At 63.5% G+C, this 49,180-nt stretch carries 57 protein-coding genes and 1 pseudogene; 37 read left to right on the top strand and 21 right to left on the bottom strand.

Annotation, left to right across the window (positions count from 1 at the left end):
* Positions 1-268: pseudogene (locus tag Q0L62_RS09190) on the bottom strand (phenylacetic acid degradation protein); the annotation flags it as partial.
* Positions 269-388: 120 nt separating this feature from the next.
* Here Q0L62_RS09190 and Q0L62_RS09185 point away from each other — a divergent pair.
* The 3 genes from Q0L62_RS09185 to Q0L62_RS09175 are packed head-to-tail and all read left to right on the top strand — an operon-like array spanning position 389 to position 2,422.
* Positions 389-538, top strand: coding sequence for a hypothetical protein (locus tag Q0L62_RS09185; protein ID WP_296679115.1), 150 nt, complete (start codon positions 389-391; stop codon positions 536-538).
* Between the two features lie 16 nt (positions 539-554).
* On the top strand, positions 555-1,535 hold the full coding sequence (locus Q0L62_RS09180; protein WP_296679113.1) for a hypothetical protein: 981 nt from the start codon (positions 555-557) through the stop codon (positions 1,533-1,535).
* On the top strand, positions 1,520-2,422 hold the full coding sequence (locus tag Q0L62_RS09175) for a transposase (RefSeq protein WP_296679111.1): 903 nt from the start codon (positions 1,520-1,522) through the stop codon (positions 2,420-2,422). Before Q0L62_RS09180 ends, Q0L62_RS09175 begins: the two co-directional genes overlap by 16 nt.
* Here the strand turns inward: Q0L62_RS09175 and ruvX are convergent.
* Genes ruvX through pyrE form a run of 8 tightly spaced genes read right to left on the bottom strand, consistent with a single transcriptional unit; the run spans position 2,419 to position 8,926 of the window.
* Entirely contained in the window at positions 2,419-2,889 is a 471-nt protein-coding gene (ruvX, locus tag Q0L62_RS09170) for a Holliday junction resolvase RuvX (RefSeq protein WP_296679119.1), read from the bottom strand. The genes Q0L62_RS09175 and ruvX overlap by 4 nt on opposite strands.
* Entirely contained in the window at positions 2,886-3,995 is a 1,110-nt protein-coding gene (locus Q0L62_RS09165) for a DUF3089 domain-containing protein (protein ID WP_296679109.1), read from the bottom strand. Before Q0L62_RS09165 ends, ruvX begins: the two co-directional genes overlap by 4 nt.
* 2 nt (positions 3,996-3,997) lie before the next feature.
* Entirely contained in the window at positions 3,998-5,098 is a 1,101-nt protein-coding gene (locus Q0L62_RS09160; protein ID WP_296679108.1) for an AI-2E family transporter, read from the bottom strand.
* Entirely contained in the window at positions 5,098-6,012 is a 915-nt protein-coding gene (gene lepB / locus Q0L62_RS09155; protein ID WP_296679106.1) for a signal peptidase I, read from the bottom strand. The genes Q0L62_RS09160 and lepB overlap by 1 nt, the downstream gene beginning before the upstream one ends.
* Positions 6,009-6,410: a holo-ACP synthase gene (acpS, locus tag Q0L62_RS09150; RefSeq protein WP_296679104.1), complete on the bottom strand. Its 402-nt coding sequence runs from the start codon at positions 6,408-6,410 to the stop codon at positions 6,009-6,011. Before acpS ends, lepB begins: the two co-directional genes overlap by 4 nt.
* A 13-nt stretch (positions 6,411-6,423) precedes the next feature.
* A complete protein-coding gene (locus tag Q0L62_RS09145; protein ID WP_296679103.1) occupies positions 6,424-7,155 on the bottom strand; it encodes a pyridoxine 5'-phosphate synthase in 732 nt (243 codons plus the stop codon).
* A complete protein-coding gene (locus Q0L62_RS09140; protein WP_296679102.1) occupies positions 7,152-8,345 on the bottom strand; it encodes a serine hydrolase in 1,194 nt (397 codons plus the stop codon). Before Q0L62_RS09140 ends, Q0L62_RS09145 begins: the two co-directional genes overlap by 4 nt.
* A complete protein-coding gene (gene pyrE / locus Q0L62_RS09135) occupies positions 8,342-8,926 on the bottom strand; it encodes an orotate phosphoribosyltransferase (protein WP_296679100.1) in 585 nt (194 codons plus the stop codon). Before pyrE ends, Q0L62_RS09140 begins: the two co-directional genes overlap by 4 nt.
* Positions 8,927-9,118: 192 nt before the next feature.
* Here pyrE and coxB point away from each other — a divergent pair, with 192 nt between their 5' ends.
* The 16 genes from coxB (at position 9,119) to Q0L62_RS09055 (ending at position 21,238) form a co-directional block, all read left to right on the top strand.
* Positions 9,119-10,219: a cytochrome c oxidase subunit II gene (gene coxB / locus Q0L62_RS09130; RefSeq protein WP_296679099.1), complete on the top strand. Its 1,101-nt coding sequence runs from the start codon at positions 9,119-9,121 to the stop codon at positions 10,217-10,219.
* Positions 10,220-10,249: 30 nt separating this feature from the next.
* Positions 10,250-11,941: a cytochrome c oxidase subunit I gene (gene ctaD / locus Q0L62_RS09125; protein WP_296679097.1), complete on the top strand. Its 1,692-nt coding sequence runs from the start codon at positions 10,250-10,252 to the stop codon at positions 11,939-11,941.
* Positions 11,942-12,016: 75 nt separating this feature from the next.
* A complete protein-coding gene (locus Q0L62_RS09120) occupies positions 12,017-12,979 on the top strand; it encodes an alpha/beta fold hydrolase (RefSeq protein WP_296679095.1) in 963 nt (320 codons plus the stop codon).
* 46 nt (positions 12,980-13,025) lie between these two features.
* Complete coding sequence (locus tag Q0L62_RS09115) at positions 13,026-13,937, top strand: heme o synthase (protein ID WP_296679093.1); 912 nt, start codon at positions 13,026-13,028, stop codon at positions 13,935-13,937.
* Positions 13,938-13,943: 6 nt separating this feature from the next.
* Positions 13,944-14,075, top strand: coding sequence for a hypothetical protein (locus tag Q0L62_RS09110; protein ID WP_296679092.1), 132 nt, complete (start codon positions 13,944-13,946; stop codon positions 14,073-14,075).
* A gap of 5 nt (positions 14,076-14,080) precedes the next feature.
* Positions 14,081-14,671 carry a cytochrome c oxidase assembly protein gene (locus tag Q0L62_RS09105; protein WP_296679091.1) on the top strand — a complete coding sequence of 197 codons (591 nt, stop codon included), beginning with the start codon at positions 14,081-14,083 and terminating at the stop codon, positions 14,669-14,671.
* 68 nt (positions 14,672-14,739) lie between these two features.
* Positions 14,740-15,561, top strand: coding sequence for a cytochrome c oxidase subunit 3 (locus Q0L62_RS09100; RefSeq protein ID WP_296679090.1), 822 nt, complete (start codon positions 14,740-14,742; stop codon positions 15,559-15,561).
* Between the two features lie 3 nt (positions 15,562-15,564).
* The gene (locus Q0L62_RS09095; RefSeq protein WP_296679089.1) at positions 15,565-15,960 is read left to right on the top strand and encodes a DUF983 domain-containing protein; all 396 of its coding nucleotides are present in this window, start codon (positions 15,565-15,567) and stop codon (positions 15,958-15,960) included.
* A complete protein-coding gene (locus Q0L62_RS09090; protein WP_296679088.1) occupies positions 15,957-16,556 on the top strand; it encodes an SURF1 family protein in 600 nt (199 codons plus the stop codon). Before Q0L62_RS09095 ends, Q0L62_RS09090 begins: the two co-directional genes overlap by 4 nt.
* A gap of 12 nt (positions 16,557-16,568) precedes the next feature.
* Positions 16,569-17,972, top strand: coding sequence for a threonine synthase (gene thrC / locus Q0L62_RS09085; protein WP_296679086.1), 1,404 nt, complete (start codon positions 16,569-16,571; stop codon positions 17,970-17,972).
* Positions 17,965-18,855, top strand: a complete 891-nt coding sequence (locus tag Q0L62_RS09080; RefSeq protein WP_296679085.1) for a class I SAM-dependent methyltransferase — start codon at positions 17,965-17,967, stop codon at positions 18,853-18,855. Before thrC ends, Q0L62_RS09080 begins: the two co-directional genes overlap by 8 nt.
* 8 nt (positions 18,856-18,863) lie before the next feature.
* Positions 18,864-19,235, top strand: coding sequence for a dihydroneopterin aldolase (locus tag Q0L62_RS09075; protein ID WP_296679083.1), 372 nt, complete (start codon positions 18,864-18,866; stop codon positions 19,233-19,235).
* Positions 19,235-19,564, top strand: a complete 330-nt coding sequence (locus Q0L62_RS09070) for a Rossmann fold domain-containing protein (RefSeq protein ID WP_296679081.1) — start codon at positions 19,235-19,237, stop codon at positions 19,562-19,564. Before Q0L62_RS09075 ends, Q0L62_RS09070 begins: the two co-directional genes overlap by 1 nt.
* On the top strand, positions 19,561-20,553 hold the full coding sequence (gene moaA, locus Q0L62_RS09065; protein ID WP_296679079.1) for a GTP 3',8-cyclase MoaA: 993 nt from the start codon (positions 19,561-19,563) through the stop codon (positions 20,551-20,553). Before Q0L62_RS09070 ends, moaA begins: the two co-directional genes overlap by 4 nt.
* 3 nt (positions 20,554-20,556) lie before the next feature.
* The gene (locus Q0L62_RS09060; protein WP_296679077.1) at positions 20,557-20,793 is read left to right on the top strand and encodes a MoaD/ThiS family protein; all 237 of its coding nucleotides are present in this window, start codon (positions 20,557-20,559) and stop codon (positions 20,791-20,793) included.
* A gap of 4 nt (positions 20,794-20,797) precedes the next feature.
* Positions 20,798-21,238 carry a molybdenum cofactor biosynthesis protein MoaE gene (locus Q0L62_RS09055; protein ID WP_296679074.1) on the top strand — a complete coding sequence of 147 codons (441 nt, stop codon included), beginning with the start codon at positions 20,798-20,800 and terminating at the stop codon, positions 21,236-21,238.
* Positions 21,239-21,294: 56 nt separating this feature from the next.
* On the opposite strand, the gene Q0L62_RS09050 is transcribed toward Q0L62_RS09055, so the two are convergent.
* Both Q0L62_RS09050 and Q0L62_RS09045 read right to left on the bottom strand, forming a co-directional pair.
* Positions 21,295-21,981 carry a Crp/Fnr family transcriptional regulator gene (locus tag Q0L62_RS09050; RefSeq protein ID WP_296679072.1) on the bottom strand — a complete coding sequence of 229 codons (687 nt, stop codon included), beginning with the start codon at positions 21,979-21,981 and terminating at the stop codon, positions 21,295-21,297.
* Positions 21,978-22,478, bottom strand: a complete 501-nt coding sequence (locus tag Q0L62_RS09045) for a hypothetical protein (RefSeq protein WP_296679070.1) — start codon at positions 22,476-22,478, stop codon at positions 21,978-21,980. Before Q0L62_RS09045 ends, Q0L62_RS09050 begins: the two co-directional genes overlap by 4 nt.
* Positions 22,479-22,666: 188 nt before the next feature.
* Here Q0L62_RS09045 and rplU point away from each other — a divergent pair, with 188 nt between their 5' ends.
* The 3 genes from rplU (at position 22,667) to Q0L62_RS09030 (ending at position 24,167) form a co-directional block, all read left to right on the top strand.
* The gene (gene rplU / locus Q0L62_RS09040; RefSeq protein ID WP_296679068.1) at positions 22,667-23,086 is read left to right on the top strand and encodes a 50S ribosomal protein L21; all 420 of its coding nucleotides are present in this window, start codon (positions 22,667-22,669) and stop codon (positions 23,084-23,086) included.
* A 20-nt stretch (positions 23,087-23,106) separates the two neighbouring features.
* The gene (gene rpmA / locus Q0L62_RS09035; protein WP_296679066.1) at positions 23,107-23,373 is read left to right on the top strand and encodes a 50S ribosomal protein L27; all 267 of its coding nucleotides are present in this window, start codon (positions 23,107-23,109) and stop codon (positions 23,371-23,373) included.
* A gap of 221 nt (positions 23,374-23,594) precedes the next feature.
* On the top strand, positions 23,595-24,167 hold the full coding sequence (locus tag Q0L62_RS09030; RefSeq protein ID WP_296679064.1) for a GNAT family N-acetyltransferase: 573 nt from the start codon (positions 23,595-23,597) through the stop codon (positions 24,165-24,167).
* A 39-nt stretch (positions 24,168-24,206) separates the two neighbouring features.
* Here the strand turns inward: Q0L62_RS09030 and Q0L62_RS09025 are convergent, their stop codons facing one another.
* Positions 24,207-25,112, bottom strand: coding sequence for a metal-dependent hydrolase (locus Q0L62_RS09025; RefSeq protein ID WP_296679062.1), 906 nt, complete (start codon positions 25,110-25,112; stop codon positions 24,207-24,209).
* Between the two features lie 28 nt (positions 25,113-25,140).
* Here Q0L62_RS09025 and Q0L62_RS09020 point away from each other — a divergent pair, with 28 nt between their 5' ends.
* Positions 25,141-25,734, top strand: a complete 594-nt coding sequence (locus Q0L62_RS09020; protein WP_296679060.1) for a TetR/AcrR family transcriptional regulator — start codon at positions 25,141-25,143, stop codon at positions 25,732-25,734.
* Between the two features lie 15 nt (positions 25,735-25,749).
* Here the strand turns inward: Q0L62_RS09020 and Q0L62_RS09015 are convergent, their stop codons facing one another.
* Entirely contained in the window at positions 25,750-26,460 is a 711-nt protein-coding gene (locus tag Q0L62_RS09015; protein WP_296679059.1) for a folate-binding protein, read from the bottom strand.
* 38 nt (positions 26,461-26,498) lie between these two features.
* On the opposite strand from Q0L62_RS09015, the gene pyrC reads away from it, so the two are divergent.
* Positions 26,499-27,536 carry a dihydroorotase gene (gene pyrC, locus Q0L62_RS09010; RefSeq protein WP_296679057.1) on the top strand — a complete coding sequence of 346 codons (1,038 nt, stop codon included), beginning with the start codon at positions 26,499-26,501 and terminating at the stop codon, positions 27,534-27,536.
* Here pyrC and rarD read toward each other — a convergent pair.
* Complete coding sequence (rarD, locus tag Q0L62_RS09005) at positions 27,514-28,422, bottom strand: EamA family transporter RarD (protein WP_296679055.1); 909 nt, start codon at positions 28,420-28,422, stop codon at positions 27,514-27,516. The two genes, pyrC and rarD, sit on opposite strands and share 23 nt — an antisense overlap.
* Before the next feature lie 297 nt (positions 28,423-28,719).
* Here rarD and Q0L62_RS09000 point away from each other — a divergent pair, with 297 nt between their 5' ends.
* On the top strand, positions 28,720-29,427 hold the full coding sequence (locus Q0L62_RS09000) for a hypothetical protein (RefSeq protein WP_296679053.1): 708 nt from the start codon (positions 28,720-28,722) through the stop codon (positions 29,425-29,427).
* Positions 29,428-29,433: 6 nt separating this feature from the next.
* Here Q0L62_RS09000 and astD read toward each other — a convergent pair whose 3' ends face one another.
* Together astD and Q0L62_RS08990 are read right to left on the bottom strand one after the other, a co-directional pair.
* Positions 29,434-30,849, bottom strand: coding sequence for a succinylglutamate-semialdehyde dehydrogenase (astD, locus tag Q0L62_RS08995; RefSeq protein WP_296679051.1), 1,416 nt, complete (start codon positions 30,847-30,849; stop codon positions 29,434-29,436).
* Between the two features lie 108 nt (positions 30,850-30,957).
* On the bottom strand, positions 30,958-32,340 hold the full coding sequence (locus Q0L62_RS08990) for a protein adenylyltransferase SelO family protein (protein WP_296679049.1): 1,383 nt from the start codon (positions 32,338-32,340) through the stop codon (positions 30,958-30,960).
* A 65-nt stretch (positions 32,341-32,405) separates the two neighbouring features.
* Between Q0L62_RS08990 and Q0L62_RS08985 the strand changes: the two genes are divergently transcribed.
* From Q0L62_RS08985 to Q0L62_RS08950, 8 genes are all read left to right on the top strand, one after another.
* A complete protein-coding gene (locus Q0L62_RS08985) occupies positions 32,406-33,263 on the top strand; it encodes an alpha/beta hydrolase (RefSeq protein ID WP_296679116.1) in 858 nt (285 codons plus the stop codon).
* The gene (locus tag Q0L62_RS08980; RefSeq protein ID WP_296679047.1) at positions 33,260-34,408 is read left to right on the top strand and encodes a glycosyltransferase family 4 protein; all 1,149 of its coding nucleotides are present in this window, start codon (positions 33,260-33,262) and stop codon (positions 34,406-34,408) included. Before Q0L62_RS08985 ends, Q0L62_RS08980 begins: the two co-directional genes overlap by 4 nt.
* A gap of 116 nt (positions 34,409-34,524) precedes the next feature.
* Positions 34,525-35,289 carry a hypothetical protein gene (locus Q0L62_RS08975; RefSeq protein WP_296679045.1) on the top strand — a complete coding sequence of 255 codons (765 nt, stop codon included), beginning with the start codon at positions 34,525-34,527 and terminating at the stop codon, positions 35,287-35,289.
* A gap of 52 nt (positions 35,290-35,341) precedes the next feature.
* A complete protein-coding gene (locus Q0L62_RS08970) occupies positions 35,342-36,676 on the top strand; it encodes a PQQ-like beta-propeller repeat protein (protein ID WP_296679043.1) in 1,335 nt (444 codons plus the stop codon).
* Between the two features lie 45 nt (positions 36,677-36,721).
* Positions 36,722-38,077, top strand: coding sequence for an isoprenylcysteine carboxylmethyltransferase family protein (locus Q0L62_RS08965; RefSeq protein ID WP_296679040.1), 1,356 nt, complete (start codon positions 36,722-36,724; stop codon positions 38,075-38,077).
* Positions 38,074-39,042, top strand: coding sequence for a hypothetical protein (locus Q0L62_RS08960; protein WP_296679038.1), 969 nt, complete (start codon positions 38,074-38,076; stop codon positions 39,040-39,042). The genes Q0L62_RS08965 and Q0L62_RS08960 overlap by 4 nt, the downstream gene beginning before the upstream one ends.
* Complete coding sequence (locus tag Q0L62_RS08955) at positions 39,039-39,953, top strand: GNAT family N-acetyltransferase (RefSeq protein WP_296679037.1); 915 nt, start codon at positions 39,039-39,041, stop codon at positions 39,951-39,953. The genes Q0L62_RS08960 and Q0L62_RS08955 overlap by 4 nt, the downstream gene beginning before the upstream one ends.
* A complete protein-coding gene (locus Q0L62_RS08950; protein WP_296679035.1) occupies positions 39,950-40,504 on the top strand; it encodes a GNAT family N-acetyltransferase in 555 nt (184 codons plus the stop codon). The genes Q0L62_RS08955 and Q0L62_RS08950 overlap by 4 nt, the downstream gene beginning before the upstream one ends.
* 8 nt (positions 40,505-40,512) lie before the next feature.
* Here the strand turns inward: Q0L62_RS08950 and Q0L62_RS08945 are convergent, their stop codons facing one another.
* From Q0L62_RS08945 to Q0L62_RS08935, 3 genes are read right to left on the bottom strand one after another with little or no spacing between them, the layout of a single operon-like run.
* Positions 40,513-40,812, bottom strand: a complete 300-nt coding sequence (locus tag Q0L62_RS08945; RefSeq protein WP_296679033.1) for a putative quinol monooxygenase — start codon at positions 40,810-40,812, stop codon at positions 40,513-40,515.
* The gene (locus Q0L62_RS08940) at positions 40,813-42,183 is read right to left on the bottom strand and encodes a glutamate--cysteine ligase (protein WP_296679032.1); all 1,371 of its coding nucleotides are present in this window, start codon (positions 42,181-42,183) and stop codon (positions 40,813-40,815) included.
* A gap of 41 nt (positions 42,184-42,224) precedes the next feature.
* On the bottom strand, positions 42,225-42,980 hold the full coding sequence (locus tag Q0L62_RS08935) for a 16S rRNA (uracil(1498)-N(3))-methyltransferase (RefSeq protein ID WP_296679030.1): 756 nt from the start codon (positions 42,978-42,980) through the stop codon (positions 42,225-42,227).
* 314 nt (positions 42,981-43,294) lie between these two features.
* Here Q0L62_RS08935 and ubiA point away from each other — a divergent pair, with 314 nt between their 5' ends.
* The 3 genes from ubiA to Q0L62_RS08920 are packed head-to-tail and all read left to right on the top strand — an operon-like array spanning position 43,295 to position 45,338.
* Positions 43,295-44,197: a 4-hydroxybenzoate octaprenyltransferase gene (gene ubiA, locus Q0L62_RS08930; protein WP_296679028.1), complete on the top strand. Its 903-nt coding sequence runs from the start codon at positions 43,295-43,297 to the stop codon at positions 44,195-44,197.
* Positions 44,190-44,705, top strand: a complete 516-nt coding sequence (locus tag Q0L62_RS08925; RefSeq protein WP_296679026.1) for a hypothetical protein — start codon at positions 44,190-44,192, stop codon at positions 44,703-44,705. Before ubiA ends, Q0L62_RS08925 begins: the two co-directional genes overlap by 8 nt.
* 6 nt (positions 44,706-44,711) lie before the next feature.
* Entirely contained in the window at positions 44,712-45,338 is a 627-nt protein-coding gene (locus Q0L62_RS08920; RefSeq protein WP_296679024.1) for an SOS response-associated peptidase, read from the top strand.
* Here the strand turns inward: Q0L62_RS08920 and Q0L62_RS08915 are convergent.
* Complete coding sequence (locus Q0L62_RS08915; protein WP_296679023.1) at positions 45,335-45,709, bottom strand: VOC family protein; 375 nt, start codon at positions 45,707-45,709, stop codon at positions 45,335-45,337. The genes Q0L62_RS08920 and Q0L62_RS08915 overlap by 4 nt on opposite strands.
* Positions 45,710-45,816: 107 nt before the next feature.
* On the opposite strand from Q0L62_RS08915, the gene soxR reads away from it, so the two are divergent.
* Positions 45,817-46,257 carry a redox-sensitive transcriptional activator SoxR gene (gene soxR, locus Q0L62_RS08910; protein WP_296679021.1) on the top strand — a complete coding sequence of 147 codons (441 nt, stop codon included), beginning with the start codon at positions 45,817-45,819 and terminating at the stop codon, positions 46,255-46,257.
* A gap of 1 nt (position 46,258) precedes the next feature.
* Here soxR and Q0L62_RS08905 read toward each other — a convergent pair.
* Positions 46,259-49,180 (bottom strand): chromosome segregation protein (locus tag Q0L62_RS08905; protein ID WP_296679019.1); only part of this gene is annotated, 2,922 nt, incomplete at its 5' end.

Raw genomic sequence — 49,180 nt, 5'->3', positions numbered from 1 at the left:
CGGTCAGGGTCCACACCGACATCGAAGTGGCATTGTCCATCAGGCTGATGATCGGACCCGAGGCAAGCACACCGGTTTCCGCCACCCCGACAAGTTCATCACGCCAGGGCAGTTCCAGCTCAAACCAGCCCGCGCCGTGCGCATGATATTTCAATTCCAGCCAGCCGCCATGCCCATGCCGCGTCATCATCTTGGCCGCACGCGCCGGATCGAACACGAACTCGGGCGCGGTATCGTAAAGGGTTCTGGGTTCGTCGGGGGCATTCATCGCGCCGACCCTGTGCTGCGCGCAGAAGGCGATTACAATCTTTTAATTTCAGTCTGAGGGCGGAACTCGCGACCTGTGCGGACACGGAGCGATTGGCTCCGCAAAATATGGGGACGCTAAATGAATCTTCCGAAAATCGACCTTTCTGCCCTGCCTGACCTTGATGTCCTGACCGGCGTCTTCGGCAGTCTGGCTCGCCCGGCACAGGCGCTTAGCCAAGACGACTCTGTGGTCGTGGTGATGGTATTCGTCTACGAATGCACGCACTGAACCGGGATCGACGCGGGTGTTGATCCGTCCGGAACTGGCGGCGCTGCGGAATGACGATGCTCCGCAGCGCCGTGCCCAGGCAGCTCTTGGTGCCGCCCTGGACAGGTGGCATGCCGAGCCGCTGGTCCGTGCCGCGAACGCCGAGTTGGTCCGCTGGGGGTGCGGAGCTGACCTTGAAGACTTGCCGGTCCTGTCCACATTGTTTGCCAGCGGCGAAGATGCCGCGGCGCAGTTCGCTGGCAATCTGATAGCGCAGATTGTGGCTGAACTTTCGATCAACCCGATTGGTCAATCGCCGCTGCGCCACTATCTTGATGATGCGACAGCCTCGGTTTCCTTGTTGCGCCACGGGACTACAGTGCTGTCGTTACTGGCGTTTGACGGACAGGCCATGACCCGGGCAGCGCCGCCAACATCCGCGCGCTTCGTGCCGTGCGAAACGTGGGATGCGGTGCTGGCCGGATCGGCCGAGGCTGACGTGTTCACACTCCACGATTGCGGCAGCAATAATGCCGGTCTGAGCCGTAGCGATTTTCGTTTGGTGCCAGGCATGGTGCAACGCCGATCAGGGCAGACCCAGACAGTGCAGTTCAAACGCGTCGCTTCGTGCCTGGTCTTGCTGCGTCTGCAGCGGCGCACCGATAACAACGGTGTATCGCGCGAGTATGCGATCGAGGACGGCACCTTGCTCCATCAATCCGCCGCATCACCCCGCGACAGCCGGTGGGAGCTTACAGCCGCATTGCTTGGCCGGATGGGCCGAACCGATGCCGCGCCCATGCTTGCCGCCATGGCTGAAGAAGAGGGTAGCGCGGGCATGCGCTGGCAGGTGCTGCGCGAATGCCTTGGCCTCGACACCAGGCGGGGTTTCACTGCGCTATGCCGTATTGCCGCAGATCCCACCGATCCTCTGGCAAGGCATGCCGGCTCGCTGCGTACGCAGCTTATCGAGACGCATCCGCAACTTGGCGAGATTGACCCATGCCTCGTCAACTAGACATCGCCGATAGCGGTATTGCCGGCCTGGATGCGTGTGCGCAGGCCATCGCCGCAAATGGTTTCGATCCCCGTGACGAAGCAAGCCTGCGCCATGCGGCAATCTGGCTGCAACGATTGGGTAATAACAAGACTTTCCTCGGGGATATTCTGGTGGAGGAACTGGCCAATCGTCATCGTGATGACAGCCTGGAAAATGCCTATGGCCCGCAAGTGATCATGCTGGTTCCGCCGCAGGGGCAATTCTTCATTCGCGCCAACCTGTGGCCGTCGGCCGATGAACACATGGTTCGAGCGTCTGGGCCGGCTTCGTTCGTTTATGGCATGCCGCACGACCACAACTTTGATTTTCTCACCCTGGGATATTTCGGACCGGGTTATTGGAGCGATTATTACGAGGTTGACTATGCCGAGGTGACTGGTTGGCGCGGCGAGCCAGTTCCCTCGCTGCGCTTTGTCGAACGTTCGCGGCTGGAGCAGGGGCGCATGCTGCATTACCGCGCCCACAAAGATGTCCATGCCCAGCATCCTGCTGACAGCTTATCGGTATCGCTCAACGTAATGCACACTAACGCCGGCCAGGGCTGGTTTGACCAGTACCGCTTCGATCTTGATCAGCGTACGGTGGGGACGATCCTGTCGCCAGGGCCGACCGAGGCGTTCCTTAAGGTCGCAATTGGGCTGGGCAGCGATGAAGCGCTGGATCTGGCCCACCGTTTTGCGCGGCGACATCCGAGCGACCGGCTGCGGCTAAACACATGGGATGCCCTGGCCGCGCGCGACTGTACTGCAGCGGCAAAGGATGCGCTGTGGCGCGACGCGGAGAAGTCGGGAAGCAGGCTGGTAGCGATGGAAGCCAAAATCCGCCGCGCTGAACTGGCGCTCTAGGCAAATCCGCCGGTCAGGGCATCCGTCGCCGCCTGAAGGATAACTGCTGCCGCAGCCGAATCGATCCGGCTGGCGCGTTTGGCGCGGCTCATGTCCTGGGCGATCAAGGCACCTTCGGCGCTGGCGGTTGACCAGCGTTCGTCCCACAGCAGCACCGGCAGGTTCAGCGCTTGGGCTACGTTACGGGCATAGGCCCGGCTGGACTGGCTGCGCGGCCCTTCGCTGCCGTCCATGTTAAGCGGCAGGCCGATCACCACGCCCGCAGCGCCACGCTCGCGAACCAGCGCGGCCAGCGCCTCGCGGTCGGCGCCAAACTTGCCGCGCTTCAGCGTTTTTGCGGGCGAGGCAAAGCGCCAGCCCGGATCGCAGAACGCGGTGCCGATTGTCTGCGTGCCAAGATCAAGGCCCAGCAATGTGCCGCCCGCCGGCAAGGCCGCACGAAAAGCCGCCACGTCGGTGGTGATCAGGGTTTCCACGCGGCTGCCCGGCGTTGAAAATCGCTACGAAGGTTGGCCCAGAACAGCAGATAATCGTACACGTGGTAGTTGCCGCCGGGCAGAACATAAGGCCCCATGTCGGGCCCTTCGCCGATGCGCAAGGTGCCATCATCAGCGCAGCGCGCGCCGGCCAGACCTGGTTTTAGAGCGGCCTTGGTCATCTGCAGGTCTGGCACTGCCGAACCGGCGTTGGCGCTGGCCGGGGCGGCGCCGCCGACCGTGCCTGTCAGCGGATTTGAACACAGAATGCGCGGCGCATCGGCGGCATCTCCTGCAACGCCGCTCAAGCGTTCATAGGCGCGGCGCATCATTCCGGCGTCGGCAGTATCGGCAAATGAGACATAGCTGACGATACATCCGGTTTGTTCCAGTGTTTGGCAGGCCGGCAGGCCCATCGCGTTCAGATCATGATCCAAATCGACGATCCAGCCAATTGCATAGGCAGCGACCAGCCCCTTGGCGAGGGGCGTTCGCTTGACCTTGTCGGCCAGCAAACGCTTGATGTGATAGCTGCCCTGACTGTGGCCGGCGATGGCGAAAGGCGCACCGGGTTTGAGCCGGGCGGCAAAGGCGTCGAACGCTTCGGCCACGTCGCGGTAAGCAAGGTCCACCGCTTGGCGCGCTTCGGGCTGGTCAGTGATGAAGGCGCCGGCGGCGGCTTGACGGTAGCGCGGTGCCCATATTTCGCCGGAACCGTTGAACACGCTAGCCTCGCCCCGGACCATCGTTTCCGAAATTGCGCGTGCATCCCGATCGTCCAGCGGGGCGTTCCAATGGTCCTTTTTCACATAGCTTGTCGGGTGGACGAAGAACACCGGAACGATTGGCCCCGGGGTATCCCGGATAACATCACCAGGCATCCAAAGCGCCGGATTAGTCGATCCCATGCCGGGCTTGGCCAGCCACATGCCCGGATCGTCATAGGCATTGGCGGCAAGCGCGGGTTGAGGTTCAAATCTGGTGGACGGAGTAAAGGCCGCCTGGCTCAACCGTTCAGGATAGAACTGCAGCGCAAGCCGTCCGCCAATGTAGACGATGATACAAAAGGCAATGAAATAAAGGAACTTGCGGGCCATTGTTACGTCGCCGCATCGGCGTTGCGCTGTGACCGTTCTTCAAGCAGTATCTTGATCATTGCGACCAGGGGATCGGCCAGCGCCAGACCCAGGATACCAAACAGGGCCCCCATGATGAGCTGAGCGCCCAGCACCAGCGCAGGGGCCAGATCAGCGGTTTTCTTGGCAATCATCGGCACGATCACATTACCGTCCACCGTCTGCACAACGACATAGACGATGATGCAGTATATGCCCATTTCGGTTCCGCCAGAAAAGCCAACCATCACCATCAGCAAGCCAGAAATCGGCGCGCCAATATTGGGCAGGAAGGCGAGCAGCCCGGTCAGCAGGCCCAGCAGCGCGGACATCGGCACACCGTAGACGGCCAGCATCACCCAGGTCGCTACCCCTTCGACCGCCATGCCGATTAAACGGCCAAACAGCAGGCGGCGCAGGGTCTTGCCCATGGTCTGGGCGATGTCGGCAAAACGCGACCGCTCACCTGCCGGAAGCAGCCACGACAGGCCCCGCCGGTAAAGGTCGGGTTCTACCGCAAAATAGATGCCCAGCACCGCGATGAGAAACGCCGTGGTCAGCCCGCCAAGAACCCCGCCAAGCGCCGAGGTCAGCTGGCCGATCCCGCCAATCGCTTTTTCAAGCAAACCCTGGACCGAACTCACGTCGACTTTGAAGCCGTGTCCAGCCAGCCAGGTCAGCACGCGGCCGGTCTGCACTTCGATAACGGCTGGCAGCTGGGCGGCCTGCTCGGCAATTTGCGAACCTGCGAACATGAACAGCCAGACGATGAAGGCAAGGGCAAGCAGCAGGACGATGGTAACGCGCCAGCCGCGACCGATATGCAGGATCCGTCCAAGCAGCCGGGCGCCGCCATCGATCATGGCGGCAAAGACTACGCCGCCGAAAATCACCAGCAGGGCTTGGGCCTGATAGATTGCCAACCCGACCAGCACGATCATCCCGATCCACACCGCCGCACGCTTGATCTCGGTACGAACGAACGGATCGGCAAAATCTGCCGGGCTGGCGCTTTGCGGTGCGGTTTCAAGGGTGACGGGAGGCGCCCTGCGTGTCCTGCGCCGCGGCGGTGATGCATCTGCCATTATTGTCCCTTTGCCTGATGTTCCGGACGCAGGCTGGTCCAGCTGCGCCCCGGGCGCAAGGCGTGCCAGAAACTGAGCGGGTTCCAGGTCTGGCTGCCGTCGAGCGAAAACGTGATGAACTCGGCCCGGCCACCAATGTCTGACAGCGGAACCGGCCCGCCCAAGCCGTCACTGTCGAGGCTGAAACGGCTGTCGGCCGAATGATCGCGGTTATCGCCCATCAGGAAGACATGATCCGCAGGTACGACGCGTTCGGCCATGACATTTTCCGGGCCATAAGGGTTATCGCGGATGATCAGGTACGTAGCGCCATTGGGCAGCGTTTCGCGCAGCATCGGCGGCTCGATGACTTCCCGGCCCGATGGCAGGCGCGAGTGGTAGGGGGCGAACTCGTCATAGCAGTAATAGCTTGGCGTGCGGTCCTCGCACAGCAAAAGGGGATCCGCTGCAAGCTGCACGTTCGGTATCTCTTGCTGGGGCACCGGCTTGCCGTTCAGCACGATCTGGCCATTGATGATTGCAATGCGGTCGCCTGGCAGGGCGACGACGCGCTTGATCAGATCATCCGTGCGATTTCGCGGCACAACGATCACGATATCGCCATACTGCGGAGTGCCGGGAAGGAGACGCGAGTTGCCGCGCGGCAGCACGTGGAAGCTGGCCGAAGCCCAGTTCCAGCCGTAAGGAAACTTGGAGACGACCAGCCTGTCGCCCACCAGCAGATTGGGCATCATCGAGATTGACGGTATGTAGAACGGTTTGGCGATGAAGCTGTGAAAGGCCAGCACGGCCAGCAGCATCCATCCCAGGCCGCGCAGTTCGGCCCACCAGTCAACCTTCTGTTCGCCGCCTGGTTGTTCAGGTCCGGCATTTTCCGCAGAACGTGTTTCCGGCGGCGCGGGGTTATCGATCATAATGGCCTTGCTTCGATGACGACAAAGGCCTGAGCCCAGGGATGGTCGTCGGTCAGGGTAAGATGGACCACGGCTTCATGGCCGTCGGGTACCAGGGTTTCGAGCCGCGCTGCTGCCCCGCCGCTCAGCGCAAGCGTTGGCGCGCCGGACCGCGCATTTACAACGCCGATGTCTTTCATGAACACCCCGGCCTTGAACCCGGTTCCGACCGCCTTTGAAAAGGCTTCCTTTGCGGCAAAGCGCTTTGCCAGTGTCCCGGCCTTGGTAAAGGGGCGCCGCGCTGCCTTGGCGCGCTCAATCTCGGTAAACACGCGCAGCTCGAACCGTTCGCCGAACCGGTCGAGCGAGTTCTGGATACGCTCGATATTGCAAAGATCTGAACCGATCGCGATGATCATCGGCGTCCTGACATCAGCGCGCAGCGTCCATCAACGCGCGCATTTTTAGCACGGCGGGCTCCAGACCGGTGAAGATAGCCTCGCCGATCAGGTAGTGTCCGATGTTGAGCTCGGCCAGCTGCGGTATCGCGGCGACCGGCTGGACATTGTCATAAGTCAGGCCGTGGCCGGCGTGGGGCTCGATCCCGTTCTTGGCGGCCAGCGCGGCCATATCCGCCAGCCGGCGCAGTTCGCGCGCAACGTCCTGCCCTTCGGCATGGGCATATTCGCCGGTGTGCAGTTCAACCACCGGCGCGCCCAGCCGCATGGCCGCTTCGATCTGGCGTTCCTCGGGCGCGATAAACAGGCTGACCCGGATCCCGGCGTCATGCAGCCGCGCCACGATCGGGGCCAAACGGTTATGCTGACCCGCAGCGTCAAGACCGCCCTCGGTAGTGCGTTCCTCACGCCGTTCGGGGACAATGCAGGCCGCGTGAGGCTTGTGGCGCAGGGCGATCGCCAGCATTTCCTCGGTTGCAGCCATTTCCAGGTTAAGCGGCAAATCGGTTGCCGCCTGGATGCGGGCCAGATCTTCATCGCGGATGTGGCGGCGGTCTTCGCGCAAATGGGCGGTAATGCCATCGCCGCCACAAGCCGCGACAATCTGTGCCGCACGAACCGGATCGGGATGGTCACCGCCGCGGGCATTGCGGATCGTGGCAACGTGATCGATGTTGACACCAAGGCGCAGGCGAGTTGGGATCATGGCATCACCTGCGGACAAGCGGCAAGGCTGAGCATGTCGTAAGCGAAGCCCTTACCTTGCCAGATTTCACCATAGTCAAAACTGTCCTGATCGGAAAACAGCGCCACTGCCAGCTGCTGATCGGGGACGATCAGATTGCGCACCTGCACGCCGCCGATCGCGCCGCGCCGTTCGACCACGCGGACTGGTGCCGTGCAGCCCTTAAGCGGGGCTTCGAAGACCCACTGGCCAAGGGCAATGAAGCCCTGATCGGCCTGTCCGTCCCACAATTGCCCAAGCCGCCGTCCGTCCAGCAGCTTGCCGCTGGCAAGCGCCAGATCGAACTTCAGCAGATCCGACATCGCTCCGTATAGCGCCGCCGAAGCCTCGAACCGGGCAAAATCATAGTGTGGTTCGGCCTTGCCGCCCACAAGACCCTTGGTGGTCGCGACATCTGACGGGAAGCTTGCGATGGAGCCAAGTTTGTTTGGTCGCGCAATCCGCTCCGTCACGAGATCGCGCCACGGCGTTCCGGTCACTGCCTCGAGCAGTGCCCCGGCAACGATATAATCGCAATTGTTGTAGACCCACTTGCCGCCCGGCTCGCCTTTGGGCGCTCCGGAACAATAAGCCAAAGGCGGATCGGCAAGTTTGCCGCCATGATAGAAGACCGGAACACCTTCGCGGTCCTGGGGCGAATCGTCTGGATTGGGCAGGCCGCTCTGGTGGCGGAGCAATTGCCGGACCGAGATACGGGCCGCATTTGGTGCGGCAAAATCGGGAAGGTAACGCGCGACCGGCTGGTCAAGGTCGATCCGGCCGGCCTGCACCTCCTGCATGACCAGCACCGCGATGACTTGCTTGGTCACCGAAGCCCAGCGCCACAGGGCATTGGCCTTGCGCGGCGTGCCGTCAGCGCCTTGGGCGGCAACCGCGACCGCGGCGGTGGCCGGAGCTTCGCCGCGCCGCGCCTGAAAGCCCATGCCGAACTCACCGCTGAACTTGGCCGCTTTGGCCACGTCGCGCGACGATTTCATGAACTGCGCAAATTGCCCGGCAGCCTGGCGCGAGCGCTCGACCTCGGCTTGCGCTTCTGGGCCAAGTTGCGCGGCCGTTTCGGTTTCAGACGCGGGCGCGGTGTCCGTTTGTGCCAACGCGGCAGGAGCGGTCAGAAGCGCGGCAAGCGCGAACAGGCCAGCCAGCGGTGTCATTCTGCCGCGCGGCTGCCCGGCTTGACGGCGGGGGTTGCTGCCAGCTCGGGTGGCAAGTCGTCCTCGTCATAAGTCGGGAAGTTGAGCGCAATCAGCGAATAGAACGGCACCCCGAAATCCAGACTTCCGCCCGAACGGTCGACCAGAGAAGCAGCGGCGATCACCTCTCCGCCGGCGGCTTCGATTGCGGTGATTGCCTCACGGCTCGACAGGCCGGTGGTAACGACATCCTCAACCATCAGGACCTTGTCGCCCGGTTCAAGGGAAAAGCCGCGGCGAAGCTCGAACGTGCCGGTGGGGCGTTCGACGAACATCGCCTCTACTCCCAGTGCGCGGCCCATTTCGTGGCCGATGATCACCCCGCCCATTGCCGGAGCGATGACTTTTGTGATGTCTTTCTTGAGATCGCGCGGCAATGTTGCCGCCAGGGCAGCAGCCAGACGCGAGGCGCGCATCGGGTCCATCAGCACGCGCGCGCATTGCAGGTAATGGGCGCTGTGGCGGCCGGAACTGAGCAGAAAATGTCCTTCAAGCAAAGCCTTGCTGGCGCGGAACTCGGCAAGGACATCTTCGGCATGCATGATCGGCGTGGCCTTTGTTCGTGGGACTGGCGCTGCGAAATCGGGCTTGACGCGGCGCTTTCATTTTTTCCCCTAGAGGCGCTTGAGGTGCCCTGCAAGCGCGCGTATAGGCGCTTTCAAATTGTCTCCCACAGGGGCGGAACAAGGCAACCAATCCTTCCGCCGCACGGGAAAGCGAAAGCACGAGGAACGATGAGATTCGGCCATTTCGCCCGCGCCGCGGGTAACGCGTTCAAGGGACTTGGACTCGCCCTGGCACTTTGCGCCGTGCCGCAGGTTGCAGCCGCCGCTGCTCCGGCACCCGTTGCGGCGAGCGCGGCTCCGGCCGCTGCTGCGCCGGCTGAGAAAGCTGCGACACCTGCCGTCGCCGCACCGGCTGTCACTGTTGCGCCCGTTCCTGCTATCGATCCCAACGATCCCCATTTCAAGGTCGCGCCGGGCGGTTACACCCCGATGAAGCCGACCGCCGGCAAAGGCATGCCCATTGCCGGGGCGATCGATGTCCAGCATCAGTATTCGCCCAATGGTCAGACTGCGGTGGGTCTGCACAACTGGCTGGTCTGGGTCATGGTCGTGATTACCGTGTTCGTCCTTGGCCTGCTGCTGATCGTGATTTTCCGTTTCAACAGCCGCGCCAATCCGGTGCCATCGAAGACCAGCCATAACACGTTGCTGGAGATCGTCTGGACCGCCGTGCCGGTGCTGATCCTGGTGGTTATCGCAGTGCCTTCGCTGCGCCTCTTGGCCAAGCAGTATACGCCTGCTCCGGAAAAGGCGGTGACTGTAAAGGCCACCGGTAACCAGTGGTTCTGGACCTATTCCTATCCCGACAATGGTGGGATTGAGGTGATTTCGAACATGCTCAATGCTCAGGATGCCGAAAAGAACGGCGAGCCGGAGCAGCTGGCGGTCGACAATCGCATGGTCGTGCCGGTGGGTGAACCGATCCGCCTGCAGGCAACCGGGGCCGATGTGATTCACTCGTTCGCGGTGCCGTCGCTGTGGTTCAAGATCGACGCCGTTCCTGGCCGGATCAACGAACGCGTGATGACCATTACCGAACCGGGGGTCTATTACGGCCAGTGTTCCGAGCTGTGCGGCGCGCGCCATGGCTATATGCCGATCGCGATCGAAGCCTTGCCGCGTGACAAGTTCAACGCCTGGGTCATTGCCCAGGGCGGCAAGATCGACGGCGCACCCGCAGCGCCGCCTGCTGCCGCTCCTGCAGCTGCTGCTTCGGCCAGCGCTGCTCCTGCTGCCGAAACCTCCGCTGCCGCCAAGCCGGCCGCCTGAGCCAGAATTGTAAAGGACTAGGGTTCCACCATGGCTACTACCGCCGATCAGTTCCAGGCCCATGACGATCATGGCCACGCGCACCACGATGCAGACCACAAGCCGGCGTTTTTCGCCCGCTGGTTCATGTCGACCAACCACAAGGATATCGGGACGCTGTACCTGATCTTCGCAATTTTCGCGGGGATCATCGGCGGCGGCATTTCGGGCATCATGCGCCTCGAACTGGCACACCCCGGCATCCAGTATCTGGGCGCTATCGCGACCTGGATGGACGGCAAGCCTGCGGAAATGAACGATGCACTCCATCTGTGGAACGTGCTGATCACGGCTCATGGCCTGATCATGGTGTTCTTCCTGGTAATGCCGGCCATCATCGGCGGCTTTGGCAACTGGTTCGTGCCATTGATGATCGGTGCGCCGGACATGGCATTCCCGCGGATGAACAACGTTTCGTTCTGGCTGACCGTGGCTGGGTTCTGCAGCCTGATGACCTCGGCGTTCATGCCGGGTGACGCGACCGGCAACGGTGCGGGCATCGGCTGGACTGCCTATGCGCCGCTTTCGACCTATGGATCGAACGGCCCGGCGACCGACTTTGCGATCTTCTCGCTCCACCTCGCTGGCGCAGGCTCGATCATGGGGGCGATCAACTTCATCACTACGATCTTCAACATGCGCGCGCCGGGCATGACGCTGCACAAGATGCCGCTGTTTGTGTGGTCGGTGCTGGTCACCGCGTTCCTGCTTCTGCTGGCGCTGCCGGTCCTTGCTGCCGCTATCACCATGCTGATTACCGACCGCAACTTCGGCACCACCTTCTTCGATGCTTCAGGCGGCGGCGATCCGGTGCTGTACCAGCACCTGTTCTGGTTCTTTGGCCATCCCGAAGTGTACATCATGATCCTGCCGGCCTTCGGCATCGTCAGCCAGATCGTGTCGACCTTTTCGAAAAAGCCGGTGTTCGGTTACTTGGGCATGGCCTACGCAATGGTCGCGATCGGCGTGGTCGGATTCATCGTGTGGGCGCACCACATGTACACCACCGGGCTCAGCCTCAACACCAAGATGTACTTCACCGCGGCGACCATGGTCATTGCAGTGCCTACCGGCATCAAGATTTTCAGCTGGATCGCAACGATGTGGGGCGGCTCGATCGAATTCAAGAGCCCGATGGTCTGGGCGATCGGCTTCATCTTCCTGTTCGTGCTGGGCGGCGTTACCGGCGTCTACCTTGCCAACGGGGGGATCGACGATGTGGTTCACGATACCTACTTCGTCGTCGCGCACTTCCACTATGTGCTGTCGCTGGGCGCGGTAACGGGCCTGTTCGCCGGCTTTTATTACTGGTTCCCCAAGATGAGCGGGCGGATGCACAGCGAGTTTCTTGCCCACGTGCACTTCTGGATCTTCTTCGTCGGCGTGAACCTGATCTTCTTCCCGCAGCACTTCCTGGGCCTGCAGGGCATGCCGCGCCGTTATCCGGACTATGCCCCGGCCTACGAACACTGGAATACCCTGTCTTCGTGGGGTTATGCGGTAATGGGGGTCAGCATGATCGTCTGGTTCATCAACATCATCTACAGCTTCACGATGGGCAAGAAGGCCGAAGGCAATTACTGGGGTGAAGGCGCCACGACGCTGGAATGGACCCTGTCCAGCCCGCCGCCATTCCACCAGTTCGAAACCCTGCCGGTGATCGACGACAAGGATCATCACTGATCCTGGCGAGGTCCTGACTGGACAGAAGACGCCCCGACCGCCACGGTCGGGGCGTTTTTCGTTGGGAGCGCGCCAATGCCTGATTTCCGGATGGTCGACACGGGCGAGGTGAAGCTGCGCTGCGCGATCCAGGGCAGCGGTCCGCTGGTGGTGATGGTTCACGGCTTTCCCGAAAGCTGGTATTCGTGGCGCCATCAGATCGGCCCGGTTGCCGCTGCCGGGTTCACCGCCTGCGCCATCGACGTGCGCGGCTATGGCGGGTCGGAAAAGCCGCCGCAGGTTGAAGACTACACTCTGGAGAAGATCGCTGCCGATCTGGTGGGGCTGGGCGAAGCGCTGGCTCCGGGCGAACAAATCGTGCTGGTCGGCCATGATTGGGGTGCGCCGATTGTGTGGAACACTGCTTTCACCCGGCCTGACCGCATCCGCGCCGTCGCCGGTCTGTCAGTGCCTTTTGCCGGTGCGCCGATGCGCCCTTTTACCGAGATTTTCCGCGAACATTTCACCAGTCAGGGCAAGTTCTTTTACCAGGAGTATTTCCAGCAGCCAGGGGTGGCCGAAGCAGAGGCCGAGGCCAACCCGCGCGATTTCGTGGCCCGGATGATGTATTCGATTTCGGGCGATGTGCCGCCAGGAGACTATTGGTCGAAGCCCGCAGGGGCGACCTTCCTGCAAGGCCTGCCCGATCCGCAGCCGGTGCCGTGGTTGAGCGGGGCCGATCTCGACTATTACGCGAGTGAGTTCAAGGTTTCGGGCTTTCGCGGGCCGCTCAACCGCTATCGCAACCATGAAGCGGATTACGCCTGGTTGAAAGCCTGGCAAGGCAAGCAGATTACCCAGCCGTGCCTGTTCATCGGCGGGACGCGCGATCCGGCGACGACGCTGTTCGGTGCGGTGGAAGATCCGGTAGGGATGATGCGGATGTTTGCGCCAAATGTCGAAGGCCATGTGCTGGACGGGGTCGGCCACTGGACACAGCAGGAGCGGCCAGAACAAGTGAATGGTTTGCTGATCGACTGGCTGCGGCGACTTCCCTAAGGGCGGGTTGGCAGCACCGCTTTGCAGGCCTATAGGCGCCCCAGCCATGAGCACTGCCCCCGCCCCGACGATTCCCCTGCCGACCGATTGGCGCGATTTCTTTGCGCTGACCAAGCCCCGCGTGATGAGCCTGGTGATCTTCACCGGCCTGTGCGGCCTGTTGGCGGCACCGGTTTCGATCGATCCGGTCCTGGGCTTTACCGCAATCCTGTGCATTGCCGTAGGAGCAGGCGGATCGGCCGCGCTCAACCAATGGTGGGAAGCCGATCTTGATGCGCAGATGAAGCGAACGGCCAGCCGTCCGCTTCCGGCAGGGCGGATGGACCGTAAGGCTGCACGCGATTTCGGCGTGGCCCTGTCGGTTGCCTCGGTTCTGGTCATGGGTCTGGCGATCAGCTGGCTGGCGGCGGCGATCCTGGCGCTGTCGATCGTCTATTATGCGGTGGTCTACACCATCTGGCTCAAGCCGCGAACCCCGCAGAATATCGTTATCGGCGGCGGGGCGGGGGCTTTTCCTCCGATGATCGGATGGATTGCGGCAACCGGCCGGATCGAGCTGATGCCGGTGCTGCTGTTCGCAATCATCTTTTTCTGGACTCCGCCGCACTTCTGGGCGCTCGCCCTGTTTGTCGAGACGGACTACGCCAAGGCCGGCATTCCGATGATGCCGGTGGTTGCTGGCCACCGTTCAACCCGCCGCCAGATTCTGGTCTATGCAGTGCTGCTGCTGCCGCTGTCGCTTGCGCCATTCTGGCTTGAGGTAGCGGGCTGGCTTTATGGTGCCAGCGCGCTGCTGCTCTCTGGGGTGTTCCTGCTTTTGTCGCTGCGCGTTGCGGTGTTCAGGGGCGGGGCTACGGATGGGGACATGCGGCCTGAAAAGCGCCTGTTCGGCTATTCGGTGATTTACCTGTTTGCCCTTTTCGCCATGTTGGTGGCGGACCGTTTTCTGATTGGATAACGCCCCATGGAACTGCCCCCTACCCCGGAAGAGGAACGCGCCCGGATCATCCGCGGCCGCAACCGTGCACTTGCGCTGATACTCGCGGCCAGCGCGGTGCTGTTCTTCTTCATCACGATCGCCAAGATGAAGCACTGACCGCCATGAAGGCCATAGCCTCGCCCGATAACCGCAACCGCCGCACCGCGCTGGTCATGGCCGCTGTGGCGCTCGCCATGCTGGGCCTCGGGTTCGCGGCCGTGCCGCTTTACCGGATCTTTTGCCAGGTTACCGGGTTCGGCGGCACGACCATGCGGGTGAGCGAGGCGCAGGCGTCGTCCGTCAAGGTTGCCGATGGCCATATCTCGGTCCGCTTCGATGCCAACGTCGATCGCGGCATGGGGTGGCGATTCCAGCCGCAGCAAGTGACGCAGGACATGCGCATCGGCCAGCGCAAACAGGCGTTTTACTGGGCGGAAAACACATCGTCCGAACCCATCACCGGGGTCGCCAGCTTCAACGTGGAACCAGAGCAGGCGGGCAAGTATTTCAACAAGATCCAGTGCTTCTGCTTCAACCAGCAGACCTTGCAGCCAGGACAGAAGGTCGACATGCCGGTAATCTATTATGTCGATCCCGCGATTGCCGATGATCCCGAGGCGCGGGACATCAAGCAGATTACCCTTAGCTACACTTTCCACAACGCCGCCAAGAGCACCGCAAAGGCACTGGACCGGGCCGACCCGGCGCGATAAGGGCGTCTGGCATTTCCCGGCAGACCCGCGCTGCCGGCATACGGAATCAAGACAGGGACCAGAGCATCATGGCCGGTACGAAGAACCACGAATACCACATCCTTCCGCCCGATGTCGTGCCGCTGCTGACCACAATCGGCGCGCTGATGTTTACCAGCGGGATGGTTTTGTTCATGCACGAAATGCCCGGCGGCAAGTTCGTCCCGTGGCTCGGCCTGGCACTGCTGCTTGCCTCGATGTTCAGCTGGTTCGGCAAGATTGTGAATGAAGCCCATGCCGGCGATCACACACCCGTGGTCCAGTTGCACCAGCGTTATGGCATGATCTTGTTCATCGCTTCCGAAGTGATGTTCTTCGTGGGCTGGTTCTGGGCCTTTTTCGATTTCTCGCTGTTCCCCAGCGCTTTGACCGACGTGGTTGGCGGACAGTGGCCGCCCAAGGCGATCGAAGCGGTGATGGACCCGTTCAATCTGCCGCTGCTTAACACGCTGATCCTGCTTTGTTCAGGCACTACTGTCACCTGGGCACATCATAGCCTGATCCACGGCGATCGCGACGGCCTGAAGAAGGGCCTGTGGGCGACGATTCTGCTGGGGCTGCTGTTCTCTGCAATCCAGGCATATGAATATTACCATGCCCCGTTTGGGTTTGGCGGCAACACCTATGGTTCGGCGTTCTACATGGCGACCGGCTTCCACGGGTTCCACGTCATCGTCGGCACGATCATGCTGATTGTCTGCCTGATCCGCGCTTATCGCGGCGATTTCACGCCACGCCAGCATTTCGGGTTCGAAGCCGCTGCCTGGTACTGGCACTTCGTCGATGTGGTCTGGCTGTTCCTGTTCGTCGCAGTCTATGTCTGGGGCGGATGGGGTTATCCGACGCACTGATCGGTGACTGACGATAAAGAAACTGCGAAGGGGCAGCCCGGTCTTGGCCAGGCTGCCCTTTTCGGTTTGTGCCCGCGCTGCGGAGGCAAGACGCTGTATGGCGGGCTGACTGCCTTTGCGCCGCGCTGCCGTGCCTGCGGACTCAATTTTTCGGACTACAATGTCGGTGACGGTCCAGCAGCGTTCCTGACCACGGTGATCGGTGCGCTGGTGGTGGTGCTGGCGGTAACCGTCGAATTCCGGTTCGAGCCGCCGTGGTGGGTCCATGTCCTGTTGTGGACGCCGCTGATCGTTGGCGCCACCATCTGGGGGTTGAGAGTGACGAAGTCTGCGTTGCTGGCGGCCGAATACCGGCGCAAGGCGCGTGAAGCATCGGCAAGGGACGTGGTCGGACCATGAACCTGCGCCGCATCCCGATTGTGCCAACCTTGCTGGTCATGATCGCAGCCGGGATAATGATCCGGCTGGGTTTCTGGCAGCTTGATCGGCTGGAACAGAAGGCCGCGCTGGCCGCCCTGTTCAGCCGCAACCAGGCCATGTCATCCGAAGCGCCGCTTCCCGCGGACAAAACCGCCCGCGAAAAGGTGTGGTTCCGCCATACCACCTTTACCTGCCTGGCCAATAATGAGACCCGGCCCATGGCAGGGCACAACCTGAAGGGTGAAACCGGCTGGGCGCAGTGGGGCCAATGCCTGACGCCTGATGGCAAACCGGTTGCCGAAGTAAATGTCGGCTGGTCGATTTCGCCTGCTGCCGTGCCGTTCACCGGCGGCACGGTTGGCGGTACCATTGCCCCCGACGGGCCGCTGGGCGCGCGGGTGGTGGCCGGACAGCCGCTGCCGGGATTGCAGCCAAGCGCACCACCCGACCCTGGCGCGATCCCCAACAACCACCTGTCCTATGCCGTGCAATGGTTCCTGTTCGCGGCAACGGCGCTGATTATCTATGGCCTGGCTTTGCGCAAGCGGCTTGCGGCAGAGGGGTCCGGGGGCTAACGGCCCCGCTTGATGGAATACGTATCGACCCGCGGCAGCGCTCCGGCGCTCGATTTCGAAGGCGCGACGCTGGCCGGCCTCGCAAGTGACGGCGGGCTTTATGTGCCGCGCGAATGGCCGCGTTTTTCCGCAGATGAGATCGCCGCGATGGCCGGGCTGCCCTATGCACAGCTTGCCGCCCGGATCATGCAGCCCTTCGTTGGTCAATGCCTGACCCCGCAGCGCCTGCAAGAACTGACTACGCAGGCCTATGGCCGCTTTGCCCACAAGGCGGTGACCCCGCTCAGGCAGCTGGATGAACAGCACTGGCTGCTGGAACTGTTCCACGGCCCGACCCTGGCGTTCAAGGACGTGGCGCTGCAATTGCTGGGGCTGCTGTTTGAAGAGTTTCTGGGCCGGGGAGGCGATCCCCTGACCATTGTCGGGGCGACCAGCGGCGACACCGGTTCGGCCGCGATCGATGCCGTCGCTGGCCGTGAGCGCGTTGATATCTTCATGCTCCATCCCAAGGGCCGGGTCAGTGATGTCCAGCGCCGTCAGATGACTACGGTGCTGGCCCCCAACGTCCACAACATTGCCGTCGAAGGCGCGACCTTCGACGATGCCCAGGCCATGGTGAAGCGGATGTTCGGCGATAGGGCGATGACCGGCCGCTTTGCCATCGGCGCGGTCAATTCGATCAACTGGGCGCGGCTGATGGCGCAGGTGGTTTATTATTTTGCCGCGGCACTGCAACTTGGCGGGCCGCGCCGCAAGGTTGCCTTTGCCGTGCCGACCGGCAATTTTGGCGATGTCTTTGCCGGTTATGTCGCAGCGCAGATGGGCCTGCCGATTGAGCGGCTCATCGTGGCGACCAACGTCAACGACATTCTTTACCGGGCGCTGACCAGCGGAGACTACTCCGCAGGGACGGTCACACCTACCGCCGCGCCGTCGATGGACATCCAGGTATCCTCAAATTTCGAGCGCCTGCTGTTCGACGTGGGCGGGCGCGATGGTTTGGCGCTGGCCGCCCAGATGGCCGGGTTCGAAGCGACCAGAGCGATGCAGCTTACCAACAGGCAGCGTGAAGGCGCGGCAAAGCTGTTTACCAGCGCACGGGCCGATGCCGACGAGATGGCCCACGCCATCCGCTGGGCCCATGACCGCGCAGGCGAACTGCTTGATCCTCATACCGCCATCGGCCTTCATGCCGCGCGTGAATCCAGGATTGATCCGGCGGTTCCGGTGGTCACGCTGGCCACAGCCCACCCGGCGAAGTTCCGCGACGCGGTAGAGCGCGCGACCGGCCAGCGCCCCGGCCTGCCGGCACGGATCGGCGACCTGTTCGAGCGTGAGGAGCGGATGGTCGATCTGCCGGGCGATTACGATGCCATTGCGGCTTACGTTGCCGCCCACGCGGTGCCGCGTGGCTGACCTGATCCTATCGCCGGTTGTCATGGCTGGCGCGGCTTGGGCCGATTATGGACTTATTGATTCCGGCGACGGGCGCAAGCTGGAGCGTTATGGCCAATACCGGTTCATTCGCCCCGATACCCAGGCATTGTGGCGGCCCAAGCTGGAACGCTGGGCCAGCGACGGTGAATTTGTTCCCGGGTCGGACGAGGACGGCGGCGGGCGCTGGCAGTTCGCAAATCCCGTACCGCAGGATGGCTGGCCGCTGGCCTGGAACCAGGTTCGCTTTACTGCCAGCTGCACCCCGTTTCGCCACCTGGGCTTCTTCCCCGACATGGCCCCGGTGTGGGACTGGATGGGGCAGCACCTTGCCGGACGCAGCGATGCAGCGACAATGAACCTGTTCGGCTACACCGGGGTCGGTACGCTGGCGCTCAGCCAGTACGGCCCGGTCACCCACGTCGATGCCAGCAAGAAATCGGTTACCCAGGCCCGCGCCAATGCAGCGCTTGCGGGCATGGAAGATCGCCCGGTGCGCTGGATCGTCGATGATGCGGCCAAGTTCACCGCACGCGAGGTGCGGCGCGGCAAGCGGTATGATGGCATCATCCTTGATCCGCCCAAGTTCGGCCGCGGGCCCGAGGGCGAAGTCTGGCGGCTGGAGGATCATCTCCCCCGTCTGGTCGAAGATTGCCGCGCGTTGCTGGACGCGGACAGCCGTTTCCTGTTTCTGACGGTCTATGCCGTGCGGATGAGCAGCCTGGCGCTGGCCGGCCTGCTGGACGAAGTCTTCGCCGATCTGCCCGGAACGATCGAGCACGGCGACCTTGCCATGCGCGAAGAGGGCGAGGGCGGGCGCCTGCTCCCCACTGCAATCTTCGCGCGCTGGTCCAATCCCGGGTAAGGGGCGCCATGGCCGATTCGCTGATCCTCGAAGTTGCCGATTTCGAACACGATGTCCTGACCGGCATCTATTCGGAAGAAACCGGCCGCCCCCAGCCGCTGCGCTTTACGATCCAGACGCGGCTGAAACCGATCGACCGCTATGATCCCGATACGCCGCTGGCCGCCAGCAAGAACTACATGGACCTCAAGTTTGCCGCATCCGAAGCCCTGCCTGCGGGCGTGCACTTCAAACTGATCGAGGCGGTCGCCGATCATATCTGCGAGACGCTGTTTCTTCAGGACACGCGGGTTGAGGCAGTGACGGTCAAGATCGTCAAGCTGGCGATCAGCGAAAAGGGCGAGCAGATCGGCATGACCCTGACGCGCGAGCGGCACTGATGGAGCGGCGGGACATCAGCGGCCTGCCGGACGAACCAATCGCGGCTGCGGCCCGGTTCTATGCCGCCATAGCCCCTACGCTGTCCGGCGCGGGCGATCTGGCCCTGGTTTTTCCCGCAGCCGATCACACGCACAGCGCCTGGCGGCTCGCTGCGATCCAGTCACTGGCGCGCGCTCGTGTCCCAGGACGGGTGAACGGCTTGTCAGGGGGGTGTCCCGCTACGGTTGATGCCGCGCTGGCCTACCTGTCAAATGCGCCAGGTCTGACCGGGCAATACCTCGTGCTGGATGACAGCGGCGCCGGAGCCGTGTTACCACCTGCGCCATGAACCTGATCGATCAGTTCCAGCGGCGGATCAGCTATCTGCGCCTGTCGGTGACCGATCGCTGCGACCTGCGCTGCACCTATTGCATGCCCGAGCGGCAGACTTTCCTGCCCCGCAGCGAAGTGCTCAGCCTGGAAGAACTGCACCGCCTTGCCCTTGGCTTCATCGCCCGCGGGGTTAACCGCATCCGTCTGACCGGCGGAGAACCGCTGGTCCGCCGCGACATGATCGAGCTGGTGCGCGCCTTGGGGCGCAAGCTGGGTGACGGGTTGGACGAACTGACCCTGACCACCAATGGCATGACGCTGGACCGATTTGCCGATGATCTGGCGGCGGCCGGGGTGCGCCGAATAAACGTTTCGCTCGATACGCTCGAACGCGAACGGTTCAGCCAGCTGGCCCGGCGCGATGGCCTGCCGCAAGTGCTGGAAGGGATCGCCGCAGCGCGCGCAGCGGGGCTCGCGGTCAAGATCAATACCGTCGCGCTGAAGGGTGTGAACGAGGATGAAATACCCACGCTGATGGAATGGGCGCATGGCCAGGGGATGGACCTGACCCTGATCGAAGTCATGCCGCTGGGCGAGGTCGAGGCTGACCGGTTCGACCAGTACCTGCCGCTGACCAAAGTCCGCGCCGCATTGGAGCAGCGCTATACCCTGACCCCCAGCGCTCACCGTACCGGCGGACCGGCGCGCTATGCCGAAGTCGCTGAAACCAAGGGCCGGATCGGCTTTATTACTCCGCTTACCGGCAATTTTTGCGATGGCTGCAACCGTGTGCGGGTAACTGCGACCGGCCAGCTTCATCCCTGCCTGGGCGGCCACGAGATGGTCGATCTGCGCGCCGCCTTGCGCTCGGGCGATCCTGATGCACAGCTATCCGCCGGGCTTGACCGGGCGATGGCGATCAAGCCTGAGCGGCATTCCTTTGCCATTGATGCGCACGGGCAGGCGCCCGCACTGGCGCGGCACATGTCGGCTACCGGGGGCTGAGCCTTGGCCCTGCTGGTATTTCTGGGCCGCCTGGCTGACGTCGCCGGCGCCGGACAGCGCGCTGTTGAGCCCGGCCCCCTGGCCGAAGTGCTGACTACCCTGCCGCCGGCGCTGGCAATTGCACTGCTGGACGAACGCGTGCGCATCGCGCTTAATGGCGAACTGGTCAGCGAGCCTGAAGCGATCATGCTTGAACCCGGTGACGAACTGGCCTTTCTTCCCCCCGTCAGCGGCGGCTGATGGCGTGATTGACGTTCGCCTGCTCGACCAGTCGTTCAATCCCGGCCAGCTTGCCGGCTTGTTCAGCCAAGCCCACCCCGGGCTTGGCGGGGTCTGCACCTTCGTTGGCGAAGTGCGCGGCGAGGGCGGGGTCGAGGCACTGGAACTGAGCCATTATGCACCGCTGACGCTGCCAGGGATGAAAGCGCTGGCGCAGCGGGCGGCGGTCCGGTTCGATCTGATGGGAATACTGATCGTCCACCGTACCGGCGTGATGCTGCCCGGCGAACCGATTGTTTGCGTGTCCGCCGCTGCCAGCCACCGCCGCGCTGCGATTGATGCGACCGATTTTGTCATGGACCACCTCAAAAGCGATTCGTGGTTCTGGAAGCGCGAGAAGAAGGGCGCAGGGTGGACCTGGATAGAGCCCCGCGGCGATGATTACGCTGCCAAAGAGCGCTGGTAAGCCAAGCGTGACCTAGTCTGGTTGAGGCAAGGCGCGCCGGATCGCGGGCTCGTCCGCTATGCCGCTGTCTGCTCAAGCGCGGCGCTGTCACACAGTTCAACGTTGCGCGGCCCGTTGCGGCGAATCAACCCATCACGTTCGAGCGCAGAAATCTGCCGGCTGACACTTTCGATCGTCAATCCCAGCAGGCTGGCCATGTCGGCGCGGCTCAGCGGCAGGTCCAAAAGCGGCGCCGGATGGCAGGGCGACTGGCTGGCCGAACGGGCCAGCGCCAGCAATAACCCTGCCACTTTTTGCCGCGCCGAGCGCCGCACCGACAGCGCCAGCAACGCGCGCGAGGCATGGAGATCGGCCTGCGAACGGCGCAGCAGTGCCTCGGTCAGTCGGGGCTGGGCATGCAGCGCGCGCGTAATCTCGCCCCTGCCAAACACGCACAACTGCGATGGCACCAGCGCAACAACGTCGTGTTCGGCAAAAGGCGTGAACAGTTCGCCGACAAAGCCGGCAGGATGGATCAACGCCAGGATGTGTTCAGTGCCGTCGGCTTCGATCGACACAACCTTCAGCAAGCCGGAAATCAAAGTGGCACAGCGGGTGGAATCGTCGCCCGCGCGAAACAGGGTTTGTCCCCCATTCATCAACAGCAATCGGCCATTTTCCGCCAGCGCTTCCCGTTCATGCGGCTCAAGCGCACTGCAGGCGGCGCGGTCGCGGACCGGGCAATGCGCACAATCAAGCATCATGATCGCAAGCGGGACTTGAGCCCGTTGAGAACCGTGTCCTCTTCCCCGACGATTGAAATCACCTGGTCGCGCGCAGCGGCAATGGCGCTGGTATCGGCAAGCTTTATCCCTTCTGCGGCATAAAGCGCATCAAGATCGGCCAATGCAATCATCGCCTGGCTGCGTTGCGATTCGAGATCGGCCAGGGCCACGGTGGCAACGGACCACGATTCGCTGGCGACTGCGGCTCCTGCCGCAGCACTGACCAGCGCGCGGGCGCGAGGAGCATTGTCGCGAAAGCGCGCATCGGCGGCGCGGGCCTTGGCCACAAGCTGTTCCAGATTGCCGCTTAATTCGGGTGATGGTGCAGGCGGCGCGACTTCCGCAGGCGCCACGACCGGCGCCGTTCCGCTGATGCGCTCAACCGGACGGCGCGCGAGCGAGGGATATTCACCCTGATCCTTGGCACAGGCGGAAAGGATTAGCGACAGCGCGGCGACAGGCAGTAAGGAACGCATCACCGGGCCATAGCATGGTCTGGGATACTTGCCAGCGGCTGTCATTTTCAGCCGGACCCCCGTTGACACAAGTGGCCCGTTCGACTAGGCGCGGCGCTTCTTATCGGACCCCTGCTTTCGGGTGGGGGCCGGTGCGCCGCCGGCACTGTGGCTGGGTGGCTTGGAAAAAACGAACGGATACAAGTACCATGTTCGCAGTTGTGCGCACGGGCGGCAAGCAATACCGGGTCGCCGCCGGAGACAAGATCGCGGTTGAAAAGCTCAGCGGCGAAGCCGGTGACACGATCACTTTGGGTGACGTCCTGCTGGCCGGTGACGGCGGCGAAATCAAGGACGTGGCCGGCGTGCTCGTTTCAGCCGAAATCATCGCCCAGGCGAAGTCGGAAAAGGTGATCGTCTTCAAGAAGCGTCGCCGCCACAACTATCGCCGCCGCAACGGCCACCGCCAGCAGATGACCCTGCTGCGCATCCTTGCTGTTGGCGCCGAAGACAAGAAGGCTGCCAAGAAGGACGCCGCGCCCAAGGCTGAAAAGGTTGAGGCCGCTGCTGCCGAAGCCCCCGCGAAGAAGGCACCGGCCAAAAAGGCCGCCGCCGACACCGCCGAATAAGATTTCCGGAGTAATTCGAGATGGCACATAAAAAAGCAGGCGGTTCGTCGCGTAACGGTCGTGATTCGGCCGGTCGCCGCCTTGGCGTGAAGAAGTTCGGCGGCCAGGAAGTGGTCGGCGGCAACATCATCATCCGCCAGCGCGGGACCCGTGTCTATCCGGGTGCCAATGTCGGACTGGGCAAGGATCACACCCTGTTCGCGCTAACCGCCGGCCGCGTGCGATTCCACGATGGCAAGCTTGGCCGCAAGTACGTGTCGGTCGATATGGCAGCCGCGGCCGAATAACGGACAGTCGCTAACGGGCTGTCCCTGATGGGATGGCCCCCGCCGGACTTTTTGTCCGGCTGAACGAGGGAGAGGGGCCAACCCATCTCCCTCTTTTCGTCTCTCCCTCTGCACAGCTTGCGTCTTCCGCCCCGGTCGGGGTGCGTCTGGACGCAAGCCGTAATGGCACTGTCACGCATGCGGGTTAGGACCCGGGCGGGGCGCGAATTGGGAGATTTTACGTGTTCATTCGCAGCGAAAGACTGTTCCTGCGGCCAGGCTGGCCCGAAGATTGGCAGGAACTGCTCAGCCGGATTGCCGACGAATCGGTGGTCAGGAATCTGGCGCGCGCTCCCTGGCCCTATACGGCCCAGGACGCGCAAAGCTTTGCCGCGCGCCCGCAGGACGAACGGTTGCCGCACTTTTTCGTAACCCTGCCGACCAGCGCCGCACCGGCCGAAATGATCGGCTGCATCGGGCTGGGCGAGATCGATGGCGAGGTCGAACTGGGCTATTGGTTTGCCCGCCAGCACTGGGGCAAGGGCTATGCCACCGAAGCCGCGCGTGCCGTTCTGCGCTTTGCCAGAGTGCTGGGCCACCATCATCTGGTTGCCGGCCACTTCATCGACAACCCTGCATCAGGCGCGGTTCTGCGCAAAGTGGGCTTCAAGCCGACCGGCGCGGTCCGCCAGCGGTATAGCCTGGCGCGCGGATATGAAACGCAGTCGGTTGAACACCGTATAGATCTTGGCCGGCCGAGCGATTGCGACGGCGGCGGGGATACCGACCTGGCCGGAGCGATGCGAGCGGCCTGAGCCTGATCCACCGTCCCTGGCAGCGCAGGGACGCAGGGTTCAGGCGGCAGCCATTATTGCGTCGGGAAATTCGCTCTCGGCCTTGCCGATCAAGGCCCGGTCATCGTGGTTCCAGGGGTGGAAGCCGGGCAGGAAATAAGCGCACCACGCCGGGAATACGCGGCGCATGATCCCGGGCGAGCCGAACAGGTACCAGGCCAGCCGAAGCTTGACGGCGGGGCCGGTGATCCCGTCCTGGCGCAGCAGCTCGATGGTGTCAGCCCAGCGGTTCTTGATAAAGCTGCCGGTCACGATCAGCATCATCACCGATTTCAGCTTCCAGCGGCGATAGCGCGTCCAGTCCTTGGTGGCATGGCGCCAGGTGTCGTAAGCGACGCCTTTGTGCTCGATTTCTTCCATGGCGTGCCAGCGCCACAGATCGGCGGTTTCCTTGTGCGCGCCGGCAAAATGGCGCGGATTGGCCAGAAAGTCGTGCGCCATCATCGCCGTGTAGTGTTCCAGCGCCATTGTTACCGCAAGGTTGAAAATGACCGGACGGTCCTTGGTCAGCGCCAGGTTATGCTCGATCCGCCGGTCGATTGAGGACAGGTCATACCCCGCCTCGGTCGCCGCCTTGTTAAGCACGACGTGTTCGCGGGTGTGGTTGATTTCCTGACGGACGAACGCACGGATTTCCCCGGCCAGTTTGTCCGGCGCGCCATCACGGTGGGCTTTTACCGCTTCGACGAAGAACGCTTCGCCGCGCGGGAAAGTGGCCGACAGGGCATTGTGCCATGCCGTGGCGATCGGATCGCCTCCCAGCCACCAGCGGCCCGGCTTGTCCTTGCGGCCAAAGCGGCGGTCGCGGACGACAATTTCCAGATCGGCGGGGGTCGGAACCGCTGCCACCTTGCCTGCAAGCGCGGTCGGTTCTACGTCGAGGGGGATCTTGGTCTGAGCGTTCATGCTCCGCAATGTAGTTTAACTTACATCAATGTCAATAAGAAAGCGTCTCAGTCAGGAAGAAAGCCGCACGGTCGCGCTGGAAGCCGCGCGTTCGCTGCTGATCGAACTTGGCCCGCAGGCGGTAACTCTGAAAGCCGTGGCGGCGCGGATCGGGCGGACCCACGCCAACTTGCTACACCATTTCGGATCGGCGGCAGGTCTGCAAAAGGCGCTGGCGCGCCATCTGGCCGAAACGATCTGCGCAACGATCGAGGATGTGGTGCTGGCGACCCGCGAAGGTTCGGGCAGCCCGCGCGACGTTGTCGATCTGACCTTCGATGCGTTCGACAAGGAAGGCGGCGGCGCGTTGGCCAGCTGGATGCTGGCCAGCGGCAACGACGATGCACTCGATCCAATCATCGATGTGATCCACGATCTGGTCGATGATCTTGACGAGTTCGGCTCGGGCAAAATGCGCGGGGTCACTCATACGCTGGTGCTGATGGCGCTGGGGGATGCGCTGATGGGCGGACCGCTGGCGCAATCGCTGGAACTGCCGCGCAACGCAGCGCGCGACATGGCTGAGGTGATGCTGGTCGAAGCCGCACTGAAGGCAGGGATTGTTCCGGGTCAGGCGGGCTGACAGCCGCACTGCGGATCAGCCAGGTTCCAACCACGCCGGCCGCGCATCCGCGGGAATATCCTCCACCCGCCGGTGATCGACCGCCAGCCCTTGCACGGGATAAGCTGCTCGTTGCCGCGCAGGGTCGCTTTCGGCCAGTGGGACCACCACCAGCCGCCGGTTGACCTTTGCACGCCAGTTCATCCGCGCGGTGTTTTCCTGACCGACGTAGCAGCCCTTGGTGAAGCTGACCCCGTTCAGTTCGGCGGCGTTGCATTCCAGCCAGAGCAGGTCGTGCAGTTCGGCATGGCCTTCGCAGACACCGTGTGACAAGCGGTGGGCAAGCCATTGATCATCAGCGCTTTGGTCGGTCATCTTCTCAAGCCAGCGCTGGCCCAGCGCTGCCAGTCGCGGATCGGGAGAGGGGCCGTCCCCGGCACGCCAATGCGCCCCCAGCGCCGCATCACTGGCGATGCCGATCTTGCGGCGCAGCCTGTAGAGCGACAGGCGCTTGATCAGCGCGCCGGCCTGTGCCGCTTCGCAATCGAGCAGCAGGTCGCTCCCGTCGGCCCAGACCAGAAAATCGAACAGCACCTTGCCCTGCGGGGTAAGCAGCGCAGCCCAGACCGGCAGCGCGCCGGTTACATCGTTGGTCACCAGGCCTTGCAGGAACTCCGCCACGTCTTCGCCTGCTGCCAGCGGGGACAGGCGGATCACGGCGCGATCGGACAGAAGGGTTGCAGTCATGGGTGACAGATAGGGTGCGGCGTGACTAAGGGGAAGGCATGGCCGATTCCATAACCATCCGCCGCCCCGACGATTGGCACGTCCACTTGCGCGACGGCGATGTGCTGAAGGGTGTGCTGCCCTATACCGCGCGCCAGTTTGCCCGGGCCATCGTGATGCCCAACCTGTCACCGCCGATTTCCACCGTGGCGGCGGGTGCAGCCTATCGTGACCGGATCATGGCGGCACTGCCGGCGGGGATGGACTTCACGCCGCTGATGGTCGCCTATCTGACCGACGGTATCGATCCGGAGGAGTTGGCGCGGGGCCACGCGCAGGGCGTGTTCACCGCGGCCAAGCTTTACCCCGCTCACGCCACGACCGGATCGGCGCATGGGGTAACTGACGTGGCGCACATCCGCCCCGCGCTGGAACGCATGGCACTAATCGGGATGCCGCTGCTGGTTCACGGCGAAGTGACCGACCATGACGTTGACGTGTTCGATCGCGAGGCGGTGTTTATCGCGCGTATCCTGGCCCCGCTGGTCCGTGACCTGCCCGACCTGAAAGTGGTGTTCGAGCATATCACGACTGAAGAGGCGGTCCGGTTCGTGCTTGGCTGCGGCCCTAACGTGGCCGCCACGATCACTCCGCAGCATTTGCACATCAACCGCAATGCCATGCTGGTCGGCGGGATCCGACCGCATGCCTATTGCTTGCCAGTGGCCAAGCGCGAAAAGCACCGGCTTGCGCTTCGCACGGCGGCGACATCGGGCAACGCCAAATTCTTCCTGGGCACCGATACCGCGCCTCATGCCAGGCATCTGAAAGAAGCGGCCTGCGGCTGCGCCGGGATTTTCAACGCTCCCTATGCGCTGGAAAGCTATTTGCAGGTATTCGACGAGGAAGGCGCGATTGAACGGTTTGAAGCCTTTGCCAGCCTCAACGGGCCGGCGTTCTATGGCCTGCCGGTCAATAAAGCGACGATAACGCTGGAACGCTCAGAGGTTTGCGTGCCCGAAGTTTTACATGCGAACGATACCGCAATCGTGCCGTTCCACGCGGGCGAGGTGCTTACCTGGCGGTTTGCCGGTTAAGCCGGCGCTGCAACACCAGATCCCAGACGAACACGGCGATTGCCAGCCAGATCAGGACGAAGCAAGCCAGTTGCACCGGGCGCAGTACCTCGTGGAATACAGTCAGGCCAATGCAGAAACTGATGGTTGGTGACAGGAACTGGACCATGCCTAGCGTGGAATAGTCCATCCGCCGGGCTGCTCCTGCAAACAACAGCAGGGGTGTGCCAGTCAGCACCCCGCCCAGCGCAACCAGCAGCGACAGTCCAGGGGAAATGGCTATTCCCGATCCGGCAGCACCAAGCGCGTACCACAGCGTGATTGCCATGGCCGGAAGCAGCAGCAGTGCCGTTTCGATTGTCAGCCCTGGTAGCGGCCCAACCGGAGTCAGCTTGCGCACCAGGCCGTAGGCGCTGAAGCTGACCGCCAGGGTCAGGCTGACGTAAAGCATGTCTACCGCGCCGAAGGCCAGCAGCGATACTCCTGCCGCTGCCAGGCCAACCGCAGCCCATTGCAGCCGGGTAAGCCGTTCACCCAGAAACACCGTGCCGAAGAACACGTTGACCAGCGGGTTGATGTAAAAGCCAAGGCTGGCAGCAAAAAGATGGCCGTTCTGGACAGCAATGGTGAACACGACCCAATTGATCCCGATCAGTAGCGCGCTGAGCATCAGGCGGCGAAGCACCTTCCAGTCCGCCATCGCCGCGCGCAATTCGGGCCAGTTGCGGCGGACGGCGAACACGGCAAGGCAGAAGGGCAGGGTCCAGATGATTCGCCAGGCCACAAACTCGATTGCGGGCACGGCGCGCACCCACATCAGGTACAGCGGCAGCACGCCCCAGATCAGGTAAGCGCCGAAAGCCATGGGCAGGCCGCCGGTTTGCGTGCGGGGAAGGGGGCGATGCATTGCGCCGCCGCGCTAGCCGCCGATGGGCCCACCGGCAAGCAATCCCTTCGCTTTCCTGACGAAGCCGTTGCGTCCCGTTCAGGCCGCCAAGGCTAGGGGGCGCGTAATAACGGGCTTCGGGCCGGTCAGTGCATGGCGCTGTCCTGCAGTGCGTGGATGGGTAACCTCCGCGCTGCGTAATCCGTCCGTTCCGCAGCCGCGGGTCGCACTTGGTGCGCTGCGGGGAAACGCCCCCGGCCCCATTGCCGGGGGCGTTTCTTTACCTGGGGCAAACCTTGCGGCATTAGGCACGCCATCATGCGCTGTGCCGTTTTGCTTTTTGCCCTGCTAGTCGCCGCCTGCTCGGGCAGCGATGAGGCCGATAGTGCGCGCAATGATCGCGATCCGGTCATCGCCGGGGCGCTCGACGATCCGCTGATGGCCGACCCCGATCTTGTTGGCCAGAACCAGGGCGGCGCCGCGTTGACTGGCGGAGGGCCGGCTACGGCTGAAATTCCGCCCGAAAAACGTTCGCAGGATGAAATCAACACCGCCAGGTCAGCGGCGCTGCAAGCAGCCGGCGGTAAGCTTGACCCCGCCCCCGATGCGGCTGTCACGACGGGCACATCGCGTCTGGCCGGAGCGGTCACGGCGCCGCTGATCGCCAAGGCTTTGGGACTGGGCAGCGCTGCCTGCCGTGATGCGATGGACTACACCGCGGTGTGGGCAGCCCGCCTTGCCGCGCCGTTCGATGTCTATCCGCGCGGTCATGTCGGCCAATCAGCCGGAAGCGATGCTGCGGGCTGCCGAATGCGGGTGGTGACGTTCGTCACGCCTGTCGCACCCGGCGATGTCGTGGCGTTTTACAGCACCCGCGCCAGAACGAGCGGTTATCGTCTAGAGCGCCGCGACGAGGGCGAAGATACGGTTCTGCAAGGGGCAAGGGGTGCAGCTGCCTATGCCGTGGCAACACACACCCGCGATGACAAGTTGACCGAAGTCACGATTGCAACCAGCGGGTTATAAAGGCTTTCAGGTTCCTTTCAGACCCACGCCAATCATCGCGCGGGGCTGATCCATTTCGGTCGAGGCGACCGGATAGGCGCAATAGTCCGCCGCGTAATAGGCGCTTGGGCGGTGATTGCCCGAAAGCCCGACCCCGCCAAACGGCGCGGCAGAAGACGCACCGTTGGTCGGCCGGTTCCAGTTGATCACGCCGGCACGAATGTTGGCCCAGAACCGGTTGTATTCTGCCGGATTGCCGCCGATCAGCGATGCCGACAGGCCAAAGCGGGTGTTGTTCGCTTCGGCGATGGCCTCATCGAAATCGTCCACCCTGATGACCTGCAGCATGGGGCCGAACAGTTCGACGTCGGGCCGGTCCTTGACCGCAGTCACGTCCATGATCGCTGGGGAAAGAAATGGCAGGTCATCGCGCGGGCGGGTCATGTGCTTGATAGCCTTGCCGCCGTTGCCAAGCAGGTAGAGGAAGCTTTCGGTCAACCCATCGGCGGAGTCGTTATCAATCACCGGGCCCATGAACGGGGCGGGTTCATCAAACGGTGCACCGACGATGATCCGGTCGGCCAGGCGCTTTACCTCGCTGATGATCGCATCATACATTGATGACTTGATGATAAGCCGCCGTCCGGCAGTGCAGCGCTGACCGGCGCTGGTGAAGGCTGACTGGATGACCAGAGCCGCAGCGTCCGCGATCTTGGGCGTATCCCACATGACCATCGGATTGTTGCCGCCCATTTCCAATGCGACGATCTTGTCCGGTCGGGCAGCAAGCTTGCGGTTGATGGCGATCCCGGCATGGGCCGATCCGGTGAACAGCACCCCGTCGATACCCGAATGGGCGACAAGAGCCTGCCCTTCTTCCGGTCCGCCGACCAGCAGCTGGACCAGGGCCGCGGAAATCCCTGCGCGGTGAAAGCACTGGACCAGTGCTTCACCCACTGCGGGGGTCTTTTCGCTGGGCTTGAACACAATGGCGTTGCCCGCGATCAAAGCGGGGACGATGTGCCCGTTGGGCAGGTGCGCGGGAAAATTGTAGGGCCCCAGCACGGCCATCACACCGTGCGGCTTGTGGCGCAGCGATGAGGTTCCCTGCATTGCATTGTCGAGCTTGCGCTGGCTGGTCCGTTCAGCATAGGCGCGGATCGAAATCTCTACCTTGTTGACGACGCTTTCCACCTCGGTCCGGGCTTCCCACATCGGTTTGCCCGTTTCGCGCGCTATCAGCGTTGCCAGGTTTTCAGCGTCCTTGCGCACTTCGTTGGCAAAGCGGCGGACCATTTCCATGCGCGTCGAAAGCGGCTGGGCAGCCCAGGTGGGCCAGGCGCGGCGCGCGCGCGAAACCACTTCATCCACGTCTCCGCGCGGGCTGCGCCATAATTCCGTACCGGTAGCAGGTTCGAAAGAAACTATCTCTGACGTAGTCAAACTGGTGTCCGCCCCCGGCTTTGCCGTTGTGTGCTGTCGGCTGAGTGTAGCGCGGGCAAGACGCAAATTAAAGCAATAGTCAGCACAAACTGCACCAATTTGCGCCATTCACGCCGATAAATGCCCCAAAGCGCTGCCAAGGCGGCGGATATCCGAAATCATTTGCTGCAACGGATGCCAATCATCCCCGCCAGCTATCGCTTCCCAGATCGCTTCGACCTGTTCGATGACCAGCGATGGCGGTGCGGGTTCATCCCACACAGGGTCAGAATGGCCGGCCGGTTCGTGGGCTGCTGCCGCGGCTGCCAGATCGCCCTGCATGGCGCGGCCAGACCGGTGCCGGTGGAAAAACACGTCAGGGCTGGTGCCGTTGTCAGCCATGGCGCGTTCCGCCGCAGCGACTAACGCGCGGTCCGCGTCAAACCCGCGCGGCGCAAAGCCCAGGCGCCACACGAACTGCCGGGCCAGCGCTTCCTGATAAAGATCGCCAAAACGGTTGAGCGCGGCAATCAGCGGCGCCGCATCGGCCAGCGGGCGAAGCGCCACGGCCAGCTGGCCGCAGTTCCAGTGCAGAGCTTCGGCCTGGCGGCCAAAGGCGTAAAGCCCGTTGTGGTCGAAATAGGCGGCTGTAAAGCCGGGGTCCCAGCGCGGCAGCCAGCGCCACGGGCCATAGTCAAAGCTTTCGCCCGAAATGTTCATGTTGTCAGTGTTGAGCACGCCGTGGACAAATCCCGCGACCGCCCACTGCGCTGCAAGCTTTGCCAGCCGTTCGACCACTTGATGGAGGAGGATTACGGCTGGCTCGTCGCGGCCCGGCGCGTCCTCGGGAGGCGGATTGCCGGGGAACTGTTCAAGACAATAGGTGACCAGCGCGGCGCTGTGCGCATCCTCGCCAAGATAGGCCAGCCGCTGGAACGAACCGATCCGGATATGCCCGTGGTTGAGCCGCACCAGTACGGCAGAGCGTGCCGGGCTGGGTTCATCCTGGCGGAACAGATCTTCGCCGGTTTCGATCACCGAAAAAGTCTTGCTGGTGTTGACGCCCAGCGCCTCAAGCATCTCTGTCGCCAGGATTTCGCGCACCGCACCTTTCAGCGTCAGGCGCCCATCGCCCTGGCGGCTCCACGGGGTTTGTCCCGATCCTTTGGTGCCAAGATCGAGCAATCGACCTGCCCCGTCACGCATCTGCGCGAACAGGAACCCGCGGCCGTCACCCAGATCCGGATTGTAGACCCTGAACTGGTGCCCATGATAACGCAGCGCCAGCGGCTGGGTCAGGTTGCCGGGCAGCGGATCGAAGTGGGCAAAGCGGCGCACCCAGTCCGCATCGTCCAGATCGCCCAATCCCACGGCGGCGTCCCAGCGCCGGTTGCGGAAGCGCAGGGTTGCGGCGGGAAAATCCGCACCCCGCACCGGATCGGCCAGCCACGGGGCCAGCGCAGAGATCGGCACGTCAGGCGTGTAGGGGGCGGCTTGCGGTTCTGCGCGCATCAGGCAATAGTGGGGATGAACGCATGGCTGCACAAGCCGCCCGCCCAAGGACTTATCCCCACGCGATGACTGCCTTTGCCGATCGCTTCTGGACCAGCCGCGACGGTCTGAAGCTGCACTTTCGCGATTACCCCGGGCGCGATGATCGTCCGCCGGTGCTGTGCCTGCCGGGGCTGACCCGCAATGCCCGCGATTTCGAGGACCTAGCCGCCCGGCTGGCGGGCGACTGGCGAGTGCTGTGCGTCGATCTTCGCGGGCGCGGCGAAAGCGGCTATGCCAGGGATGCGGCCAGTTACAATCCGCTGCAATATGCCGATGATCTGGGCGAACTGTTTGTCCAGCACGGGCTGGGCCGCGCGGTGTTCTTCGGCACGTCGCTGGGCGGGCTGCTGACCATAATCACGGCAATGACTGCGCCGCAAAGAATCGCAGGTGCCCTGCTCAACGATGTCGGGCCTGAAATCGATCCGGCCGGGTTGGAGCGGATTCGCGGTTATGTGGGGCAGGGGCGCAGCTATCCCACCTGGATGCATGCAGCCCGCGCGCTGGAAGAAAGCCAGGCCGAGGCATTCCCGCAATTTTCGCTGACGCAGTGGCTGGCCATGGCCAAGCGCTGCATGATGGTGGGCAGTAATGGCCGTATCCATTTCGATTACGACATGAAGATCGCCGAACCACTGGCTGAACCCGCGCCATCCGGCCCGGTTGACATGTGGCCAGCCCTTGCTGGTCTGAAGGACGTCCCCAGTCTGCTGCTGCGGGGTGAAATGTCGGACATCCTGTCTGCCGCCACCCAGGACAAGATGCACCGCTTGTTGCCGCACAGCGAAGCCGTGACGGTGCCCGGTGTAGGCCATGCACCAACGCTGGATGAACCCGAAGCCGTCGCGGCGATTGGCCGCCTGCTTGCCCGGGTGCGATGAGCGCGGGATCGCGGCACTTGCGGCTGCTGCACCTCCATTCCAGCTTTTCACCTGGCGGCAAGGAACTGCGCGCGGCCAAGCTGATGAACGCATTCGGCCGCGGGATCGATCACACGATCATATCGGCGGAACCGGGCGCCTACGGTGCTGCCAGCGCGGTCGATAGGGCCATCAGCGTTACCTTTCCCGATGATTTTCCGCCGCTCCAAGGCCGTCCGTTTCCGCGCCGCTTGCAGGCGTTGGCCAAGGCGATGCGCGGCCACGATCTGGTCCTGACCTACAATTGGGGGGCGATGGACGCGGTCATGGCCCACACTTTGTTCGGCAAGGCTTTTACCCTGCCCCCGCTGGTCCATCACGAAGACGGGTTTAACGAGGATGAAGCGCAGCGGCTCAAACCTGCGCGCAACTGGTATCGCCGCATTGCCCTGGCGCAGGCGCAGGGTCTGATCGTGCCATCGCAGCGGCTCGAAGCGATTGCGCTTCACGACTGGCAGCAACCGCGCCGGATGGTTCACCGCATTGCCAACGGGGTACCGGTGTTCACCTACGGCGGGAAAGTTCGCCCCGACGCGCTGCCGCGCCTGACCAAGCGGCCGGGCGAGCTGTGGCTGGGCACTTTGGCAGGGCTGCGCGCGGTCAAGAACCTGCCCCGCATGGTCCGGGCCTTCGCCGGCCTGCCCGAGCCGTGGCAGCTGGTAATCCTGGGCGAAGGGCCCCAGCGCGCCGATATCCGCGCCGAGGCGGACCGGCTGGGCGTTATCGACCGGGTCCATTTGCCAGGTTTTGCGGCCGATCCGGCCAGGGCGCTGGGCCTGTTCGATCTGTTCGCGCTGTCATCGGACAGTGAACAGTTCCCGATTTCAGTGGTCGAGGCGATGGCCGCCGGGCTGGCCGTGGCAAGCCCGCGTGTGGGCGATGTCGCAGCAATGGTCGCAGCGCCAAACGTACCTTACCTCAGCGACCCGAGCGACGATGCGGGCCTGGCCAATGCCATCGCCCGCCTTGCCGCCGATCCGGCGGCGCGCAAGACAATCGGTGCGGCCAACCGCGCCCGGGCCGAGACCGAATATGACGAGGCGGCAATGGTCGCAGCCTATGCCCGTGTCTACGCAGGCGCGATGGGCCGCAGGCAATTCCCCTGATCCTGCCCGTTCACATGCCCTTCAGCGGGGGAAACGCACAGATCAGGCGTTGAAAAGACCTGCCCATCCGCTAAACAGCCGCCAACGCGTTAACCAGCCAATGAAGGCACGTAATCTTGGCCCTGCCTCCCGATAGATCAAACCCAGTCCCGGCGGACCCGCGTCTTGCCGCGCAACACGATGGATTTCTGCGCGAAGTCGATGAAGCGCTGCGGGACGACCAGATGGCCGGCGCCGTCAGGCGCTATGGCATCCCCGCAGGCCTTGCCCTGATCCTGGGGCTGGCTGCGCTGGGCGGCTATCTTTACTGGGAGCACGCCCAGAAACTAGCGGCTGGTGAACGTAGCGAGCGAACTGTCCTGGCTTTGGAAAAGGCTGCGGCGGGTCCGGCTTCTGCCACAGGCGCGCTTGGCGAACTGGATAACCTGGCAAAGGATGGCAGCGCCGGGAGCAAGGCTGTTGCCGCCTTGGCCGCCGCAGCAATCCGCCAGCAGGCAGGCAAAGCTGAAGACGCTGCCAAGGCCTATGCCGCGATTGCCGCTGACAGCACGGTTCCCCAGGCATACCGCGATTTTGCGACATTGCGCGAGATCGCCGCGCGCTATGACAGTTTGCCGCCTCAGCAGATCGTCGACCGGCTGAAGCCGCTGGCGGTGCCCGGAAATGCCTGGTTTGGCAGCGCTGGTGAAATGACCGGTCTCGCCTATCTCAAAATGAATAAGCCCGATATGGCAGGACCGCTGTTTGCCGCTGTGGCCAAGGACAAGACCGTGCCCGAATCGCTGCGTGCCCGGGCCCGCCTGATTGCCGGTCAGCTGGGGTTTGAAGCGGGCGATGCGCCCGGCCCTGCCACCGGCGACACGCCTGCGAAGACTCAATAGAAAAGCCTTTGGGCCGATCACGATTGCCAAGGATCCAAAACCGATGCCCTCGATGCCACTGACGCGTAAAGTTGCCGCTCCGCTCGCCCTGGCCGCTGTTCTGGCCCTGTCCGGATGCGGTGTGTTTGGCGGGAAAGGCAAGCCTTCTACACCAACGGTGGGCAACCGTGTCGCCATCCTCAGCCGCGTCGAATCCGGCGCGAAGGTCGATCCCGAGCTGGCCGGCGTGGCGGTGATCCTGCCCCCTGCGGCCGCAAATGCCGATTGGCCGCAGGCTGGCGGCAATGCCGGGAAAAGTTATGGCAACCTGGCTCTTGCGGCGTCGCCAGGCCGAGCCTGGACCGCATCGATCGCCGGATCAGGCAAAAAGCAGCGTCTGGCCGCGTCACCGGTGGTGGGCGGCGGCAAGCTGTATGCGATGGGCACTGACGGTGTGGTCAGCGCATTCGATGCTGCCAGCGGCGCGCGGCTATGGAGCCAAAGCTTCACGGTCAAGGGCGATGCATCCAGCAGCGTCTATGGCGGCGGTGCCAGCTATGCTGATGGCAAGATATTCGTGACGACCGGCGTGGGCGAGGTGGCTTCGCTTGATGCGGCCACGGGCAAACAGCTGTGGAAAGTCAAGCCAGCCGGGCCGCTGCGCGGATCGCCCACCATTGCGTTCGGTTCGGTCTATGTGATGACCATCGACAACCAGGTCGTTTCGCTCAATGCCGCCGACGGTGTGCTGCAGTGGAATGAAACCGGCGCTACCGGCCAGACCGGGGTGTTCGGCGTCGCCGCCCCGGCTGCCGGGCAGGGAACCGTGATCACCGGCTATTCGACCGGCGAACTGGTCGCCTACCGGTATGAAAACGGGCGCCAGCTGTGGGCAGATGCCCTGGCGCGGACGTCTTTATCGACGTCGGTCGGCGTATTGACCGATATCGACGCCGATCCGATCATCGACCGCGGCCGCGTATTTGCGCTGGGCCAGGGCGGGCGCATGGCCGCCTATGAACTGGTTTCGGGCCAGCGCATTTGGGAACTCAATCTCGCCGGAATTTCCACTCCTGCCGTTGCCGGAGACTGGATCTTCACTCTGACTGACGATGCCAAACTGCTGTGCATTGCGCGCAGCAACGGCAAGGTCCGCTGGGTTCAGCAACTGACCCGCTGGCACAAGGAAGAAAAGAAGTCCGGCGCGGTGTTCTGGACCGGTCCGGTGCTGGCCGGTGACCGTCTGTGGTTCGCCAATTCGGACGGGCAGATGTATTCGGCCAATGTCACCGATGGCGCACCGCAGATGGTTGCGGATGTCGGATCGCCGATTACCCTGGCGCCGATTGTGGCGGGCAGCACGCTTTACGTGCTTGACGACAGCGGCAAGATCACAGCCTTCCGGTGAACAGCGTTACCCCCGCCTTAACCCTTTGCGGCTAAGGCGGGCGCGATGATATCGCCGCGCCAATCCGCCACGAAGCGTCCGCCCAGCGACGTTTCGGCAGCCGTCGGGCTGACCGGGGTTGCCGGGCTGTCACTGTGGATTGCAGTGTGCCATTTCTGGCCCCAGATCGCCGATGCGCTGGCCCTGCCGGGGCCGCGGGCGCGGCTGGTCGGGCCCTATGCCGCACTGCTTGGCCTTGTCTTCGCCGCGGTACCGATGGTCATCTGGTCGCTGGCCGTGGACAAGGTTCACCGCCGCGGATCCACCGGGATAGACTGGTCGCTTGACCGGCCGATGGGCGAAACACTCGACATTTCGGTCACCAAGCTGGCTGGCCTGTGGGCGACGTGGGCGTTGATCGCAGCGCTTTACTGCCTGTGCCGGTGGTATTGGCAATCATCTTATCTGATCGCGATGCAGGTGCTGGGCACTCTGGCGCCGCCGCTGTTTGTGCTGTCGATTGCCTATGTGCTGTGGCTCGATCGCAAGCTCGTCCAGCCGCGCGATGCCTGTTGGCATTTTGGAGCCTTGCTGATCGGGCGGGACAGCTATTCGATTGACCAGGTGTGGATTCACCTGCGGGCCTGGGCGGTAAAAGGCTTTTTTACCGCCTTTATGATCTCGATCGTGCCGGGCGGGTTTGCCAATCTGGTCGCTCCCGATTGGGGGCGGATGCTGGCCAACCCGGCGGGACTGGCGGGCCTGCTGATCACGGTGATGTTCGTGCTGGACGAACAGATCGGCACGGTCGGCTATATCCTGACGATGAAGCCGCTGGACGCGCAAATCCGCTCAGCCAATCCCTACCTTGCGGGCTGGCTGTCGGCGCTGCTGTGCTATCCGCCGTTTCAGATCATGGGGCAGGATCGCCCGATCTTTTACCTGGCCGGAACCGATGGCGATAACAACTGGATCCGCGTGCTGGGCGATTACGGTGCGGTGATGTGGGTATGGGCGGGGCTGCTGGTCTTTCTGACCGCAATCTATGCCTGGGCAACCGTGGCCTTTGGCATCCGCTTTTCCAACTTGACCTATCGCGGCGTACTGACCAATGGCCCCTACGCCTTCACCCGTCACCCGGCCTATGTATCCAAGAACCTGTTCTGGTGGTGCGCCACGTTACCATTTTTCGTGACCACCCATTCCGCCACCGACATGATCCGCAACACTTTTTTCCTAGGCTGCGTCAGCGCGATCTATTTCTGGCGCGCCAAGACCGAGGAACGCCACCTGCTGGCCGAGGATCCGAAGTACCGCGAATACTGGCAGTGGATGCAGCAGCACGGCTTGATCACCGCGCCTCTTCACCGTTTGGCCGCTGCCCTGGCAAAGCGCCAGCTGGCCGGACGCGAGGCTGCGTGACCCGGCTCTATATAACCGTCGACACGGAGTATTCTTGCGGGCTGGCTTTGCGTGACGGCGCCGGCAACCGTACCGGCAATTTCGCGCGGTCGATCGCCTGCGACACAGCCATTGGTCCTTTGGGTATCGGCTATCAGATGGACCGGCTGGACCAGTACGGGCTCAAGGCCGTGTTCTTTGTGGATCCCATGCCAGCGCTGGTCTGGGGTACAGCAGCGATTGCCGATGTGGTCGGCCCGATTGTATCGCGCGGGCATGACGTGCAGCTTCACCTGCACAGTGAATGGCTGGCCCTTGCCGGGTCGAACAATCCCGTGGGGCCGCGCACAGGGCGCAACATCGCGGATTTCAGCCTTGACGATCAGTGCGTTCTTATTGACCGTGCCCGCGATCTGCTGGTCGCTGCTGGCGCGCCGCGGCCAGTTGCGTTTCGGGCAGGCAATTACGGGGCCAACGACGATACCCTGCGTGCGCTGGCGCATTTGGGAATCGCCTACGATACCAGCCATTGCCCCGCAATTCCGGGTGCCGACTGCGCGATTTCGCTGGGCCCTGACGATCGCGCAGTTCTGGCCCATTGCGGTGTGATCGAAGTGCCGATCGGGGCCATCGGCGCCGCCAATGGTGCGCTCCGCCACTTTCAGCTGACCGCACTTACCATTTCCGAAATTGCCGCTGCGCTGCGCCATGCAGCTGCCCGGCAGGTGCCATCGATGACGCTGGTTTCGCACAGCTTTGAATTGCTGAGCCGCGACCGGATGCGCGCCAACCAAGTGGTCAAGCGCCGTTTCGACACGCTTTGCGCCGTGCTGGGCAGCCTCAAGGATGTCCGAACCGCAACCTATGCAAGTGATCCGCCCGAACCTGCGCCAGGGTTGCAGGCGGTACTGCCGCATCGCTGGCCCAGGACTTTGCGGCGCATGGCCGAACAGGCGGTGGGCAATGCATTGTACGGTTCATCATGAGCGGCGCTGTGACATCCATCAGGTTCGTGATCGGATCGCGGCAGGTTTACGCCGCGCGCCGCCGGCTGGTCACGGTCAGCCTGTCGCTGGAGCAATTGCTGTCGGGTTCGGTTCCGCCCGTGCCGCCTTTGCCCAAAGACTGCGACGGGTACCGCTTCCTGTCGGTTCCCGCAGATGCGCACAAAGCGCTGGTGCAAAGCGCGCCCGGATTTCTTCCGGGCGGACAGCAGGACTATGCGCGCCGTTACATCGCGATGGACGGCACATTTGCCGATTATCTGGGCAGCTTTTCGGGAAAGACCCGCTCAACCCTGAAACGCAAGCAGCGCAAGCTGGCCGACCTTTCGGGCGGGACACTGGATATCGAGGCGTTTGCCCGTCCGGACGATATGGACAGGTTCTTTGCCGGCGCGGTCCCGCTGTCGCGCCAGACCTACCAGGCGCGCCTGCTGGGTGCCGGGCTGCCCGAAGACCCTGCCTTCATCTCAGCGGCCAAGGCTCTTGCCAGAGAGGATCGGCTGCGGGCTTATCTTTTGCGGGTGGACGGCGCTGTAGCGGCCTATCTTTATCTTCCGATCGACGGCGATACGCTGGTTTACGCCTATCTTGGCTACGCCCCCCATATGGCCGCAGCATCGGTCGGGACGGTGCTGCAACTGGCGGCGCTGGAACAATTATTTGCCGAAGGCCGGTTTCGCTACTTCGATTTTACCGAGGGTGACGGGGCGCACAAGGAACTGTTCAGCACCGGCGCGGCGCATGCCTGTTCGTTCTATCTGCTGCGGCCAACGGCGGCCAACCGCGCCCTCCTGGCGTCGCTCGCCGGTTTCGATGCCACAATATCCGGGGCCAAGGCCCTGACCGCGCGGCTGGGCCTGGGTGCGGCGCTGCGGCGGATGTTGCGGCGATGATCGGCGCTACGAAAGCGGGCCTTAAACGGGCAGCCGGACTGTTGGTGGCCGAATACCGGATCAACTGGATTTATGCCGGCAGCACGGCCGACGGGGGCGAACCGGCCGATACGGTTCAGCCGGTCGATAAGGCGGTTTGCGAACAACTGGCCCGCAGTCCGACGCTGCAGATGCGTAAAGCCGCCGCCTATGCAAACAGTGGTCTGGCAGGCCTGGCGCTGATTGATGGAGGGGTTCCGGTCTGCGTTGCCCATTTTGCCACGCCGGCCCAGTATCAGCGGACCGGTACCTGGCCGCTGGCGAGCGGCGAGGCCGCGCTGATGGATATTGCAACCGAGGATGCGCAGCGGGGCAAAGGCTATGCTGTGCGGCTGATCCGGCAGGCTACCACCCATTTCCGCGCCGCGGGGCATGACCGCTTGATCGCCTTTATCTGGTGGAGCAACCAGCCTTCTATTCGCGCCTTCACCAAGGCTGGCTGGCGCCGCATCGGGATCAGCGTCGAGCTGCGCCGAGCTGATCGGTGGCGGGCACTGCGGATCGGCCTGTAACAGCCAGGTTAAAGGGGTTTGCCCGGGCCAGCAGTGAACACCGTGATGTCCCGTTCGCTTAGTCCCAGGGCGGCGCGTTCTTTCTGCCACACCGCCATGTGGGGGGTTTGCAAATGCGCGCTGAGCTGCGCTTCGCTTTCCCAGATTTCGCTGACCCGGATCAAGCCGGGGTCGATCATGTCTTCGGCATAGTTATACTGAACGCAGCCGTCCTCGCGCCGGGTAGCTTCAATCACTTTGGTCATGGCGATGCGCCCGGCAGTCATGGCGCCGGGCGGCAAGCGGAACTGGCCTATGACTACGATCATCTAGAAGCTCATTTCATAGACGCGGGAAATGTCGCCGCCCCATTCACCGTGATATTTGTCAAGCAGGACCTGCGCTGGCACCTTGCCGGTGCGGACAATGTCGTCGAGCGGGTTCAGGAACCCGGCCTCGGTATCGCCCATCGAATTAAGCCGGCTGCGCGCGTTGAGGCCGCCGCGGCTGATCGCCAGAACTTCAGCGGCAATATCTTTCAGGGTGCCGCCGCCCGGCACCGGTGCGCTCAGGCCCAGCTTGGGCACAGCGGCGCGCAGTGCCTCTCGTCCGTCAAGATCCCAGCCCTTGACCAGATCCCACGCCGCGTCGAGCGCGCCCTGATCGTAAAGCAGGCCGACCCAGAAGGCAGGCAGGGCGCAGATCTTGTTCCACGGTCCGCCATCGGCCCCGCGCATTTCAAGAAAGCTCTTTAGCCGCACTTCGGGAAATGCGGTGGACAGGTGATCGACCCAGTCGCTCAGCCGCGGCAGCTCGCCCGGCAGAACAGACAGCTTGCCGGCCATGAAGTCGCGGAACGACAGGCCAGAGGCATCGATGTACTTGCCGTCGCGGAAGACGAAATACATCGGCACGTCCAGCATATATTCGACATAGCGGTCATAGCCAAAGCCGTCTTCGAACACGAAACCCAGCATCCCGGTGCGGTGCGGATCGGTGTCGGTCCAGATATGGCTGCGGTAGGACAGAAAGCCGTTGGGCTTGCCTTCGGTGAACGGCGAGTTGGCGAACAGCGCGGTCGCCAGGGGTTGCAGCGCCAGGCTGGTGCGGAACTTCTGGACCATGTCAGCCTCGCTCGAATAGTCGAGATTGACCTGGATGGTGCAGGTCCGCAGCATCATGTCGAGGCCCATGCTGCCCACGCGCGGCATGTGCCGCAGCATGACTTCATAACGGCCCTTGGGCATGATCGGCAATTCGGCGCGGGTCTTGTCCGGCCACATCCCCAGGCCCAGAAAGCCTTTGCCGGTCTTGGCCCCGATCGCCTTGACCTGATCAAGATGCCGCCCGGTTTCAGCACAGGTCTGGTGCAGCGTTTCCAGCGGCGCGCCCGACAGTTCAAGTTGCCCGGCCGGTTCCAGACTGACGGCGCCGTCACTGCCTGAAAGCGCGATGATATTACCGCCCTCGATCACCGGCTCCCAGCCATAGTCCTGCAAGGCCACCAGCATGTCACGGATTCCGCCCGGTTCATCATAACTGGGGGCGTGGTGATCGCCCGTGCAATAAACCAGTTTTTCGTGCTCGGTGCCGATCCGCCAGCGTTCGCGCGGCTTTTCGCCCTTGATCATCGGGCCTGCCAGCTGGTCGCGGCTCTCGATCAAAGGATCGTTGCGATCTGAAACCTGTCTCGTGCTCATGGCCGGGAGTTAGTGCTTTGTCCGCGCCCTTGCCAGCGAAATTATGGGGCGTTGCGCCAATCGCCGCAGGTGCCCATCCACAGCGCCGTGGCAGCTATCGCGGCCGTTTCGCCGCGCAGCACACGCGGGCCAAGCGTGATCGCGCGGGTGGCGGGATAAGCGCGGATCGCGGCGCGCTCCGCCTCGTCAAAGCCGCCTTCCGGACCGGTCACCAGCGCGGCCGGACCGCTGTGCACGGCAAAAGCAGAGGCTGCATCATCGCCTCCGTTTTCATCGGCAAAAAAGAGCGCGCGCGGTGCGGCCCACTGCCTGAGCAACAGTTCAAGCTTAACCGGTTCGTGCAATACCGGCAGGGCGGTGCGGGCGCATTGTTCGGCCGCTTCGACCAGGATCGCGCGAGCACGTTCCAGGTTAAGCTTGTCGGCCACGCAGCGCCGGGTCAGCACCGGCTGGATTGCCGCCACCCCCAGTTCGCAGGCCTTTTCCAGCACCAGATCGAACCGGTCTTTCTTGAGCAGCGCTGCGCACAGCGTGAAATCAGGCACGTCTTCACGCAGGCGCAGCAGCGTCTCGGCGGTCAGCGAAACGTCTCGCTTGCCGGCGCTGACCACCCGCGCTGCCCACTCCCCGGTCAGATTATCGCACAGCACCACCAGATCGCCAGCGCCGACGCGCATCACGCGGGCCAGATAATGTGCCTGCGGACCTTCGATGGTTATCGCAGCGCCAGCGCCCAGCGGACCGGACACGAACAGTCGGGGCGCACTTTTGGGCGGCCAGGCGGGAACGGCGGGCATTCCTGCCGGAATAACGGCGAGTGTAGCGAAGTAAAGCGGTGCACGGTTCGTCCTCCGGGGTAAGCGCCGGAAAGCGATGGCTGCCGTCCAAACCGCATCGGCTTTGCTTGATCCGCCGCATCGCAGATGCTGTCCTACTGGACCGACCTGTGGCACACGATCAGCATGGCTGCCCGAAAACAAACTCTGGACATTCCCGCGCGTGATCGCCGAAACCCGACGTGCAGTGACAAAGGTTGCGCGCTGCGTTTTGTGTTTCCTGTACGCTGTGATTTATGTGAGCTTGTTCATGTCTAACGCGCTGTATCTGAACAATGAAGGCTGAAATCGTCCCTGATTCGCAGCACCGCGGGATCGTTGCCGCGCTGCCGCAGCCACCGCGTGATTTTGCCCAGCTCGCCCGGTTTGATCGGCCTATCGGCTGGTGGCTGCTCTATTGGCCCTGTGCCTGGGGGGTGCTGCTGGCAGGCGGCCAAGCCCGCTGGGAATTGCTGGCGTGGTTCCTGCTCGGCTCCATCGCGATGCGCGGGGCGGGGTGTGTTTATAACGACATCGTCGATGCCGATCTTGATGTGAAAGTTGCGCGCACCGCGCTGCGCCCGGTGGCAAGCGGGCGGGTCAGCAAGCGCGCGGCCTGGATGTGGCTGATTGCGCTGTGCCTGATCGGGCTGGTGGTGTTGCTGCAACTGCGCTGGCAGGCGCAGCTGGTAGCGCTGGGCAGTCTGGCGCTGGTCGCGGCCTATCCCTTCATGAAGCGTATTACAGGGTTTCCGCAGGCCTGGCTTGGGCTGGTCTTTACCTGGGGTGCACCAACCGGGTGGACCGCAATCCGCAGCGACAACCTGCTGGTGATGCTGGCGCTCTATGCCGGGGCATGGGCGTGGTGTGTGGGGTATGACACAATCTATGCCTGCCAGGACCGCGAGGACGACGCGGCAATCGGTATCGGTTCGTCAGCCATTACGCTTGGCAATCACGTGCACGGCGGAGTGGCCGCGTTTTATGGTGCGGCCTTGGCGCTGTGGGCGCTTGCATTCTGGCTGCTGCGGCCCGATTGGCTTGTGCTGCTTGCTCTCGCACCCGCAGCATTGCATCTTGGGTGGCAGGCCCTGACACTGGAACCCGACGATGCCGACAATGCCCTTGCCCGTTTCCGCTCCAACCGCACGGCCGGACTGCTGGTTGCGCTGGCTTGCTGGGTGGTCGGCAATGCGTAGCGCGGCGCTGGTCGGATTGATCGGTCTTGCGGCGTGCACACCGGCCAAACCCGAAGACAAGGGCGCGCCCCTGCCGGCGCCCGGCGTTTCGTCATCCGCCGCGCCGCTGCCAGCACCGAAGCCAACGCCTGCGCCAACGCCTGCGCCATCCCAAACTCCTGCGCCTGGTCCCAGGCCAGTTCCGCCGCCAACTGCCACGCCAACGGAAAAACCGGCCAAGCGGTTGCAGGCCCTGGGGACCGAGCCGTTCTGGTCGGTAGAGGTGCTGCCAAACTGGCGGCTCAAATATGTAACGCCCGACATGCTCAACGGTGTGGTGGTTTCCAGCACAGAAAAGCGTGAAGGTGACGTGATCCGCTACGCCGCGCGGTTCAACGGCAGGCCTTTCACCCTGACTTTCACCCCCGGCAAATGCGGCGACGGGATGAGCGACGTGGTCTATCCTTACGCCGTGGTTTTCGTCCACAGCGGACGGACCGATCGCGGCTGCGGACGCCCGCAGCGCTGACTCTCGATGTGCAACCTTTACCGCATGACCAAGGGCACGCAGGAAGTGGCCCGGCTGTTCACGGTGAATGCCGACACCAGCGCCAACTATGCCGCAGAAGTCTATCCCGGCTATCCCGGACTTATCATTGCAGAGGGCCGTGCCCAGGCGATGACGTGGGGCTTTCCTCTGGTTCTCAAGGGCAAGCAGGGCCAGCTGCTGAAACCCAAGCCTGTCACCAACGCGCGCGAGGACAAGCTGACCACCGCGTTCTGGCGCGACAGCCTGGTGCACCGCCGCTGCCTGATCCCGGTCAGCCAGTGGGCCGAAGCGGAAGGCGCCAAAGGGCATATGACCCGGACCTGGTATGGCCTGCCCGGAGAAGACGTGTTTGCAGTGGCCGGCCTGTGGCGTCCCAGCACTGAATGGGGGCGGGTCTATACCATGGTGATGGTCGATGGGCACCCGCAGATGGCTGACGTGCATGACCGGATGCCGCTGATCCTGAGCCGTGCCGCACAGCGGTATTGGCTCGAAGGAACGCCCGACGAAGCGCTGGTGCTGTGCCGCACCTGGGAAGATGCCCTGACAGTGGATCGGACGGATGAACGCTGGGCATGCGCAGCGTCATCCGCACGCGGCCCGTTGCTTTAGGCATAACTTACCATCTCGAACTCGATCCCGTCCCAATCAAAGAAGTAGAACCGCCGCCCGGGTTCGTAATCCATGTGGTTGAACGGGACGAGGCCCGCGTCGATGACCACCTGTTCGGCTGCGTCAAGATCATCGACAACCAGTCCCACGTGGTTGAGCGGAACGCCTTTGGCGAAAGGCTCAACCACAGGCTTGTCCGTGGTGTAGACCGCAAGATAGTCCCGGTCGGTCCCGACATGAATGGTCCATCCGCCCTGTTGAGAAGGACCGCGCCAGCGTTCGTGCCAACCGCACAGTTCTTGCAGCAAGCGGGATGAGCGATCGGGATCGCTGACGGTGATGTTGGCATGTTCCAGAAATCCGGTTGGCATGGGTTTCGTCCTTTTTTCGACTCGTTCTGCCGCAGCGTCGAATCGCTGCGCTTGCTGGTTGTGCAACCTCAAGGTAACTTGAGATCAAGCGAAATCGGGGACGGACGATGGACAAAAACGATCTGCTGCCAATCGGCGAATTGGCCCGGCGCACCGGCCTCGCCATTTCGGCTATCCGTTTCTACGAAGACAAACGCCTGATCGCGCCCTACCGCACCATGGGTAACCAGCGCCGCTTCCTGCGCAGCGACATCCGCCGGTTGAGCTTTATCCTGATTGCGCAAAGGCTGGGGTTGGGTCTGGCCGAGATAGAGGAACAGCTGTCGACGTTGCCGCAGGGGCGCACGCCAACGCAAAGCGACTGGCAGCGCATCAGCCGCCAGATGCGCAGCCAGATCGACCAGAAAATTGCGCTGCTCTCACTGACCCGTCGCAAGCTGGATGAATGCATCGGCTGCGGCTGTCTCAGTCTTCACAAATGCCAGCTCTACAACCGTGACGACCGCGCCGGGACCAAGGGCACCGGACCCCGGTTTGTGCTGGATTGAATTATTCTGCCGCTAGCAGTTCTTCTGCCGCTTCCAGATCAACGCTGACCAGACGGCTGACCCCGCGTTCGATCATGGTGACGCCGAACAGGCGATGCATCCGGCTCATCGTCACGGCATTGTGAGTAACAATCAGGTAGCGGGTATCGGTTTCGCCGACCATCGCGTCAAGCAGGTCGCAGAAGCGTTCGATGTTGGCATCGTCGAGCGGCGCGTCGACTTCGTCGAGGACGCAGATCGGAGCGGGATTGGTCAGGAACAGGGCAAAGATAAGCGCCACTGCGGTCAGCGCCTGTTCGCCGCCCGACAGCAGCGTAAGCGATTGCAGCCGCTTGCCCGGCGGCTGTGCATAGATTTCAAGGCCAGCCTCCAGCGGATCGTCGCTATCGATCAGGGCGAGGTGCGCCTGTCCGCCTTCGAACAAGCGGGTGAACAGGCGGCGGAAATGCTGATCAACCGCTTCGAACGCGGCACGCAGCCGCTCGCGCCCTTCGCGGTTAAGGTTGCCGATCGATCCGCGCAGCCGGTTGACCGCTTCGCCCAGTTCGGCCTGTTCGGCGATGGAGGCACCGTGGCGCGCCTCGGCCCCCGCCAGTTCGTCGGCAGCGACCAGATTGACCGGGCCTAGCCGCTCACGATCGGCCACCAGTTTGTCATGCTCTGCGCTTTCGGCGGCTGCCGGCCCAACTGCAGCACTGTCAAAGGCGAAGCGCTCGGCCAGCAGCGGCGGCGGGCATTGAAAGCGTTCACCCGAAATGCCAGCCATTTCCTGGCGGCGGGCTTCCTCGTTCTCGGCGCGGGCAGCAGCTCCGGCGCGCACCTCTCGCGCAGAGGCGAGCGCTTCGTTGGCCTGGGCGAAGGCGATGTCGGCGTGACGTGCGGTGTCTGTGCCTTCAGCCACGCGCGCTTCAGCGGCGGCGAGTTCGGCTGCAATGCGCGCCCGGGTCGCATCGCCGTCCTCTATCTCGCGCAGCAGGCTGGCGGGCTTTGCGGCGATTATCGCACGTTCTTCCTCCAGCTCTTCGGCGCGGCGGGCCATCTGCGCCAGCCGGTTGGCAGCGTCACCTGCGCGGGCCTGCCATGACTTGATGTCGGACCGCAGGGTATTGGTTCGCTCGCGCGCTACCGCCAGTGCCTGATCGTGGGCGGCAAGTGCGGCGCTGGCGCTTTGCAGTCCCTGGCGCGCGGTATCATGTCGGCTGCGGGCGGCAGCCAGCTGTGAACGCCCGGATTCAGGATCGGGCAGAGCGGCAAGGCGCTGTTCTGCCGCGGCGCGTTCCGTTTCGGCTTGGCGCACTTGCTCGACCAGATCGGCCGCAGCAGCAGCCAATTCGCCGTGACGCGTTTCGAGCCGGGCCTTGGCGCCTTCGGCCTGATCGACGCTGCGCAGCGCAGCCCGCTCAGCCTCACTCGCCTGTGCGACAGCACGTTCGGCGGCGATCAGCGCAGGTTGCAAAGCGGCAAGTTCGGCTTGGACCGTGCTAGTGCTGGCTTCGGCGCTGGCCACGGCGGAACGCAACGCGGGCAATTCGGCATCCAGCGAGGATAAGCGGTTTTCCGCTTCCAGCCGGGCGGCCTCGGCGGCCCCTTCGCCCCGCGCGACAAAGCCGTCCCAGCGGCGAATGCGGCCTGCGGTGGTGACCAGCCATTCGCCCGGAGCCAGCGGGCGCCCGTCGTCGGCATCGGCAACATGGACCAGCGCGAGACGGGCCGCCAGTTCCGGCGGGCACTGCGTGACATGGGCGGCAAGGCTGTTCGCGACGGATGCAGGCGCGGCGGCACCGGTCCAGAACCGGCCATCCTGGTCCGCCGGGGCCGGGGCAATCGGCGCTTTGGCATCGCGGCCCAGCACAGCAGCAAGTGCACGTTCAAAGCCCGGTGCCGCGCGGATCCTATCAAGCGCGGCGGGACCATGCTTACCAGCCGCTTGCTTGGCCCTTGCCTGCCGGTCGCGGTCAAGGGCCTGCCATTCGCGCTCAACCCCGGCCAGATCGGCGCGCGCGGCAGCAAGCGCGGCGCCGGCGCTGTCGCGTGCCGCCTGCAGATCCGCCTTTCGCGCTTGTCCGGCTTCCAGCCCGGTCCGTGCTGCGTCAAGCGTTGCAGCGGCATTGGCGCGGTCCGCTTCAGCCTTTGCGAGCGCGGCCTCGGTATCACTCTCAAGAGCCAAGGCGTCACGCAGGTCTTGCTGACGGCGCGTTTCGTTTTCCAAGCGGGACAGCCGCTGGCGAGCGGCCGAAAGTTCCGCCTCGGCCACGCGCCATTCGGCTTCGACCCCGGCCTGATCGGCCGTGGCATTCGCCAGCGCCAGTTCGGCCTGGCGCAGATTGCGGTCGGCATCGTCAAGCGCGGCCGCCACCAGCGGGCGGCGATTTTCATCCACCACCAGTGCCTGTTCGCCGCCAGCCAGTTCGCGCTCGATCCGGGCTTGCGCCTCGGCGGCGTCGCGGGTCAGCCGGTCGGCATCGCCGCGGTCTTCCTCAAGCCGATGCTGTTGTCGCTGCAAATCCTTGAGGCGCTGCTCAACTGCTTCAAGCTGGCTCGTCAGCTGAGCCATACGGTGACCGTGAGCCGCGGCATCGTCACGCCGGTCGGCCAGTTCATCGCGCGCTTCTGCCAGCGCGGTGGCACTGGCGGCCTGCGCGGCCTGGGCGGCCTTCATCGCGGCTTGCGCGGTGCCGACCCGCGCTTCGGCAGACTGGGCTTCACCCCTGGCAGCCTCAGCAGCAGCGGCCGCATCGCGCCAGCGGGCGAATACCAGCCGGGCTTCGGCAATACGGATGCGGTCGGACAAGGCCTTGTAGCGTTCGGCAGCGCGGGCCTGGCGCCGCAACGTGCCGATTTGCGCATCCAGCTGGCTCATCAGGTCTTCCAGCCGGGCCAGGTTGGCCTCGGTCGCGCGCAGTTTCTGTTCGGCATCCTTGCG

The sequence above is a fragment of the Novosphingobium sp. genome (genome assembly GCF_024642085.1).
Classification (GTDB): domain Bacteria; phylum Pseudomonadota; class Alphaproteobacteria; order Sphingomonadales; family Sphingomonadaceae; genus Novosphingobium.
Note: the sequence above shows the minus strand (reverse complement) of the source record. Positions and strands in the feature narration are given on the sequence as shown.

Excerpts from the sequence above, each read along its gene's own strand:
- Q0L62_RS08920 (WP_296679024.1), top strand. The coding sequence starts at position 44,712 with ATGTGCAACCTTTACCGCATGACCAAGGGCACGCAGGAAGTGGCCCGG.
- Q0L62_RS08945 (WP_296679033.1), bottom strand. The coding sequence starts at position 40,812 with ATGATCGTAGTCATAGGCCAGTTCCGCTTGCCGCCCGGCGCCATGACT.
- acpS (WP_296679104.1), bottom strand. The coding sequence starts at position 6,410 with ATGATCATCGCGATCGGTTCAGATCTTTGCAATATCGAGCGTATCCAG.
- Q0L62_RS09070 (WP_296679081.1), top strand. The coding sequence starts at position 19,235 with ATGGAGCGGCGGGACATCAGCGGCCTGCCGGACGAACCAATCGCGGCT.
- Q0L62_RS09075 (WP_296679083.1), top strand. The coding sequence starts at position 18,864 with ATGGCCGATTCGCTGATCCTCGAAGTTGCCGATTTCGAACACGATGTC.
- Q0L62_RS09115 (WP_296679093.1), top strand. The coding sequence starts at position 13,026 with ATGAGCACTGCCCCCGCCCCGACGATTCCCCTGCCGACCGATTGGCGC.
- thrC (WP_296679086.1), top strand. The coding sequence starts at position 16,569 with ATGGAATACGTATCGACCCGCGGCAGCGCTCCGGCGCTCGATTTCGAA.
- soxR (WP_296679021.1), top strand. The coding sequence starts at position 45,817 with ATGGACAAAAACGATCTGCTGCCAATCGGCGAATTGGCCCGGCGCACC.
- Q0L62_RS09140 (WP_296679102.1), bottom strand. The coding sequence starts at position 8,345 with ATGACACCGCTGGCTGGCCTGTTCGCGCTTGCCGCGCTTCTGACCGCT.
- Q0L62_RS09025 (WP_296679062.1), bottom strand. The coding sequence starts at position 25,112 with ATGAACGCTCAGACCAAGATCCCCCTCGACGTAGAACCGACCGCGCTT.
- rarD (WP_296679055.1), bottom strand. The coding sequence starts at position 28,422 with ATGCATCGCCCCCTTCCCCGCACGCAAACCGGCGGCCTGCCCATGGCT.
- Q0L62_RS09110 (WP_296679092.1), top strand. The coding sequence starts at position 13,944 with ATGGAACTGCCCCCTACCCCGGAAGAGGAACGCGCCCGGATCATCCGC.
- ctaD (WP_296679097.1), top strand. The coding sequence starts at position 10,250 with ATGGCTACTACCGCCGATCAGTTCCAGGCCCATGACGATCATGGCCAC.
- Q0L62_RS09100 (WP_296679090.1), top strand. The coding sequence starts at position 14,740 with ATGGCCGGTACGAAGAACCACGAATACCACATCCTTCCGCCCGATGTC.
- Q0L62_RS08965 (WP_296679040.1), top strand. The coding sequence starts at position 36,722 with ATGATATCGCCGCGCCAATCCGCCACGAAGCGTCCGCCCAGCGACGTT.
- Q0L62_RS09105 (WP_296679091.1), top strand. The coding sequence starts at position 14,081 with ATGAAGGCCATAGCCTCGCCCGATAACCGCAACCGCCGCACCGCGCTG.
- Q0L62_RS09090 (WP_296679088.1), top strand. The coding sequence starts at position 15,957 with ATGAACCTGCGCCGCATCCCGATTGTGCCAACCTTGCTGGTCATGATC.
- rpmA (WP_296679066.1), top strand. The coding sequence starts at position 23,107 with ATGGCACATAAAAAAGCAGGCGGTTCGTCGCGTAACGGTCGTGATTCG.
- rplU (WP_296679068.1), top strand. The coding sequence starts at position 22,667 with ATGTTCGCAGTTGTGCGCACGGGCGGCAAGCAATACCGGGTCGCCGCC.
- ubiA (WP_296679028.1), top strand. The coding sequence starts at position 43,295 with ATGAAGGCTGAAATCGTCCCTGATTCGCAGCACCGCGGGATCGTTGCC.
- Q0L62_RS09160 (WP_296679108.1), bottom strand. The coding sequence starts at position 5,098 with ATGGCAGATGCATCACCGCCGCGGCGCAGGACACGCAGGGCGCCTCCC.
- Q0L62_RS08940 (WP_296679032.1), bottom strand. The coding sequence starts at position 42,183 with ATGAGCACGAGACAGGTTTCAGATCGCAACGATCCTTTGATCGAGAGC.
- Q0L62_RS08935 (WP_296679030.1), bottom strand. The coding sequence starts at position 42,980 with ATGCCCGCCGTTCCCGCCTGGCCGCCCAAAAGTGCGCCCCGACTGTTC.
- Q0L62_RS08990 (WP_296679049.1), bottom strand. The coding sequence starts at position 32,340 with ATGCGCGCAGAACCGCAAGCCGCCCCCTACACGCCTGACGTGCCGATC.
- coxB (WP_296679099.1), top strand. The coding sequence starts at position 9,119 with ATGAGATTCGGCCATTTCGCCCGCGCCGCGGGTAACGCGTTCAAGGGA.
- Q0L62_RS09175 (WP_296679111.1), top strand. The coding sequence starts at position 1,520 with ATGCCTCGTCAACTAGACATCGCCGATAGCGGTATTGCCGGCCTGGAT.
- pyrE (WP_296679100.1), bottom strand. The coding sequence starts at position 8,926 with ATGCATGCCGAAGATGTCCTTGCCGAGTTCCGCGCCAGCAAGGCTTTG.
- Q0L62_RS08970 (WP_296679043.1), top strand. The coding sequence starts at position 35,342 with ATGCCACTGACGCGTAAAGTTGCCGCTCCGCTCGCCCTGGCCGCTGTT.
- Q0L62_RS09045 (WP_296679070.1), bottom strand. The coding sequence starts at position 22,478 with ATGCGTTCCTTACTGCCTGTCGCCGCGCTGTCGCTAATCCTTTCCGCC.
- moaA (WP_296679079.1), top strand. The coding sequence starts at position 19,561 with ATGAACCTGATCGATCAGTTCCAGCGGCGGATCAGCTATCTGCGCCTG.
- pyrC (WP_296679057.1), top strand. The coding sequence starts at position 26,499 with ATGGCCGATTCCATAACCATCCGCCGCCCCGACGATTGGCACGTCCAC.
- Q0L62_RS08950 (WP_296679035.1), top strand. The coding sequence starts at position 39,950 with ATGATCGGCGCTACGAAAGCGGGCCTTAAACGGGCAGCCGGACTGTTG.
- Q0L62_RS08980 (WP_296679047.1), top strand. The coding sequence starts at position 33,260 with ATGAGCGCGGGATCGCGGCACTTGCGGCTGCTGCACCTCCATTCCAGC.
- Q0L62_RS08925 (WP_296679026.1), top strand. The coding sequence starts at position 44,190 with ATGCGTAGCGCGGCGCTGGTCGGATTGATCGGTCTTGCGGCGTGCACA.
- Q0L62_RS09020 (WP_296679060.1), top strand. The coding sequence starts at position 25,141 with ATGTCAATAAGAAAGCGTCTCAGTCAGGAAGAAAGCCGCACGGTCGCG.
- Q0L62_RS09050 (WP_296679072.1), bottom strand. The coding sequence starts at position 21,981 with ATGATGCTTGATTGTGCGCATTGCCCGGTCCGCGACCGCGCCGCCTGC.
- Q0L62_RS09145 (WP_296679103.1), bottom strand. The coding sequence starts at position 7,155 with ATGATCCCAACTCGCCTGCGCCTTGGTGTCAACATCGATCACGTTGCC.
- Q0L62_RS08915 (WP_296679023.1), bottom strand. The coding sequence starts at position 45,709 with ATGCCAACCGGATTTCTGGAACATGCCAACATCACCGTCAGCGATCCC.
- Q0L62_RS08955 (WP_296679037.1), top strand. The coding sequence starts at position 39,039 with ATGAGCGGCGCTGTGACATCCATCAGGTTCGTGATCGGATCGCGGCAG.
- Q0L62_RS09165 (WP_296679109.1), bottom strand. The coding sequence starts at position 3,995 with ATGGCCCGCAAGTTCCTTTATTTCATTGCCTTTTGTATCATCGTCTAC.
- Q0L62_RS09120 (WP_296679095.1), top strand. The coding sequence starts at position 12,017 with ATGCCTGATTTCCGGATGGTCGACACGGGCGAGGTGAAGCTGCGCTGC.
- Q0L62_RS09185 (WP_296679115.1), top strand. The coding sequence starts at position 389 with ATGAATCTTCCGAAAATCGACCTTTCTGCCCTGCCTGACCTTGATGTC.
- Q0L62_RS09000 (WP_296679053.1), top strand. The coding sequence starts at position 28,720 with ATGCGCTGTGCCGTTTTGCTTTTTGCCCTGCTAGTCGCCGCCTGCTCG.
- Q0L62_RS08985 (WP_296679116.1), top strand. The coding sequence starts at position 32,406 with ATGACTGCCTTTGCCGATCGCTTCTGGACCAGCCGCGACGGTCTGAAG.
- Q0L62_RS09015 (WP_296679059.1), bottom strand. The coding sequence starts at position 26,460 with ATGACTGCAACCCTTCTGTCCGATCGCGCCGTGATCCGCCTGTCCCCG.
- lepB (WP_296679106.1), bottom strand. The coding sequence starts at position 6,012 with ATGATCGATAACCCCGCGCCGCCGGAAACACGTTCTGCGGAAAATGCC.